This is a genomic window from Brevundimonas basaltis (genome assembly GCF_014202075.1).
GTDB lineage: Bacteria > Pseudomonadota > Alphaproteobacteria > Caulobacterales > Caulobacteraceae > Brevundimonas > Brevundimonas basaltis.
The window spans coordinates 1-52,510 of record NZ_JACHFZ010000005.1; the positions used below are offsets into that span (position 1 = coordinate 1).

A 52,510-nucleotide genomic window follows, 5' to 3' on the forward strand; every position below is an offset into this window, starting at 1 on the left:
CCTAAACCCCCTCCGCCCTCAGGCGGGTTCAGGACGCTCGATCACGAACCGGGAGCAAGGAAAACAACGGGTTGGGCGTTTTCGATAGGCGGATTACACATTAACTTGCAGCGCAGCAATTGGGGTTTTGGGAGCCGAGGTTCATCACAACGGGCACAATGGCACACAACGAACACGACGGGGCCGGAGGGGTGGCGGCTTCCGTCAGAGGCGCACCAGATTGATGGCGGGCAAGGGCCCGCAAAGGCGAAGCGGGGCCGGGTCCCGTCGTGCCCGTTGTGCCCTTCGTGGTGGTCGTTGTGATGAACCCGCGCCGGGGGCGTGGTCCGCACCGCTGGCCCCGGGATGACGAAGGGGGGCGGCGTCGGGGGAACGCAGCCGTCCGCCGGCGTGTTCTCTCCGGGTCGGGGGCTGAGGGAGAGACGCGATGCGACACCTGTTGACCATGACGGCGCTGGGCGCCTGCGGCCTCGTGATGGCCGGCTGCGCCAGCACCGATAACTACGCCTCGGCCTGCGAACGCGACTATGCGGAGAACCGCAACCGGGCCATGGCGGCCGGGACCGCGCTGGGCGCCGCCATCGGCGCGGCCGTGGCGGGTCCAGAAGATCGGGAAACCGGCGCGGCCATCGGCGCGGCGGCCGGCTATCTGGCCGGACGCGAACTGTCGAAGGAAGAGGATCCGTGCGGCTACGGCTTCGGCGGTTACAACCGCGACTATCGCTATGGCCGCGAGCGGGTCTACTGGCGCGACGGCGGCCGGCGCTGGTGAGGGAACGGACGGCGGCGCGGACGGTTTGTCCGGTCTGACCCTGGAGGAACCGATGCGCTCTATGATCACCGTTCTGGCCGCCGCCGCCCTGGCCGCGTCCGCCGCCGCCTGCAGCAATCCGCAGTCGGCGCCCGAACCGGCCAACGAGACCGTGGCCGAGGCCATGCCCGAGACGCCTGACCGCAGCGACACCGCCGCCGACGAACGCGCGGCCGGGGTGGAGACGCCGGGCGTCGAGCCGCAGCCGGAACCGGCGCCGGCCTACTGAGGCGTTTGCTGTTTTCGTGTGTGGGTGTCGCCGCCCGCGGGTGCGGGTCGGCGGGGGTCTGAGTTGTCGCTGCTGCGTGTGATGAAACGGAACTGGCCGTTCGTGGCGGTGGTCGTTCAGCTGGTGTTGATCGCCGCGCTGACGGGCTGGTTGGCGGCGGATGTGATCTTCCCGGACGGGGCCCTCTCAGCCCGTTGAGGTGGCGCGCGAGGGGCCGCGCCGCCGCGGGTCGGTCCGGAGTTTCCTCCTCTATCGGGGCGGGGAGCGATGGCCGGCACGCACCGGCGATATCGTTTGGACAGGTCGGCGAAGTAGAGGTCGAGAGTCCGAACATGGCCGCGCGCGGTCTATTGGCGCGACAACGGCCGGCGCGGGCAGTCCGCCGGCCGAGGCCGCGGGGTCAGGGCAGGTCGCGGACCGGGCCGCTGCGTGCCTCGGCGAGGCGACGGACCCGCTGGACGAGCTGGTCGGGCCGGAACGGCTTGGCCAGATAGTCGGACGCGCCACCGGCGAGGGCCCGACGAACATCGGCCTCGCCCCGCATCGCCGTCAGCATCAGGATCGGGATCCGGCGGTGGCGGGATGCCGAGCGCAGATGCTTGAGAACCGCGAAACCGTCCAGAACGGGCATCATGGCGTCGAGAATGATCAGATCGGGCGCGTAGATGTCGGCCTTCGCGACGGCCTCGTCGCCGTCCTCGGCCGCGGTGACCCGGAAGCCTTCAGCCTCGAGGGTTTGCCGCAGCAAAGCCGCCAGATGGCGATCATCCTCGGCGATCAGAACGTGCAGTGGCTTCATGGGCTTCTCGGGCGCGCCTTTGGCCGCCGTCTGTCCGGCATCCGCGGCCGGGGTGGTGAAAGCAGGTCTCGAAGTGTCAGCCCAGGCGGTGAGCTCGGGTGTAGTCGTCAATCCAGGTCAGGTTCGGCTGTTCCAGCAGATCGCAGATCATCTCCGACAGCGTGTCGGGCTGGACCGGCTTGCAGATGTAACCTGATGCGCCGGCCTTCTTGGCGGCGATAATGTCCTCGGTCCTGTGCGACGCCGTCAGCACCAGAATCCGCACTGATCCCCAGCCCTTGGCTGCCCGCAACAGACGCAGGACCTCGAGCCCGGACAGATCCGGCAGACCCAAATCCAGCAAGATGAGATCCGGTGGGAATTCGGCCAGCTGCGCAAGCGCCTCGGCGCCGGTCGGGACCAGCCTGGCGGTGCGGCCCGTGCTGCGCACCAGGGTTTCGGCCAAGGCCCCCATGAAGGGATCATCCTCGACAATCAGAACCCGGCCGCTCATGGCTCCACCACCGCGGTGGTGACGGGATCGGGTCGACGGCCGGCGCGAACCAGCCGCCCCAGCACGTCGACGAGCGTGGGGCCCTGGACCGGCTTTTCGAGCCAGGCGGCCCCGAGGGCCCGGGTCCGTTTGCGCTGCTCATCAGAGGTCCACGCGGTGACGACGACGACGGGGATGCCGGCGGTCCGCGGATCGTTGCGCAGTTGGGCCAGAACCTCCTCGCCGGAGAGGTCGGGCATGGCGAAGTCGAGAACGATAGCGTCGGGCTTCACGGACCGGGCCCGGGCGAGTCCCTCGGCGCCGCCGCCGGCCAGGTCGACGATCCAGCCGGCCGAGGCGAAATGAATCTCGGTCAGCTGCCGCATGAAGGGATCGTCGTCGATCACAAGGATTCGCGCCCGGTCGGTCATCCTGCTCACCGTGTCCGTCATGCCGCCAACCGATTCCATTGATCCAGCAATGGCTTGCCGCAACGGGGTTTGGCAAGCTCAGCCTTGGCGCCGACGTCGGCGGCCTGACCGGAACCGGCGAGGGTGTCGACGCCCTTCGAGCCAGACCTGGCCGGTCGATCTGCCGGGTGTTCAGGCAATGGCGGACCGGGGTTTTGTGTAATTGGCGGGAATGAAAGTACAGACCTGCATCAAGCGTCTTCCTGACACGAGAAAATCGCCCGTTGTAGCTGGCTCACCAGGCTAGCGATCCGATCGGGCGAGCCGTTTCGTTCGGCGCCGATTCTGGTTGCGGACTCCAGCTCGAAGGCGGCCGTGGACACGGCGTCGAACCCGAAACTGCCCGCCGTTCCGGCAATGGAATGGGCCAGGGAAGCGATGGAGGTGCGCCGCTCGGGCTCAGCCCGTTCGAGGAGGGCGGTGAATTGTCCGGCCAGGTCGCCCAGATGAACGCGATAGCGGGCGCCCAACTCGGCAATGGGATCGGAGGCCGGCGGGGCCGGATCCCAACCGCCGCCCCGGACCCGGTCGAGAACGTCGGCAAGCGATTCGCGCTGAATCGGCTTGGCCAGATGGTCGTCCATGCCGGCGGCCCGGCAGTCGGCGATCTGTTCGGACATGACGTTCGCGGTCAGGGCGACGACCGGCACGGTCGCGGCGGCCCCGCCGAGTTCGCGGATGGCCCGGGTGGCCTTGAGCCCGTCCATTCCGGGCATCTGGACGTCCATCAGGATGAGATCGAAGCGGGGATCGTCCGCCAGAATGTCCAGGGCACGTTCGCCCGAGCGAGCTCCAACCACGTCGTGACCCTCGGACTGCAGGATCAGGGTGATGAGCTCGACGTTGGTGTCGACGTCGTCGACGGCCAGAATCCGCAACGCCCGGGGCGGATTGGCGGGCGCCCCGGCGGGCTGGACGGGAAGTTCCGGGGCGGTGGTCACCTCCGCCGGCAGGGTGAAGCGCGCGATCGTGCCCTTGCCGGGCTTGCTCTCCAGCTCGACATCGCCGCCCATCAGACGGGCGAGGTTCCGGCTGATCGAAAGGCCGAGGCCTGTGCCGCCGAACTGTCGGCCGATACTGGCGTCGGCCTGGGTGAAGCCCTGAAACAACCGGAGCAGGTCCTCGGGCGCGATGCCGATGCCGGTATCGGTCACCCGCAGTTCGAGCCGGGCGCCCGAAAAGTCGACATCGAGCCGAACCTCGCCCTCTTCGGTGAATTTGGCGGCGTTGCCGAGCAGGTTGAACAGCACCTGCCGGGTCCGCTGCTCGTCGCCGATGATCCAGCGCGGTGCGTCAGCGGGATAGACCAGGGTGAAGGTGAGGGGCTTTTCCGTGCCCCGGCGGGCGAGCTGGATGACGTCGTCGGTCAGGGCGTGAAGATCGAAGCCGCGGCGGGCGACCGTCATCTTGCCGGCCTCGACCTTGGACAGGTCGAGAATGTCGTCGATGAGCGCCGACAGGCCGCGGCCGGCGGAGCGGATGCGGCTGACGAAACGGGCCTGCTCCCCGGTCAGTTCGGTGCCGGCCAGCAGATCGGTGAAGCCCAACACCCCGTTGAGCGGCGTACGGATCTCGTGGCTCATATTGGCGAGAAACTCGGCCTTGGCCCGGACCGCACTCTCGGCCGCGGCGCGGGCCTCGGCGAGGGCGGCCTCGCGCTCGTGCCGGTCGGTCACGTCGCGCACGGAATCGTTGATCTCGATGATCCGCCCCGCCTTATCGCGCTGGAACCGGGGACGGGCCTCGAGCCAGCGCACCTCGCCGGAGCTGGTCAGGGCGCGATACTCCACGGTGAAGGACTCATGGGCGGTCGATGCGCGAATGAACTCGGCGGCGACGCGGGCGTGGTCTTCCGGCAGGATGATCTCATAGGGCTCCCGCCCGATCAGATCTTCCGGCAGGTAGCCGAGCATTTCCGTGATCGAGGGGGAGACATAGCGAAAGGCCCCGTCGGGGCTGTAGGTGGCGATGACGTCGCTGGCGTTCTCCGCCAGCAGTCGGTAGCGTCGCTCGCTTTCGCGGATGACCGTTTCGGCGTTGTGCTGGTCGGTGATGTCCTGGAAGACGCCGAACATGGCCACCGGCTTGCCGGACCCGTCACGGATGCATTCGGCCTTGGCCGAGGTGTGGCGAATCTCCCCGCGCGTGTTGCGTATCCTGAGTTTGAACTCATAGCCCTCGCCCGTGGCGATGGCGCGGTCGACGAGGGCGGTCAGAACCGGACGGTCTTCCTCGACATAGAAGGTCTGCAGCACTTCATAGGGTGGTACCGGTTCGTCACTCGGCAGACCGTGGATGCGGAACACCTCATCCGACCAGGTGACCTTTCCGGTTATGAAGTCGAATTTCCAGTGGCCGACCTGGGACATGGTGGCCGCGAATTCGAGCAGGCGGCGCTGTTCGGCGAACTCCGCCCGCGCCCGGGTGAGTTCGAGTTGATCGACAACCAGCCGGGCGAGGGACTGCAGATGACCGATCTCCGCCGCGGAGGGCTGGGGTCGCGGCTCGGTGTCGATGACGCAGAGGGTGCCGAGATTGCAGCCTTCGGCGGTGGTCAGAACAGCGCCGCAGTAGAAGCGGATGAACGGGTCCCCGGTGACCAGGGGGTTGTCGGCGAATCGGGGATCCGCCCTGGCGTCCTCGACAACCAGGACCGCATGGTCCTCGAGGCGAATAGCGTGATCGCAGAAAGCGAACTCCCGCGGGGTCTCGCTGACACCCAGACCGATGCAGGACTTGAACCATTGCCGTTCGGTGTCGATCAGGGACACCAGGGCGATCGGGGCCTGGAACTGGGCGGCGGCCATGGCCGAGATGCGGTCGAAGCGATCCTCTGCGCTTGTGTCCAGGGCCTGATAGCCCTGGAGGGCGGCCAGTCGTTCGGCTTCTGATGTCGTCGCCATGATCTCTCCCGCTCAGGCCAGATGCGCAGGAAATGGCGAAGTCTTGGTTACTGCGGGCGGGGCTGGTGAACGGTCCCGGCGCGGGTGCGCAGGCGCAGCAGTTCGCTCCAGTGATCGGCCATGACCAGCAGGGCCTGACGGCGCTGATCATCGGGCTCCGGCACCGCCGACCGGACGAGCCGGGCGATCATTTGGCGACAGAGTTGGGCTGAAACAGGCTGTGTCATGCGAGGGTAACCCGTGGAAAACGGGACAGTTTCAGCGTGACTGGAAAATGACGAGGACGCAGGGGGCCCGGACCGGGCCATGATCGTCCCCTACCCGAACCGCCGCCGGTGGTCGGCGCTGAGCAGGGTGGAGCGGATGAAGTCGGCGGGGGGGTCGGTTTCGGCCAGCACGGCTTCCTTGATGGCGCGGGGCTCGCCGAACAGGTGGCCCTGGCCGACGGAGATGTCGAGCTCGAGGATGTCGACGATCTGGCGCTCGGTCTCGCATTTCTCGGCGATCAGCTCGATGCCGTAGCGGCGGGTGACGCCGGCGAAATCGGCGGCCGAGATGTCGCGCAGGGCCGGCAGGGCCGAGGCGGAGTCCGTGTCGAGCAGGGTCTCGATCAGCAGGTCGGCGCCGACCTTCATGAACTTGACGTCCGACCTCTGAAGATCCGCGAAGTCGAGGTCGAGAGTCTGGACCTTGTCGATCGAGAAGCGGAAGCCGAGGTCGGCCAGCTTGGCCATGTTGCGGGCCTCGACCGCGCCGCGGGCGTCGAAGGTGGCCTGACCCAGTTCGAAGATCAGGGCCTGGTTGAGGTCGCGGTTCTCGCTGAGGAAGTCGAGGAACTGGGGGAAGAAGGTCTCGTCGCCGAGCGAGGTCAGGGCGACGTTGCAGAAGACGCCGACCTTGCGGTCCTGTTTGGCCAGGCGGCGGACGATCTGGGCGCAGCGGAACAGCAGCAGGTTGTCGATGGCCGGGACCAGACCCTCGCCCTCGGCCACCGACAGGTATTCGGCCGGCATCATGACGCGGTCGTCGGCGGCGCGCAGGCGGGTGAAGCTCTCGTAGAAGATGGTCCGGCGCTGGGGCAGGGAAACGATCGGCTGCAGGTAGAGGTCGACGCGGTTCTCGCTGAGCGCCTCGTGGATGGTCTGCAGCAGGACGTTCGACTGTTCCCGGTGGCGGGCCTCGAAGGTGTTGGTCGGGGCCGGCTGGGAGATGCGCTGGTCGATCGACTCGCTCATCTGCTGGATCAGCGATTCCAGCATGCGGACCTCGCCGGACAACTGTTCGGTCGAGGACAGGGCGCCGGTCTCGATGGCCTGGGCCAGTTCGGTCAGAGCGCCCTGGGTGGACTCCATGGCGTCGGCGAGCAGGCGGTGGGCGTCGCGGACCTGATCGATCTCTTTCTTGAGGGCGAGGCGCTCGGCCTTGCCGGAAATGCCGATGTGGACGGCGGCGAGCAGGCCGAGTGTGGCGATGGCTGCGGCGACCCCCGCCCCGGCCCCGAGGCCCGAGCGCCATACGAAGGCGCCCGCCGTCAGAGACAGGAACAGGTAGCAGAAGAACAGGAAGCCTTGAGTGAGGGCGCGCATGGAAACGGTTGTTCCGCCTTCCCGGATGGAATCGCCCGAGTATCGGGGTATCACGTCGGTTCGCCTAGGGTTCGTGCACGGATTCTCCCCAAGCTTCGAGGTAAACGATGCAATTGTTCGATCTGACCGGCCAGGTCGCGGTCATCACCGGCTCGTCGCGGGGCATCGGCAAGGCCATCGCCGAGCGTATGGCCGAACACGGGGCCAAGGTGGTGATCAGTTCGCGCAAGCCCGGGCCGTGCGACGAGGTGGCCAGCGAGATCAACGCCAAGCACGGTGAAGGCCGGGCCATCGCCGTGCCGGCCAACATCGCCTCGAAGGAGGATCTGCAGCGGCTGGTCGACGACACCAATGCGGCGTTCGGCCAGATCGACATTCTGGTCTGCAACGCGGCGACCAATCCCTATGCCGGGCCGATGGCGGGGATCAATGACGAGCAGTTCGGCAAGATTTTGCAGAACAATGTGGTCTCCAATCACTGGCTGATCCAGATGGTCGCGCCGCAGATGCTGGAGCGGAAGGCCGGATCGGTGATCATCGTGTCGTCGATCGGCGGGCTGCGCGGCAACGCCCTGATCGGGGCCTACAACATCTCCAAGGCGGCCGACATGCAGCTGGCGCGCAATCTGGCGGTGGAGTGGGGGCCGTCGAACGTGCGGGTCAACTGCATCGCCCCGGGCCTCGTGCAGACCGATTTCGCCCGGTATCTGTGGGAGAACCCGGAGCTGCTGAAACAGGTTACCGACCCGGCCCCGCTGAAGCGGATCGGCCAGCCGGACGAGATCGCCGGGGCGGCGGTCTATCTGGCGGCACCGGCGTCGGCCTATATGACCGGCCAGACGCTGGTGGTGGACGGCGGGATCACCATTGCCTGGTGACGACAGCGGGCGCGCCGGCTTCCGTCAGGATATGATCTGGCGGCTGGAGGCGGTGGCGTTCGCCGGCTTCATCGGCTTCATGCGGCTGCTGGGGGTCGAGCGGGCGTCGGGGCTGGGCGGACGGCTGCTGCGCGCCCTGGGCCCGAAGACGGGGACGCAGAAGACGGTGATGCGCAATCTGCGCATCGCCTTCCCCGACATGCCGCAGGCCGAGCGCGAGGCGCTGGCGCTGGCGCAATGGGAACAGACCGGGCGCGCCTTCGCCGAGACGGCGGTGATGGACATTCTGGTCAAGCAGAACCGCATCGAGGTGGTCGGGATGGAGCGACTGCACGCCATCCGCGACAGCGGCCGGCCGGTGGTCTTCGTCGGCGGGCATTTCGCCAATATCGAGACGCTGGCGGCGACCATCGTCGGCGCGGGCGTGCCGTGCCAGATCACCTATCGCGCGGCCAACAACCCGTATGTCGACGCCCAGATCCGGGCCGCCCGGGCGCGCTACGGCGTCAGACTGTTCGCGCCGAAGGGCGGCGACGGGGCGCGGGAGCTGCTGGCCGGGATGGCGCGCGGCGAGTCGGTGGCCCTGATGAACGACCAGAAATTCTCGGAGGGGCCGGAGGTCGAGTTCTTCGGTCAGCCGGTCAATGCGGCGCCCGGGCCGAGCCGGCTGGCGCTGCGCTTCGGCACGGTGCTGCAGCCGATGTCGGTGGTGCGGCTGCCGGGGGTGCGGTTCCGGCTGACCGTCTATGAGCCGATCGAGCTGGAGAAGACCGGCGACCGTCAGGCCGACATCGCGCGCGGGGTGCAGGCGATCACCAGCTTCATCGAGGATCGGGTTCGCGAGAGCCCGGTCGACTGGTTCTGGGTGCACAAACGGTGGCCCGACCGGGTCTATGCGGCGCTGAAGGCGGACAAGGCCTAGGCCCGGGCGGCGGCCTCGGTCGCCGGTTCGCGGTCGGCGTCGGTGGCGCGGCGGAACGGGCCCCGGAACTGGGGCCGGGACACGCGACGGCGGTCGGGGCCGAAATAGCCGTCGGTTTTGACGAAGGGGCGGGGCTTCCAGATCACCGACTGGATGCGGTCGAGAACGGCCTTGGCGGTGATCGGCTTGACGACGAATTCGGTGACGCCGGCGTCACGCGCCGCGTAGACGCGCTGCTTGCCCGAGTGGCCGGTCATCATGATGATCGGCAGATAGGGATTGGCGCTGTCGGGGCTGTTGCGGACCAGGCGGGTGAACTCGACGCCGTCCAGCGGGAACATGTTGTAGTCGACGATGGCCAGGTCGATGGCGTGGTCGCGCAGCATCTGCAGACCGGTTCCGCCGTCGCCCGCCTCCAGCACCTTGCGGATGCCGGCGCATTGCAACACCGCCGAGGCGATGGTTCGCATATGCGGGTTGTCGTCGATGAGCAGGATTTGAAGCGCGGCTAGCGAAGGCATGGCGGATGCCCCTGTCAGGGGCGCCTGTGGTGAAGGAATGCCGGGAGTCTAGGGGTCGAAACCTTACCCGTCCATGACCGACCGGCGTTCTCGGGCCGGCGTAATCGCTTACTCCCGCTCAGGTTCTGGTCAGCAGCGACGGGTCCATGTTCCGGTTGCGCCATTTCATGCGCCAGCACAGGTGAGGGCCGGTGGCGCGGCCTGTCATGCCGACCCGGCCGAGCGAATCACCCCGACGTACGTCCTGCCCGGCGCGCACGTCGAGGCGCGACTGGTGCAGGTAGGCGGTGATCAGGCCCTGGCCATGATCGATCAGCACCAGACCGCCTTCGAAGTGCAGACCGGGCTCGGCCAGGGTGACGCGTCCGGCGGCGGGGGCGCGGATCACGGTCCCGGCCGGCACGGCGAGGTCGATGCCGTAGTGGGGCCGGGCCGGCGTGCCGTTGAGGACGCGCTGGGCCCCCCAGCGGCTGCTGACGCGGAAGCCGGTGACGGGCCAGTCGAAGCCGTCGTGGAAATGGTCCGCGTCGAGGCGGCTGGCGAAGCCCTCGGTCTTGAGCTCAACCTCGCGGGCGATGCGCGCCAGCAGGGCGGGATCGGACGGCGTCACCGTGGAGGACGGCAGGCCGTCGACGCGGGTGACCGGGAAGTCGCCCGGCGCGATGTCGAGCGTGCGGCCCGCGGAGCGCCCGTCGAGACGGGCCTCGATCCGGACGCTGGACGGCGCGTCGCGGTCGAAACCGACGATGAACCGGCCGCTGGACGAGGCGGCGGCGAGGGCCTCGCCGTCGACGAAGATCAGGGCCCGCGGCCAGGTGCGTCCGAGCGCGTGGCCGCCCTGGACGAAGCGGCCGGTGAGGTCGAGGTCCCCGGCGGCGCGGGCCCGCGCGGGGCCGGTGGCGGCCAGCGCCGCGGCTCCGACGAGGAGGGCGCGGCGGTCGGGAATCATCGCGCGGCCATCCGCTGCAGCGCCTCGCCGGGGCCGGCGTAGGCTTCCTGATGCTGCGCGGACCAGTAGCGCAAAATCTCGAGCGGGATCGGTTTGCCGCTGACGGCGCAGGCGACGAAGCGGCCGGCCTTGAGCACGACGAACTCGCCGTCGGTGAAATGGAGGGTGGCGGGTCCGGCGTCGGTCTCGGTCATGGCGTCAGCCTAGCCGGTTAGCCGGTCGAGTCGAATCTCCGATGGACTGGCGGTCCGGCTTACAAGGGAGGGTTCTTCACAACGGACACAACAAAGGCACGAAGGACACGACGGGGCCGGAGGACTGTTCGCGCCCGTCAGGGCGCGCCGTGACGATGAATGTGGGCCTGACGGCCCGCAGGAGGCGAGGCTGCCGGGGTCCCATCGTGTTCGTTGTGAATCCGTCGTGGCCGTTGTGATGAACCAAGTCCGGGCCCGGAAAGTCAGGCCCCGTCAGAACAGGTCGCCCTGGCCGGGCGGCGGGACCCTGGGCTTCGGGGCGGGCTTCGGGGCGGGCTTCGGGCGCGGGGCGGGCGGGGCGTCGCCGTCGACATGAGCCCCGCGGGCGCCGTCGGCGAAGACGAGGCGGACCGCCTGGCCCGGCTGGAGGGCGGCGGCGGCGGCGATCATGGCGCCGTCCGCGCTCTCGACGCGGGCGAAGCCGGGCTTGGGCGTTGCCGGGTTCAGGCTGGACAGGGCGCGGACGAGGGCGGCGAGCCGCGCGCCCTCCTGATCGAGACGGCGCTCCATCGTCGGAGCGTAGCGGGCGGCGGTCGCGCCGAGCCGGTCCCGGCGGCGTTCCAACGCCCGGTCGAGCACGCCGCGCGACAGCCGGCCGGCGACACTGATCAGCCGGCGCTCGTGCACGGCGGTGTTGCGGTGCAGGGCCGAGCCAAGGCGGCTGCCGGCGTGATCGAGGCGCTGGCGGGGCAGGGCCAGCAGGTCCTCGGGCCGGACGGGCAGGCCGCGCTCGACGGCGCGCAGCCGGGTGCGGCGCTCCTCGATCAGGCGGCCGCCGGCGCGGACCAGACGGCGGTCGAGGTCGAGCACGGCGGCGCGCAGGTCGGCCAGCACCGGGGTGGCGATCTCGGCCGCGCCGGTCGGGGTCGGGGCGCGGCGGTCCGAGACGAAGTCGATCAGGGTGGTGTCGGTCTCGTGTCCGACGGCCGAGATGATCGGGATGCGGGCGGCGGCGACCGCGCGGGCCAGCCCCTCGTCGTTGAAGCACCACAGATCCTCGACCGAGCCGCCGCCGCGCGCGACGATCAGCAGGTCGGGACGGGGGATCGGGCCGCCGGGCGTCAGGGCGTCGAAGCCGCGGATGGCGTTGGACACCTGGCCGCAGGCGGCGTCGCCCTGGACCACCACGGGCCAGACGATGACGCGGCACGGCCAGCGCTCGGCGATGCGGTGCAGGATGTCGCGGATCACCGCCCCGGTCGGGCTGGTGATGACGCCGATGACGACGGGGAAGGTCGGGATCGGCTGTTTGCGGGCCGGATCGAACAGGCCCTCGCCCTGCAGCCTGACCTTGAGCCGTTCGAGCTGGGCCAGCAGGGCGCCGGCGCCGGCGGCCTCCATGGTCTCGATGACGATCTGGTAGGACGAGCGGGCCGGATAGGAGGTGATCTTGCCGGTGACGATGACCTCGAGCCCGAGCTCGGGCTGGACGCCGAGACCGCGCGCCTGACCCTTCCACACCACGCCGTCGATACAGGCCTTGTCGTCCTTGAGGGTCAGATAGACGTGGCCCGAGGCATGGCGGGTGACCTTGGAGATCTCGCCGCGCAGCCGGACATGGCCGAAGCGGTCCTCGAGCGTCCGCTTCAGCGCGAACGACAGCTCGGAGATCGACAGGGGCGGATTGTTGTCGCGGGGCGCCGCCGGTTCGTCGGCCGGGCCCCCGAAGACGTAGGAGTCGTCGCTCATGCGGGGGAGACTAGCGGGGGGAAGGCGCGGGAGCGAGGGGGTGAAACGCAGCCGATGGCCGGGCAGCGGTGATCGCTCCCCGTCAGCCCGCCCTCCGGTAATGCAGGGCGACCGCGCCGTTGCGGAGCGGCGTCGCCGAGATCAGTTCGAGCCGCCGTGTGTCGGGCAGGCCGCCCTGGTGAAGGGTCGGGCCGTGGCCGGCGATGCGGGGGTGGAGGAGGAAGCGGTATTCGTCGATCAGATCCATCCGGTCCAGCGCGGTCGCCAGCTTTCCGCTGCCGAGGAGGACGCCGGCCGGGGTCGCGTCCTTGAGCCGCTGCACGCCCGCGCGCAGATCGCCGGCGAGGTGGTTACTGTTGGTCCACGGGAAGGCGGTGCGCGTCGACGACACGACGTATTTCGGCTTGGCCTCCAGCTTGACCGCCCATTCGCGGATCGCGGGCGGCGCATCGATGTCGCCGCGCGCGACGGCGGGCCAATAGCTCTCCATCATCTCGTAGGTGACGCGGCCCCAGAGCATCGGCCCGTGCTCGTCCATCAGGCGGGTGAAGAAGGCGTGGGTCTCGTCGTCGGCGATACCCTCCTCGTGGTCGACGCAGCCGTCGAGGGTGAGGTTGAGGCTGAAGGTCAGGAGTCCCATTGGGCGAGCCTAGGTCACCGTCACTCATCGAGGCAAACCAGAGGGAGGACATGCCGGCGCGCGAAGGTCGCCCATCGCGTGCGGCCGCATGGTAGGAGATCGCCGGACACCGTTGAGCGAATCCTTCCGCATGACCGACCTGAGGGCGATCGTCGCCGAGATCACCGAAGAGATGGCGGCGGCCCCGGATCGGGGACGGCCGGCGAGCTATATTCCGCCGCTGGCGCGGGTCGACGTCGGCCAGTTCGGCATGGCGGTGGTGACGGCGGACGGGGACGTGTTCACCGGCGGTGCGGCCGACGAGGCCTTCTCGGTGCAGAGCGTGTCCAAGGTCTTCGCCCTGACGATGGCGCTGGGCCGGGTCGGGGATCAGCTGTGGGACCGCGTCGGGCGCGAGCCGTCGGGCAGCGCCTTCAACTCGATCGTCCAGCTGGAGTCGGAAAGGGGCATCCCGCGCAATCCCTTCATCAACGCCGGGGCGATCGTGGTGGCGGATGTGAACCTGGGCCGGGGACGGCCGAGGGAGTCGGTCGGCGAACTGGTGCGCTTCATCCGCTCCCTCGCCGACGACGACAGCATCGCGGTCGACGCCGAGGTGGCCCGCAGCGAATCCGAGACCGGCTTCCGCAATGTGGCGCTGGCCAACTACATGAAGTCGTTCGGTAATCTGCGCGGTCCGGTCGAGGATGTGCTGGCGCTGTATTTTGGCCAGTGCGCGGTGGCGATGAGTTGCCGGCAACTGGCCATGGCCGGCCGCTACCTGATGGCCGGCGGCGTCAATCCGGTCGGGGGCCACCGCGTCGTCTCGGCGGCGCGGGCGCGGCGGATTAATGCGCTGATGCTGACCTGCGGCCACTATGACGCCAGCGGCGACTTCGCCTTCCGCGTCGGCCTGCCGGGCAAGTCGGGAGTGGGCGGCGGGATTCTGGCCGTGGCCCCGGGCCGGGCCTCGATCGCCGTCTGGTCGCCGGGCCTGAATGCGCAGGGCAACTCCCAACTCGGCACCCTGGCGCTGGAGCGGCTGGCGATGCGCACCGGCTGGTCGGTGTTCGGCCGGATGAACGCCTCGCCAGGTTGAAGGCTGACCCGGCGGATTTGTACGGAACCGGACCCGGCCTGAGCGCGTTGGGTGCAAACCTGAGGGGATGAGTCGAGGCTGCCAGAGAAAGCAGCCGCTCCCGTCCGGAGAGGGGGATGCGCGATGGGGCGAGGATCAAGGAAGTCGGGAGCCTTCGCGGCGCCACGCCGTGTAGACGGGTGCGGGCTGTGACAGCGCTGCCGGTGCAACAGCGGGTCGAGTTGAGCGAGTTCGACGCTCTTGTTTCCGCCCCGGCGGGCGTTCTGGACGCCATTCCAGGCGCCGTCTACCTGTGCGACGCCGAAGGCGACCTGCTGCGCTACAACGCCGAAGCGGTCGAACTCTGGGGCCGGGCTCCGCCTCCGGGGGCCCGCTTCTGCGGCTCCGCCAAACTCTATCAGATGGACGGCCGGGCCCTGGACCCCGAGGCCTGTCCGATGGCGGAGGCGGTCCAGACCGGCAAGGTGACGCGCAACGGCGAGGTGGTGATGGAGCGGCCGGATGGGTCGCGGTTCACGGCCCTGGTCAACATCCGCCCGCTGCGTGATCCCGCCGGTGCAATCCAGGGCGCGATCAACTGTTTTCAGGACATCAGCGAGCAGAAGGCGCTGGAGCAGGCGATGGTCCAGACCCATCGCGACCTTGAGGACTTTTTCGAGAACAGCGCCGTCGGGCTTCACATCGTCGGCGGCGACGGCATCATCCTGCGCGCCAACAAGGCCGAGCTCGATCTGCTGGGCTATGCGGCGGACGAGTACATCGGCCGCCACATCGCGGAATTCCACGCCGACCAGGACACCATCGACCGCATCCTCGTTCGCCTGTCCAGCAACGACAGGCTGGAGCGCGAACCCGCGCGCCTGCTGGCCAAGGACGGATCGATCCGCCACGTTCTGATCACCTCTAACAGCCGTTTCGAGAATGGCGAGTTCGTCGGCACGCGCTGTTTCACCGTCGACGTCACGGAACTGCAGCGCTCGGAGGAGGCCCGGCGCGAGAGTGACGAGCGGCTGGCGGCGACTTACCAGGCGGCCACGGTCGGCATCGCGGAGGTGGATGAGGCGGGCCGCTATGTCCGGGTCAACGACGCGCTGTGCGAAATCCTCGGCCGGTCGCGCGAGCAGATGCTCCAGACAAGTCTGTTCGAGACGACCCACCCCGATGACCGCGACGCCGAGATCGAACAATACGGGCGTCAGGTCCGCGGGGGCGCCTCGGGCTATGTCACGACCAAGCGGGTGCTCCGTCCAGACGGCGCGATCGCGCACGTCGAGGTCTCGAGTTCCTCGGTGAGGGGCGACGACGGCCGGTTCGCCTATGGCGTCCGCGTCATGCAGGACGTGACCGAGAGCCGCCGGATGCAGCGGGAGATCGAGGCGAACGAGACCCGGCTTCGCGAATTGCTGGAGTACCTCCCGGCGGCGATCTACACCACAGACGCCGAGGGTCGGATCACCTTCTACAACGATGCGGCGGTCGAGCTGGCCGGTCGTGAGCCGGTGTTGGGCAGCGACACCTGGTGTGTCTCCTGGAAGCTGTTCTGGCCCGACGGAACGCCGATGGCCCACGACGAGTGCCCGATGGCGGTGGCCCTGAGGGAAAACCGCCCCATTCGCGGCGGAGAGGCCTTGGCCGAGCGGCCGGACGGAAGCCGGGTCCCGTTCATGCCCTATCCGACCCCCCTGAGGGACGCGGAGGGGAATGTGGTCGGGGCCATCAACATGCTGGTCGATATCAGCGACCGGAAGGCGGCCGAGGCGCGTCAGAAGGTGATGATCGACGAACTGAACCACCGGGTGAAGAACAGTCTGGCGACCGTGCAATCCCTCGCGCTGCAGACAGTCCAGCACGCGGATGGGCTGGAGGATTTCGCCACCACCTTCGAGGCGCGGCTGATGGCGCTGGCCAAGGCGCACGACCTGCTGACCAAACGCAACTGGATGAGCGCGCCGTTGTCCGGGCTCGTCGAGGACATCGTCGCTCCGTACAGCACCGGAGCCGACCGGCTGCGCATCGACGGCGAGCCGGTCGAGACCAACTCGCGCGCCGCGCTGGCACTGACCATGGTGCTGAGCGAACTGGCCACGAACGCCGCCAAATACGGGGCGCTGAGTCGGGCGGCCGGCACGCTGGCGGTCAGCTGGCGGGTTGTGTCGGATCCGGCCCCCACCCTGATCTTCAACTGGACGGAGGACGGCGGACCGGAGGCGCGGGAACCCGCGCGCCGCGGGTTCGGGACGCGACTTATACGGCGCTGCGTCGAACGCGACATGGAGGGCGAGCTGGACATGGCGTTCGACCCGGCGGGCCTGCGCGCCGAAGTGCGGATTCCTCTCGCGGTGATCCGTCTGGATGACTGAGTTTTCGGGCCTCAGCGTGTTGCTGGTCGAAGACGAGGGCGGGGTCGCCCTGTTGCTGGAGACCATGCTCGAGGACCTCGGGTTCGAGGTCGCGGCTTCCGTGGCGCGGGTGGGCAGGGCCTTCGAGGCTATCGAGGCGCGGGCGTTCGATCTCGCCGTCCTCGACGTGAACCTCGGGGGGGAAACCTCTTTCGACCTGGCGAGATCGCTGGTCGGCGGACGCACGCCGGTGGTGTTCAGCACCGGTTACGGGGCCGCCGGCCTGCCTGTGGACCTGCAGAGCTGCCCGGTGCTGTCCAAGCCGTTCACCCAGGACAGCCTTCGCGAGACGATCCGGGCGACCGGGATCGGGGCGCGCTGAACGGCGCGCCTGAAGCGCGGAGGCGCTCAGCCTTCGATCGGAATGATGAAGACGCGGTCGTAGTTGGCCGGCCCGTCGTAGCGGGGCAGGGCCACGTAGTCGTCCCCGGCGTGCTCCATGACCTCGCGCGCGAGGGCGTTGAAGGCGGCGCGATCCGTTCTTCGCCGGGGCAGTACGACGAAGCCGTCATCTGATTTTTCCACCGCGTGGGACGGCCCCCCGTCCCTCAGCGACTGCAGAAACACGCCCATGGCACGCCCCGTCGATCAGGGTTGGATGACCGCAGTGATCCATAATCGCGCCGGAAGCGCAACAGGAGAGGCCGGGCCCGCGTCTCACATCCGCGAGAGCGTCGGAATAGACGCGAGAGCCCGCTGGCGCTTGACCGCCTTCGCAGGTGCGGTCATTGCGCGGGTATGAATATCCTGCTGGTCGGCTCAGGCGGGCGCGAGCACGCCCTGGCGTGGAAGATCGCCCAGTCCCCGCTGCTCAAGCGGCTGGTCATCGCACCCGGCAATCCGGGGATGGACAAGCTGGGCGAGCGCGTGGCGCTGAAGGCCACAGACGCCGACGGCCTCGCCGCCCTGGCGCGGGAGATGAAGGCCGATCTGGTGGTGGTCGGCCCGGAAACCACGCTGGAGGCCGGGCTGGCCGACCGGCTGGCCACCGCCGGCATCCCCTGTTTCGGGCCGACGAAGAAGGCGGCCCAGCTGGAGACCTCCAAGGCCTTCTCCAAGGCCTTCATGGAGCGGCACGAGATTCCGACGGCGGGATACGGTGTCTATGAGCGGCTGCACGAGGCGCGGCAGGCGCTGACGGTGTTCAAGCCGCCCTATGTGATCAAGGCCGACGGGCTGGCGGCGGGCAAGGGCGTGGCCATCAGCCCCACGAAGCGCGAGGCCGAGGGCGAGATCGAGCGGATGCTGGGCGGTCGCTTCGGCACGGCCGGGGCGCGGGTGGTGATCGAGGAATTCATGGACGGCGAGGAAGGCTCGCTGTTCGCCGTCTGCGACGGGCAGCGGGCGCTGCTGCTGGGCGGTGCGCAGGACCACAAGCGGGCCTATGACGGCGACCTCGGGCCGAACACGGGCGGCATGGGCAGCTATTCGCCGGCCCCGGTGTTCACGCCGGAGCTGGTCGAGGCGGCCGAGCGGAATATCGTCGCGCCGGTCATCGCCGGTATGGCGCGGGAGGGCATGCCCTATCGCGGCGTGCTCTACGCAGGTCTGATGGCGACGACGGACGGGCCCCGGGTGGTCGAGTTCAACGCCCGCTTCGGCGACCCGGAGTGCCAGGTGCTGATGATGCGGATCGACGGGGACATCGTGCCCCTGCTGCTGGCCTGCGCGCGCGGGGACCTGACCCGGGTCGATCCGCCGGAGTTCCGGCCCGAGACGGTGATCTGCGTGGTGCTGGCGGCCACCGGCTATCCCGACAGCCCGCTGGAAGGCTCGATCATCCGCGGCGCCGACCAGAATTTCGGCCCGCACGTGCAGGTCTTCCATGCCGGCACCCGGCGGCGTGACGACGGCCAGCTGGCGGCGGCCGGCGGGCGGGTGCTGAACGTCTGCGCTCGTGGCAAGGACATCGCCGAGGCGCGCCAGCGGGCCTATGCGGCGGTGAGGAAGATCGACTGGCCGGGGGGATTCCACCGTACCGACATCGGCTGGCGGGCCATGGAGCGGGAAGCGGGGAGCGCCGGTTGAAGGCCGTGGCGCCCTGACCGGTCAGGTTGAAGCCGCGTGAGGGTCGGCGCCCGGTGTGTTATCGTCGGGATATGAACGGCCCCCCGAATGATTTCGATGAAGAAGCGGCCGTCTTTGACGCCGAAGCCGAAGCTGCAGCCGACGCGGCATTCGATGCGGCGACGGATCGCGGCTTGGCTGATGCCGAGGCAGGGCGCTTCGTCAGCCATGAGGCGGTGAAGCGCTGGCTGCTTTCATGGGGGACCGAGAATCCGCTGCCTCCGCCGAAATGCGGCGAGTAGCATGGACGGATCAGGCCGTCAGAGACCTGATGGCCATCGGACAATATATTGAAGGGTTCAGCCCCAACGCGGCCCGGAAAGTGGCCGCCAGGCTGCTAGCGCTCGGCGAAAGTCTGCACGAGTTCCCAAATCGCGGGAGACAGGTCCGGCCTGGCTTGCGCGAACTGACGAGTTTTCCGCCTTACCTCCTCAGGTATGAAGTGCTGAAAACCGAAGTGCGGATCATCGCGATCCGCCACACGGCCCGGCGGCCGGAACCCTAGGCCCAGGCGAACAGCAGCCGGCCTTCGCCCATGCGTTCGCGCAGGGCGGGGAGGTCGTGGTGGGCGACGGAGAAGCAGCCGTAGCTGCGGCCCAGCTTGCCCTCGCGGGCGAGGAAGGCCGGGTCGGCGTAGTCGGCGCCGTGGACGATGATGGCGCGCTCGCGGGCCAGGTTGTTGGTGTACTCCAGCCCGTCCAGCAGGACGTTGGGGCCCTGCTGGGGGCCGTGGCCGGCGCCGGCGGTGGCGTAGGCGCCGACCGAGGACATGTAGCTGTCGGGGGTGTTGGAGAAGGTCGTCGCGAAACCCGTGTGCGACGGGTCGGAGCCGCGGCCGTGGGTGGTGCGCATCAGGGTGACGGCGCCGCCGTGCAGATCGACCTCGTAGAGCCGCTCGTCGCCCGAGAATTTCTGGAAATCGACCAGATACATGCGGTCGCGTTGGGTGATCTTGCCTTCGTGGATATCGAGGGCGGCGAGGGCGCGGTCCATCAGCTCCTTGCGCACCGAGCCGCGCGGATCGAGCGGGCGGGTGGAGTTGAGCTGGGCGGTGATGACCTCGGGCGGGCGCTCGACCGGGATGGTCGGCGGCACCTGCTGGCCGGCCGCGGTGACGACCGGACGGGCGGCCGCGGTGGCGCAGCCCGACACCAGCGCCGCGCCGCCAAGGATGAATCCACGTCTCGCAAGCCGCATGCGACGCCCCTCGCATGTTCACAGGAGGCGACAGGTTGTTTCAAATCACCACGCGCAGCAACCTGAGCCTTGGCATGGAGCGTATCCGGTCTAGGGTGAACGATGGGTTTCGGGAGGGTTTCGTGAAGTCGATCGCATCGGTGCTGGCGGCGACCGCCATATTTCTGGCCGGCGGGGCCGCGGCGCAAACGCCCGCCGTCGCTCCGCTTTCGCCGTCAGAGGGAACCACGTTCGTGCAAGTGGGGCGGCTTCTGGCCAATCCGGCGAACGGTTCCGTTCAGCGCGATAAAACTCTCGTGATCGAGGGCGGGCGGGTCGTCGCGGTGCGCGACGGCTTTGTCGGCGAGGGCCGGATCGTCGACCTGCGCGACGCCTTTGTGCTGCCCGGGCTGATCGACAGCCATGTGCATCTGACCAGCCAGCAGAACCCGAACGGGCGGCTGGAGGCGGTGACGCTGTCGAGCGTGGACCGCGGCTTCGTCGGGGCCCGACACGCCCGGCGGACGCTGATGGCCGGCTTCACCACGGTGGCCGATCTGGGCGGGCAGAACGAGGCGGTCTTCGCCCTGCGCGACGCGATCCGGCGCGGCGACGTGCCGGGTCCGCGGGTCATCGCCGCGGGCAGTTCGGTGTCGATCCACGGTGGCCACGGCGACGCCAACGGCTACCGCGAGGACGTCATGCATCTGCTGTCGTCGGAAAGCGTCTGCTCGGGCGTCGAGGACTGCATGCGGGCGGTGCGGACCCAGGTGCGGTCGGGCGCCGACATCATCAAGATCACCGCCACCGGCGGGGTGCTGTCGAACACGGCGGCGGGGCTGGGCCAGCAGTTCTCCGAGGCCGAGCTGGCCGCCATCGTCGAGGCCGGGCACCGGATGGGACGGCAGGTCACGGCGCATGCTCACGGTGCCGACGGCATCAACAGCTTCCTGCGCGCGGGCGGCGACTCGATCGAACACGGGACCTATCTGGACGCCGAGTCGATCCGGCTGATGCGGCGCGAGGGCGTCTATCTGGTGCCGACGCTGATGGCCGGGGATTTCGTGGCGCGGGTCGCCTCTGGGCCGGACAATTTCTTCACCCCCGCGCAGACGGCCAAGGCGATGCAGGCCGGACCGCTGATGCTGGCCATGGCGGGGCGGGCCCACGAGGGCGGGGTTCGGATCGCCTATGGAACGGACAGCGGCGTCTCGGCGCACGGCGACAATGCGCAGGAGTTCGCCCTGCTGGTGCGGGCCGGGCTGACGCCGCTGGAGGCGATCCAGACGGCGACGGTCAGTGCCGCGGCGCATCTGCGGATTTCGCAGGAGGCGGGGCGGATCGCGGCGGGGATGCCGGCGGATCTGATCGCGGTGGCGGGCGATCCGCTGGCCGACGTGACCGAGCTGGAGCGGGTGCGGTTCGTGATGAAGGGTGGGGTAGTTTACCGGGACGAGTAGAAATCCTCCCCTTCGGGGGAGGGGGACCATCCGAAGGATGGTGGAGGGGGCCTGATCCGGACGCTGGCGCATGGGGTTAGCCCCCTCCACCCCTTCGCGGTCCCCCTCCCCCAAGGGGGGAGGACCTCAACCGGGGGAGTAGCAATCGCTGGAACCCCGCCTCGTTCTCGAACACCGCCTTCACCGGCCAACTGACCACCCGCGTCCGCCATTCCGGCGGCAGGCGCAACCAGTCCTTTTCGGTGGTGATCAATTTCGCCCCGAACTGGTCGGCGCGGTCGGCGAGGAAGCGCAGGTCCTGTTCGCGGAAGGCGGCGTGGTCGGGGAAGGGGGCGAAGTCGGCGAGGTCGGCGCCGGCGGCGATCAGGGCGCGCTCGACCTTCCACGGCTTGGCGATGCCGGCGAGGCCGACCAGCGGGCCGGGCGGCGGCGGGGCGGCGGGCTGGAGCCGGGCGATGAAGATCGGCAGGGCGCCGAAGACCTCAAGCAGGTCGGGGTCGGCGTCGGGGGCGTCGGCGGGGAGGAGGACGACGACGGCGTCGGCGCGGGCGAGGCCGGCCTTCAGCGGTTCGCGCATCGGGCCGGAGGGGAAGACCGAGCCGTCGCCGAACGGCCATTCGTCGCCGCGGGTCTCGCCGTCGACGACGACGAGGCTGAGGGTCTTCTTCAGGGCGGGGTTCTGGTGGGCGTCGTCCAGCACGATGGATTGCGCGCCCGCGTTGGCGGCGGCGCGGGCCCCGGCGACGCGGTCGCGGGCGATCCAGGCGGGGCTGTCAAGCGCCAGCATCAGCGGTTCGTCGCCGACCTCAGCGGCGGTGTGGACGGCGGGATCGACCCGGAGGGGCCCCTCCAGCGATCCGCCGTAGCCGCGCGACAGGGCGTGGGCGTCGATGCCGCCGGCGCGGAGCAGGCGCAGCACCTCGCGGGCGACCGGGGTCTTGCCCGAGCCGCCGACGGTCAGGTTGCCGACCGAGATGACCGGCACGCCGGGATCGACGGGCGAGGCGTTGGCGATGCGGCGGGCGGTGGCGGCGGCCCAGACCCACGACAGCGGCTTGAGCGCGAACCGCAGCACCGAGGCGTGGCGCGGATCGCGGGCGTACCACCAGCGGGGGGTGTTGAGCTTCATCCGCGCCCCCTGATCGGAGCCGGCGGCAGCAGGGGCGTCAGGCTGTCCCACAGCCGGTCGAGGCCCGAGCCGGCCTCGGCGGCGGCGCGGCGGCCGCGCTCGCCCATGCGTTTGGCCTCGGCCTCGTCGGCCAGCAGGGGCGCGAGAACGGCGGGCAGGTCCCAGGGGGCCTCGACCACGGCCAGACCGCCCGCGGCCACGAGTGCGTCGGTGACCGCGGCCCAGTTCGACATGTCCGGGCCGGTGACGGCGGGCTTGCCGAGGCGGGCCGGTTCGAGCGGATTGTGGCCGCCCACCGGCGGCTTCTCCAGGGCGGCGGAGAAGCTGCCGCCCATGACCACGACGTCGGCGAGGCGCAGGAACAGGCCCATCTCGCCGAGGGTGTCGGCGACGTAGAGGTCCGTGTCGCGGTCCGGCTCGCGACCGGCGGAGCGAAGGGCGAAACGGTAGCCGTCGCGGCTCAGGGCGGCGGCGATGGCGGCGCTCCGTTCCGGGTGGCGGGGCACCAGGATCAGGCACAGGCGGTCGGCCAGTTTGTCGAGGGCGCGGACGAGGGCGATCTCCTCGCCGTCATGGGTGCTGGCGGCGACGACCACCGGCCGGTCGCCGATGGCGGCGCTGAGGCGGGTGAAGGCGCCCGGATCGTGCGGCGGCGCGGCTCCGGCCAGCTTGAGGTTCACATGGCCGTCGATGCGGGCGCCGAGGCCCTCGAGCCGGTCGGCCGAAGTGGCGTCCTGCGGCAGGATGCGGTCGAAGGCGGACAGCAGGCGCCGGGCGAGGCCGGGGAAGCGGCGCCAGCCGTCGGCGGTCTTCCCGGTGATGCGGGCGCTGGCGAGGACCAGCTTCACCTCGCGGCGGCGCGCCTCGAGGATCAGGTTGGGCCACAGTTCGCTCTCGACGAAGACGGCGGCGGCGGGCCGCCAGTGGTCGAGGAAGGCGCAGACGGCGCCGGGCGTGTCGACGGGGGCGAACTGGTGGATGACGCCGGGCGGCAGCCGCTTGGCCAGCAGGGTCGCCGAGGTCAGGGTGCCGGAGGTGACCAGCACGGTCAGGTCGGGGCGCTTCTGGCGCAGGCGCTCGACTACGGGCAGCAGGGACAGGGTCTCGCCGACGCTGACGCCGTGCAGCCAGACCAGACCGCCGGCGGGGCGGGCGACGGAGGCGAGACCGAGACGTTCGTCGACCCGGGCCGGGTCCTCCTTGCCCTGTTTGGCGCGGGCGTCGAGCAGGCGCGGGGCCAGCGGTTCCAGCAGGCGGGTCAGCAGCCGGTAGGCGATCAGGGCGGGGCTCACCTAGAGACGCTCCAGCCCGGTGATGGCGTCGGCGGCGGCCTCGACGGCGGTGATGCGCGCGGTCCAGTCGGCGACGACGTCGACCGGCTGAGCCCCCGCGGGGAAATCGGTCCGGTCCCAGACCACGGCGCCCCGGCCGAAGGGAAGGGGTATGATGGTGTGGTCCCAGTTGTCGAGGCGGATGGCCGGGTTGCAGGACAGGCCGACGAACAGCACCGGAACCTTCGACAGTTTCGCCAGGACCGGCAGGCCCTCGGCCATGCTGTGTCTGGGGCCGCGCGGGCCGTCGGGCGTGATGGCGAGGCCGCCGACCTTGAGTTGGCGCAGGCCGTCGCGCAGGGCCTGGGCGCCGCCCTTGTCGGTCTCGCCCTTGTCCTTGTTGGCGGAGGAACCGCGCACGGCGGGAATGCCGAGGCGGGCCATCGAGCGGGCGAACAGTTCCCCGTCGGCGCTGCGCGAGATCATGCCCTTGATCGGCTGGGCGCGATCCAGCGGCCAGGCGGCCGGGGCCAACGAGGTGCGGGAATGCCAGAAGACAGTCAGAACCCCGCCACCCTGATCCCAGACCGCTTCGGCCAGGTCGGGGTTGCGGTGCTCCCAGCGAATGGTGGCGTAGCAGAAGCGCAGCCAGCCGGCCATGATCCAGCCGAGGGCGCCCTGGACCGCGGGATTCCGGAGCGGCTTCATGCGACCGAAGCCACCGTCACGGGATCGCCGTCCAGCGACTGCTGCTTCGCGAGACGGGCGTAGAGGCCGCCCTTCTTCACGAGACCGGCGTGGGAGCCGGTCTCGACGATGCGACCGGCCTCGACGACATAGATGCGGTCGGCGTTGCGGACGGTGGACAGGCGGTGGGCGATCATCAGGGTGGCGCGGCCGGTCATCAGCCGGTCCAGCGCGGCCTGGACGAGGGCCTCGCTCTCGGTGTCCAGCGCCGAGGTGGCCTCGTCGAGCAGCAGGATGGGGGCGTCCTTGAGGAAGGCGCGGGCGATGGCGATGCGCTGACGCTGGCCGCCCGACAGGCGCAGGCCCGCCTCGCCGGCACGGGTCCGATAGCCCTCGGGCAAGGCGGTGATGAAGTCGTGGGCGGCGGCGCTGGCGGCGGCGGCCTCGATCTCGGCCTGCGAGGCGCCGGGGCGGCCATAGGCGATGTTGGCGGCGAGGGTGTCGTCGAACAGGAAGGGCTCCTGGGTCACCAGGGCGATATGGGCGCGCAGGTCGTGCAGCTTCAGTTCGCGGATGTCGCGGCCGTTGATGGTCACCGCCCCGGCGGTGACGTCGTAGAAGCGTGGCAGCAGGCTCAAGATCGTGCTCTTGCCGCCGCCGGACGGGCCGACGAGGGCGACGGTCTCGCCGGGGGCCACGGTCAGCGAGATGTCGGACAGCGTCGGGGCGACGTTTTCGGCGGCCGGGGCGTAGGCGAAGGAGACGCGGTCGAGGCCGATGGTGACGGGACCGTCGGGCAGGGCGGCGGCGTCGGGGGCCTCGCGGATCTCGGGCTGGATGTCGAGGGCGGCGAACAGGCGGCGGGCGGCGGTCAGGCCCTCGGCCATCACGGTCTGCAGGTTGGTGACCTGACGCAGGGACTGGCCGGCGGCCATCAGCAGGCCGATATAGGCGGCGAAGGCGCCGACGCTCATCTCGCCGCCGCGGGCCTGCCAGCCGGCGTAGGCCATGACGGCGGCGACCACGAACATGGCCATCAGATTGCTCAGCGGCCCGGCGAAGGCGCGGCTGTCGGCGGATTTGATAACGTGCCGCTGACGCCGGCCGACGACCTCGCCGACGCGGGCCTCCTCGGCCGCCTCGCGGTTCTCGATCTTGATCAGGCGGACGCCGTCGAGGTTCTCCATCAGGGCGGTGGAGAGGTTGGAGGTCTCGACCATGGCCCCGGTGGTGGCCTTGCGCATCCGCTTGCCGAAGCGGCGGATGACGAAGGCGATCAGGGGCGCGCCGAGCAGGACGATCAGGGTCAGCCGCCAGTCGATCCACGCCATATAGGCCAGCACGGCGAATAGGGTCAGGGCGTGCTGGGTGTAGTTGACTACGCCCTGGGTGAAGGCCTCGCGCACCAGATTGGCGTCGAACAGCACGGAGGAGACGAAGCCGCCGGAGTGCTGGCTGCGCAGCCGGGCGAGGTCGGCGCGGATCATGGCCCCGAACAGCTTGATCTGGATGTCGCCGACGATGCCGTGACCGAGCCGGTTGACCAGCGCCGCCTGACCGAGGGCGGCGGCGGTCCAGATCAGGCCCGCGCCGATGATGATCAGCGGGATGGCCAGCAGCGCCTCACCCGGCGGCACGGTGAAGACGCCCCAGATGGTCACCGCCCGGCCGAGGAACAGGCCGTCGATGGCCGGCTCGAGCAGCTGCAGCACCGTGGCGGCCATGACGCCGACCACGGCGGCGCAGAGGATCGACAGGAACAGCGGCGTTCGGTGGTGCGAGAGGTAGTCGCGCCAGATGCGGGCCAGCAACGGCCGCAGCGGCTCTGGTTCGTCAGCGGCGGGCGCGGGCGTCGTCATCGGTCCGAGGTCGGACGGGACGGGGGGGAAGTCAAGCGGGGAGGTGAGCCGGACTGGACAGGCCGACGGTCAGTCAGGCGCGCGGTTTCCTTTCAAGGCGCGACGGGACCAGTTGGCGATCGCCTTGGCCAACTCCCATTGCCAGAGGTAGCCTTGGTAAAGCATGCCGGCGACGAAGACGGTGAACACGGCCATCCCAAGGAGCATCATCGGGTCGGCCCAAACTCGCTCATCCGCCGCCATCACGAGGAAGCACAGGGCGCACCACAGGCCGATGATCCACGCCAAGATTCGGCGTACGAGTCGGGCACGCGGGCTGAGGGGCGCGGCGGTCACCCTGGACGGCTTTGGTCTCGCAGTCGGGACTGCGATGGCCGCCTCTTTCCCGGCTATGGCGCGATCCAGCTCGCGCAGCTTTTCCTCAGTTGTCTTTTCAGCAACGGCCATGTCCTGAGGCTAGCACGCCTCCAGAAGAGTGCGATCCCCGACGTAGATGACGGAGGCGGTCCGACCCGCTATCTCCCCCTCCCATGTCCCGCTACAACCTCACCACCCCAGGCGGCCGGTTTCGCGCCAAGTGGGACTATCTCTGGAAGGATCACGCCTTTCTGAGGCGGTGGTTCATGAACGCGCACTGGCTGGGGCCGGATCTGGTGCGGACCAATCAGCCGTCGCCGCGGCAGCTCGCCTACTGGAAGTCGCAAGGCATCAGGACGGTCATCAACCTGCGCGGCAGCGAGCGGGACGAGGCCTGGTTCGCGCTGGAGAAGGACGCCTGCGAACGGTTGGGCCTGACCCTGATCAGCGCGCCGCTGGACAGCCGCGATCCGCCGCAACCGGAGCGGATTCACCGGGCGCGCGAGTTGTTCCGGACGATCGAGTATCCGGTGCTGATCCACTGCAAGTCGGGGGCGGACCGGGCCGGGATGATGGCGGTGCTGTACCGGCATTTTCATCTGGGCGAGCCGATCGCCGAGGCGATCAAGCAGCTGGACAAGAAATATCTGCACCACCGTGAGGGTCTGACCGGGGTGCTGGACTACACGCTGGAGAAATACCTGACGGAGGTCGAGCCGACGGGGGTGAGCTTCGTCGACTGGATCGACAGCGACGTCTACGACCCCAAGGCGATCCGGGCGGAGTTCAAGGCGCAGTGGTGGGGGACGCTGCTGACCGAAAAGCTGCTCAGGCGGGAGTAGTCAGCCCCACGGGCCGCGCGGCGCGCCGGGCGGGTCGCGGCCCTGATCGCCGGCCATCTCGGCCTCGCGCCGGGCCTTGCGGTCGGCCTCCCAGCGCCGGAACCAGCGGGACCAATTGCGCTCGCCGCGCCACGCCGCGCCCCAGATGACCAGGGCCATCAGCAGGAAGGCGAGGCTGGCGATTTCCTCGGCGCCGATGGTGCGGCCGAACAGGTTCAAGGGCGGGGTTCCTGCGATGACGCGGCCTGCGGGTCGTCGTGGGTGAAGGTGTCGCGCGGGGTCGGCGCCGGGCCGGGCGTGACGGGATCGTTCCAGGCGGTGTCGGTTTCCTGCGGTCCGGCGGTCGGCTGGTCGGGCTTGCGTCGGGTGGCCCAGATGACGATGCCGGTGCCCAGCGCCAGCAGGCCGAGGACGATCAGGGCGGTGGTCAGCATGGCTCTCTCCCGGGCAGGCGTCGCAGTATAATGCAAAAGCGCGCCAGCGGGTGAGGGAGTTCCCGGACTCAGTGCTCGTGGGCGTCGCCGCGCGGATCGATCATGCGGTGGGCGTGAAGGATGAAGAACCGCATGTGGGCATTGTCCACCGTGGCCTGGGCGCGGGCCTTCCAGGCCTTGCGGGCCTCGGCGTAGTTCGGGAAGGCGCCGACGAACTCGACCTTCGACAGATCGCGGAACACAGGCGCGTCGAGGTGGCGCAACTCGCCGCCGATGACGAGGTGCAGAAGCTGTTGGGGTTCGGTTTCGGCGGGCTGGGTCATGGGATCGTCCGGACGGGAGGAGGGCTTAACGGGCCGCGAGGGGAATAGGCGCTGTACGCCGCACGATCAACGGGTGAAGGGCGGCGGCGCTGCAGACGAGGCTGCCCTGGCGCGGATCGGGCTGGTTGAAACGCCAGGCGCCGCCGTGATGGTCGCTGACCCGGCCACCCGCCTCCTCGACAATCAGGGCGCCGGCGCAGACGTCCCAGTCCCATTTCGGCGTCAGGGCGATGGCGGCGTCGAAGGCCCCGGCGGCGACGAGGGCCATGCGGTAGGCGATGGCGTTGCGCTTCTCGTAGCGCATGGCCGGCCACGGCTCGGGCCAGTGCGGGCCCTCCATCAACCGGGCGTCGGCGAGCACCGAGGCGTCGTCGAGGTCGGCGGTGTCCGAGGCGGTGATCGGTCGTCCGTTCAGGAAGGCCCCGCCGCCGAGCACGGCGGTGAAGGTCTCGCCCAGGGCCGGTGCGTGGATCACAGCGGCGACGGGGCGGCCGTCCTCGACCACGGCGATCGGTATGCACCACCACGGCTTGCCCTTCATATAGGCGACGGTGCCGTCGATGGGATCGACCACGAAGATGCGGCGGCGGGTCAGACGCCCGGCCCCGTCGGCGGTTTCCTCGGACAGCCAGCCGTAGTCCGGGCGCGCGCCAATCAGGGCGGCGTGGAGCAGGCGGTCGACGGCCATGTCGGCCGAGGTGACCGGGGAGCCGCCCGGCTTTGACCAGATCTTCAGTCCGGCTTCGCGTTCGGACAGCGCCAGCTCGCCGGCCGCCACCGCGGCGTCCTGGATCAGCGCGAGGTCGGCCCCGAGGTCCTGGTTTGCCTCGCTCATTTGCCGGCGATAGCCACCGCGTCGAACATCAGCGACGGGCTGTTGTTGGCGCCCCGGAACTCGAGGTCCGAGCCGCGCTGCAACCGGGCGTAGAGGTCGGGCAGCCTGCCGGCGACGGTGACTTCGCTGACCGGGTAGGCGATGGCGCCGTTCTCGAACCAGAAGCCGGACACGCCGGCCGACCAGTCGCCGGTGTTCGGATTCAGCGACGGACCGAACATCGAAGTGACCAGAAGACCGGCGCCTGCGTCGGCCATCAGACCGTGGAGGTCGCGTTCGCCGGGTTGCAGATGCAGGCTGTGGGTCGAGACGCCGGGCGGACCGGCGAGACCGCGCGCGGCGTGGCCGGTCGAGGCGAGGCCGAGCTGGGCGGCGGCGGCGCTGTTCAGCAGCCAGGTGGTCAGTCGGCCGTCGTCAATGATTGATTGACGGGCGACCGCCACGCCCTCGTCGTCGAACGGGGTCGAGCCGAGACCACGGCGGCGGAACGGGTCGTCGATCAGATCGACGCCCGCGGGCAGGACCGGCTGACCCAGCCGATCCTTGAGGAAGGAGGTGCCGCGGGCGATCGACGGGCCGGAGATGGCGCCGATCAGGGGCGACAGGATCTGCATGGCCAGGCGGTTCTCGAAGATCACCGGGGCCGTGGTCGAGGCGATCTTGCGCGGGCCGGTGCGGGCCACGGCGCGGCGGCCGGCCTCGGCGCCGATGTCCTCGGCGGAGGGCAGGTCGGACAGGTGGCGCGCGGCGCGCTGCTCGCCGCCCCGCTCCATGGCTCCGTCCTTCTCGGCGATGACGCCGACCCCGAGCGAGAAGGCCGAGCCGTGATAGGCCCCGTCGAAACCGTGCGAGGTGACCAGACGCCAGCGGCTGGCGGAGGCTGAGGCGTGGCCGCCCTCGGAGCGGACCACGCCGGGCACGGCGAGGGCGACGGCTTCGGCGGCGGCGGCGGCGCCTTCCAGGTCCGCGGCGCCACGCTCCGTCGGGTCGAACAGGTCGAGGTCACGGAAGGGGCCGCGGGCGAGGCGGTCTTCAGGCGCGAGCCCGGCGTAAGGGTCCTCGGGGGCGAGGCGGGCCATGGCCACGGCGCGCTCGACAAGACGGGCGCGGGTGGCGTCGGACAGGTCGGAGGCGGAGACGGTGGCCTGGCGCCGGCCGATGAAGACGCGCAGGCCGAGATCGCGGCTCTCCTCGCGCTCGACGTCCTCCAGCGCGCCGTTGCGGACTCCGACGGACAGGGCGGCGCGCTCGGCCGAGACGGCCTCGGCGGCGTCGGCCCCGGCCTTCAGGGCGGCGGCGACCAGTTCGGGCAGGATGTCGGAAGGGGCGGACGTCGGCAGGCTGTCGGACATGCCCCGATATGGCCGGACGGACGCCGGGCCGCAACCGCGCACGTCACCTTCAAACGAAGGCGTGGACCAGCAGCATCCCGCCGGCGCCGAGCAGGGCCAGATAGGTCAGGACCATGCCCAGAAGCCGGCCCGCCGTCGGCCGGGTGTCGTTGAGCCCGACGGCATGGGCCAGACGTCCGGCGAACAGGGCGGCGCCGACCCCGTGGATCGCAAGCGGCGGCAGGCCCAGCATCGCCAGAACGGTCAGGGCCGCGACGCCGACCGGGATATATTCAGCGGCGTTGCCGAACACCCGGCAGGCCACATTGACCTGGGGCACGCCGCCGTCGCCCAGCACCACCCGGTGCTTCTGGCGCGCGAGCACGACCCGGATTGAAAGGATGACCAGCAGCAGGACCAGAAGGCCGCTCCAGAAGGCGGCAGTCTGGATCGGGCTCATGCCCGTGGTCATCTCGGTCATCGGTCAGGTCTCGCGGGCCACCGGATAGAGGCGGAAGCGATCATCATAGAACGGCGTTCGTTCGTAAAACCACTGCAAACGCGCGCCGGGGCTGGCGGCGAACTCGGGCTCGGCCGCCAGCTTGGCCTCGAACTCGGCCTTGAGGGCGGGATCGGCGGCCATCATGCGCTCGGCCAGCGGGGCGATGGCGTAGCCCTCGATGTATTCGACGCGGCTGAGCACCTCGGGGAACAGGCCCCAGGCGAAGAAGCTCTCGGACGACTGCGGTTCCAGCAACAGGACGACGACGTCGCCCAGCGGCTGGTCGGTCGGCACGCGGACCGAGCCGGCGGGGAAGGTCCAGTCGCGGCGCTCGGGCGTGACCGAGGTGACGGTGACCGGCACATGACCCTCGTTCGGACGGGCGGCGAGCTTCGGATCGTCGAGGCGCAGCATGTCGACGGAGACGGTGCGCGGCGCGTCGAGGGTCTCCATGGCCATGCCGTGGATGCGCAGGCGCTCGATGATGTCGGCCCGGTGCGCCGGCACCCAGTAGGCTTCGGGCCGCTTGAGCGTCAGCGTCGGATGCGACGAATAGAACGGCATCTGCCACAGGTCGGGGTCCGGCTCGCCGAGCCAGCGGATTTCTTGCCGGCCCGAGGCAGGACTGTCGTACATCTCGTAGCGAATGCCCTTGAAGGCGCGGGTCGTCGCGGGCTCCTCGTCCTGGACGAAGTTGGCGGGGATTTCGGCCGGGCGCAGGGCGCGGTCGGCCTCGACGGCGGCGCGCAGGCCGCGGCCCTCGGCGGCCAGAAGGCGCATGGCTTCCTCGAGGAAGACATAGGTGCCGAGCACGCGCTGCTCGTGCGGCTTCAGGCTGTGGTTTTCGATCAGAATGGTCGGGACGTGGGCGGCCGAGCCCCAGCCGTTGGAGAACCGCTCGCCGAGGCCGCCGTCGGAAAGGCCGGCCCGGGGGTCGTCGTCCATGCCGAAGACCAGTTCGCCGGGGATATGACCCTCGGCCTCCAGCGCGGTGTTCATCGCCGGCTTGAAGGCGGAATCCAGCCACCGCGCCGTCGACGGCGAACGCGAGTAGATGCCGTTCTCGCCGTTGTAACCGTAGGTGACGTCGTACTGGTAATCCATGCCGTCGGTGACGTGGATGTCGACGTAGAGGTCCGGCCGGTATTTGACGATCAGGCCGCGCACCGCCCGCATCTCGGCCTGGTCCAGCTTCAGATAGTCGCGGTTGAGGTTCTGGTTGGTCGCCGTGTTGCGCCAGCCCTGGATGCGGGGGCCGCGCTGATTGGGGCGGCTGTAGGCGCTGGTCCGCTCATGACCATCGACCGACAGGATGGGAATGAGGATCAGGTTGACCCGGTCGAGAAGGTCGGACTTGCCGTAGAAGGCGATGTCGCGGAGCAGCATCATGCCCGCGTCCTTGCCGTCAATCTCGCCGGGGTGAATGCCGGCCTGGGCCAGCAGCACCGGCTTGGCCGGATCGAAGGCGGCGCCGTCCTTCGAGGCGATGACGGCGTAGATCGGACGGCCTTCCGGCGAGACGCCGAACTGTTCGATGCGGATCAGGTCGGAGGCGGCGTCGAGGCGGTCGAACCAGGCCCGGGTGTCGGCGTAGGTCGGGCTGAAGTCATGTGCCGGGTCGGCCTCGAACGGCGTAACCCAGGGATCCGAGGCGTCGCGGAGAAGGGCGCGGCTGGCGCCATCCCAGGCGGGAGCGGGCGGCAGGAAGGGTTGATCCCACGGGGCGGCGTTGGGGACGGAGGACGGCGTCTGGGCCATGGCGGGAGCTCCCAAAGAAAGCAGGGCGAGGACGGCGAACAACGGGCGCATGGAACCTCGGGGCAAAGCGGGGCGCACAGGTAGCGCCATTTGGCTCCGGCGGCAAAACGGGGTCAGGACTGTCCGGCGGCGTGGGGCGGCGTCGGCGTGACCACATCCGTCAGGCCGGGAAGGGCCGCGGTGACCACGGCGGAGAAAAGATAGAGAGCGATGTGGATCCCGGTCAGGGAGGCGAAGACGGTCTTGTTGCGCGACAGGGCCGCGGGAACGACCAGCCCCACATAAACCGCGATCCCGACGGCGTAGTTGATCACCAACAGGGTCGCCGCCGGCTTGGCGAGGATGACCGGGAGGGCGGTCAGGAAGGCCAGGGCATTGGCCGCGATGGTGAGAAGCAGGACGACTTTGCGGTTGGCCCAGAAGTGGTCGTCCAGCGACATCCCGTCCTCGATTTCGTGCGGAAACACCAGCGAGGCGGCTATGAAGTAGACGACAGCCACGATCAGGCTGGCGACCAGCAGACCGTAGCTGAAAGGCACATCGCGGAACATCGTCCAGGCGAAGTCCCAGAAGCTGGCGACATCGAGAGCGACGAAGACGGCCAGCAGGGGCGTCAGCCACCCGATGCGCAACTTGCGTCGGTGCTGGATGGCCGTGGCGGCGCCGGTGGCGATCACCGCGAGCGAAAGGCCGAGCAAGAGGCCGTAGAAGCTGAAGAAGAACTCGAACGCGCTCAAGCGCCCCTCCATCCGCGGACGGTGTCAGCGGCCGACCGACGGGGGTCGCCCGCCGGCGCGGCGAAAACCGGGTGGGCCGCCTCCCTAGCGGTTCCGCTTGGCCTCAAGCCGGTCGATGGTGCGCTGGGCTTCCTCGCGGCGGCGGGTCAGGACGTTGACCTGGGCCTGCTGGGCTTCGGTCAGGCCGCCGGCGGCCTCGCCCGCAGCCTGGAGATCGGCCAGCTGGCTGTCGATCTCAAAGACCTGGTCTTCGGCCTCGAACAGGCGGTTCTCCTCGCGCTCGGTGAGGGCGGGCCGGGGCGGGGCGGCGTTGCGCGGCGCGTTGCGGCCGGTCATCACCTGGGCATCGGCGGAAGTGACCGGGAGAGTGAGCGCCGGCAGGGCCAGGGCGGCGGACAGGGCGATGACGAGGCTGTGTTTCATGGAGCGACTCCGGGAAGGACAGCCCTAATGTGTATTACAGTTTCGTCATCTGAAAAGCGCTTTTAGGACACAATCGGCCGAGCATTGATCGCGGACCCGTGTCAGCCCTGCGGTTTCCAGATCGGCGCGCCGTCGCCCGGCAGCCCGAGGCGGTCCCATATCGCCGACACGCGCTCGACCACGGCCTCGTCCATGCGGATTTCCTCGCCCCATTCGCGATTGGTCTCGGGCGGCCATTTGTCGGTGGCGTCGAGTCCGATCTTGGACCCGAGGCCGCTCTCGGGGCTGGCGAAGTCGAGATAGTCGATCGGGGTGTTCTCGATGACGGTGATGTCCCGCGCCGGGTCCATCTTGGTCGAGATGGCCCACATCACCTGTTTCCAGTCGCGGGCGTCGATGTCGTCGTCCACGACGATCACCCATTTGGTGTACATGAACTGGCGCAGATAGCTCCACACGCCGAGCATCACCCGCTTGGCGTGGCCGGGGTAGGCCTTCTTCATCGACACCACGGCGATGCGGTAGGAGCAGCCCTCGGGCGGCAGCCAGAAGTCGGTGATCTCGGGGAACTGCTGGCGCAGCAGGGGGATGAAGACCTCGTTCAGCGCCTCGCCCAGCACCGAGGGCTCGTCCGGCGGACGGCCGGTGAAGGTGGTCAGGTAGATCGGGTCCTTGCGCATGGTGATGGCGCTGACCTGGAAGACCGGGAAGGTCTCGACCGAATTGTAATAGCCGGTGTGGTCGCCGTAGGGGCCTTCGGGCGCGTGCTCGTCGAGCAGGACGTGGCCCTCCAGCACGATCTCGGCCTGGGCGGGGACCATCAGGGGCACGGTCTTGCAGGGGACCAACTCGGCCTTGGCCCCGCGCAGCAGGCCGGCGAACTGGTATTCCGACAGGGTGTCGGGCACCGGCGTGACGGCGGCGAGGATGGTGCCCGGGTCAGCGCCGAGCACGACGGCGCAGGGCAGGGGCTCCTTGCTGCGTTTCTTGTGCCGGGCGTAGTGCTGGGCCCCGCCGCGGTGGGCCAGCCAGCGCATGATGGCCCTGTCCTTGCCGAGCACCTGCATGCGGTAGATGCCGAGGTTGAAGTCGTCCTCGCGGTCGTCGGACGGGCCCTTGGTCACGACCAGGCCCCAAGTGATCAGCGGGGCCGGCTCGCCGGGCCAGCAGCCCTGAACGGGCAGGGCGGTCAGGTCGATCTGATCGCCCTTGAGCACCACCTGCTGCACCGGGGCGGACTTCACGACCTTGGGCCGCATCGACATCACGGTTTGCGCCAGCGGCAACATGTCCATGGCGTCGGACAGGCCGCGCGGCGGGGTCGGGTTCTTGAGGAAGGCCAGCAGTTCGCCGACCTCGCGCAGCTCTGCGGCGGTGGTCCGCTGCTTCTTCTCCAGCGTCACGCCCATGGCCACGCGCTTCACCGTGCCGAAGAGGTTGGCGAGGCAGGGAATCGGGCTGATCGATCCGTCCGGCATGACCGGCTTCTCGAACAGCACGGCGGGGCCGCCGTTGCGCAGCAGCCGGGTCTGGATCTCGGTCATCTCGAGATGGGTCGAGACGGGTTCGGAGACGCGGACCAGCTCGCCCTCGGCCTCGAGCATCGAGATGAAATCGCGCAGGGATTTATAGGCCATCGATCGCTCCAGACGAACCGCTGGATTAGGCGGACGAAGCGCCGCTGTCACCCGCCGGCGGGATGGTGCGGCAAGACGCTCACCACTCGCGATCCCACTGGAAGGCCGGGTCGATCCAGTCGCCGAGGCGACCGTCGGGGCGGGCGAGGGCGTGGACGCGGTCCATCTCCTCGGCGGAGAGTTCGAAATCGAAGATGTCGAAATTCTCGGCGGCGCGGGATTCCTTCGAGGTGCGCGGGATGGCGATGACGTTCTGCTGGATCAGCCAGCGCAGGGTCACCTGGCCCGGCGTCTTGCCGTGCACCTGGCCGATCTCGATCAGGGTGGCGTCGTCGGCGATCTGGCCTTGGGCCAACGGCGACCAGGCGGTGATCGACGAGCCGAGCTCCTTCGCCGTCTCGATCAATTTCGAGAGCTTGAGGTAGGGGTGGTATTCGACCTGGTTGGTGACCAGCGCGGCCTTCGAGATCGCCTGCGCCTTGCGGAACTCGGCCGAAGGGAAGTTGGACAGGCCGATGGTCCGGGTCAGACCCTGATCCTTCGCCTCATTCAGCGCGCCCAGCGTCTCCTCGAACGACGGATCGGTCTTGGGCCAGTGCAGCAGCAGGAGATCGGGGGTGAAGCCGAGGCTGGCGGCGCTTTCCCGAGCCTGCTTCAGCAGACCGTCGCGGTCGAAATGCTGGACCCAGATCTTGGTCGTCAGCCAGACATCGTCGCGGGCGACATGCCCCGCCTCGACGGCGTCGCGGATGCCGTCTCCGACCGCCGCCTCGTTGTGATAGATCCAGGCCGTGTCGATGTGGCGATAGCCGATGCGCAGGGCCTCGGCGACCATGCGGCGGGCGTCCTCCGGCGTCAGGTTCCAGGTGCCGAAGCCGAGCAGGGGAATGGCGTTTCCGTCGACGGTGATCACAGGCTGGTCGGTCATGGCGGGCTCCGGGAAGGGAGCGCTTACCTATGCCGCCGCCCGCCGGGTTCAACGCCTGCGGTAGCTAAAATCATACCCCGGGGTCCAGGTCACGCCGCCGTCGGTCGAGGATTCGCCGCGCTGACGCACCGATCCGTCGGGCTCGGGCGAGACGGTCATGCGCTGGATCGGGCCGGGCCCGCCCGCCGCTTCCAGCACCATGGCCCCGCCATCCGACAGGCCGCCCTCGAACACGGTCACCGCCCCGTTGCTGTCCATGTAGAACTGACGCCAGACGCCGCCATGCCTCTGGTCGAAGGTGCTGAAGCTGACACCGTGGTAGGTGGTGGCGACGCCGCCGGGGCCGAGGGTCTGGTGGTAATCCTCCTCGATGGCGCAGCCGCCGGCGGTCGCGGAGATGACGCTGCGGGCGACGATCGTGTCGGTCCCCGTCGGGCTGACGTCCCAGTCGCCGACCCAGAAGTTGAAGGCGCTGTGGTCGGCGTCGGTGCAGTCGACAGGCGCGGGCGGGGCGGCCTGCAGCAGGGCCGCGAGCAGAATGGCGTGGATCATGATGTCCTCCCGGATGGCAGGAGGGACCGTCGGGCCCGACCGGTCAACTTAACGATCGTCAACGCTTCGCCGTCGGCCGCTCTTGGAGTGGGCGCCGTCCTCGGCTAAAGGCGCGGCCTGTCCTTCGCCAGAGCGCCTGACCATGACCGACCTTCCCGACCGCCTGTCCGTCGATCCTGACAGCCCGTTTCACGACGCCGACTTGCTGGCGAAGGGGATCGGCGTCCGCTTCAAGGGCGAGGACAAGACCAATGTCGAGGAATACTGCGTGTCCGAGAACTGGGTCCGGCTCGCCGTCGGCAACCGCGTCGATCGTCGCGGCAAGGCGCTGACGGTCAAGCTGCAGGGCCCGGTGGAGCCCTATATCAAGGGCGAATAGGCCTTATCGGGCACGGCGGAACTCGACCTGGGCCCCGGGGCTGTCGAGGATGAGCGCGCCGTTCTGGATGATCGACGCGCGGGTGATCGTGTCCATGAAGCCGGCGAAGCGATCCTCGAAGGGGGTGGTCATGCGCTCGCAGACGGGGCCCTGCGCCGGGGTGACCTCCAGCAGCGGCCCGTCCTGACGGTAGCGCCAGCCGCCGTGCACGCAGGCGTTGGCCTCGATGCGGCCGTCCAGGATCGTGATCTCGACCGGTTCCTCGCCAGCCGGCGGCGCGGCCCCGTGGAAGAAGCGCAACCGCCAGCGGCCGGTGATGTCGACGTCGGGCACAGGTGGGGCGCTCTCAAAGGTCAGTTCGGCCCCGGGGCCGGTCAGGCGCAGGGTTCCGTCGCGAAGCCCGGCCCCCGTCACGGCTGAAAGGGTGCGGCTGAACTCCGTCTCCCAATCCGTCAGACCGCGCGCGCAGATCGCGCCGGATTGGCCGGGGCGACGAGCAGACGACGGCCTTGCCAGTCGTAACGACGCCAGAAGGCGATGCACTGGGAGCGCGCCCGGAAGGTGAAGTCGCCGACCGTCATCGTGATCGGGTGGTGAGTGTCGGCATCGTCAGGCGCCGGAGCCGGGCGGCCGTTCATGGCGGTCAGCCGCCATTCTCCGCGCATGTCGACCGGCCCGGGGGCCTCTGGGGGCGAGGGCGGCGATGCGGGCGGCCGCGCGTCGATGGGCGGCGGGGCCGGGCTGCAGGCGGCGACACACAGGGCGAGGAGCACGACGCGCATGAGGACAGAGCGAACCAACGAGGCGGCGGTTTCATGGCGGAGGAGGACGGGACGCCGGTCGCGCTCATGCGGCGGCGGGCAAAACCGGGGCAAGGACGCTTCTCCCCCCGGCGCACCCGGTCTAGGTTCCCGTCCCTCGCCCGACTCCCGGAGCCGTTCATGCGCCTGTCCGCCCGCCTTCTCGCCGCCAGCGCCCTCGCGCTCAGCCTCGTCGTCGCGCCCGCCGCTGCGCAGGACGCCCGCACCATTCGTGAGGCCGAACAGCTGCGCGACCGGGCGCTGCAGGACAACGTGGCGTACGAACTGGTCTCGGAGCTGACCACCCGCTTCGGGCCGCGTCTGGGCGGATCGGCTTCGGAGCAGGCTTCGGCCCGCTGGGGCGCGGACACGTTCCGCCAGATGGGCTTCGACAATGTTTCGATCGAGGAGTTCCCGCTGGCGCTGTGGACCCGCGGCGAGGCGCGGGCCGAGATCCTGTCGCCCTTCCCACAGCCGCTTGAGGTCGTCGCGCTGGGCGGCTCACACGCCACTCCGCCCGAGGGGGTCGAGGGCGAGGCCGCTATCTTCGAGACCTACCAGCAACTGCTCGACCAGCCGGAAGGCGCGTTGAGCGGCAAGATCGCCGTCGTGCTGCAGGACACGGTGCAGGCCCAGGACGGACGCGGCTACGGCGCCACTTCGCCGATCCGGGGCAACGGCCCGACCGAGGCGGCGAAGCGCGGCGCGGTCGGCTATGTGCTGCGCTCGCTGGGCACCCACGACCATCGCTTCGCCCACACCGGGGCCACCCGGGTCGGCGAGGGGACGGTCCCCTCCTTCGCCATGAGCCCGCCGGACGCCGACCAGCTGCGCCGCATGATCCGCCTGAGCGACCAGCCGGTGCGGATGCGGCTGTTCTCAAGCGCGGGCTTCACCGCGGACAGCCACAGCCAGAACGTCATCGGCGAGGTCCGCGGCTCCGGCGCCGCGGACGAGGTCATCGTCATCGGCGGCCATCTGGACAGCTGGGACCTCGGCACGGGGGCGATCGACGACGGGGCCGGGGTGGCGATCACCGCCGCCGCCCTGAAGCTGATCGAGGACATGCCGCGCAAGCCGCGCCGCACCATCCGCGTGGTCTGGTGGGGCTCGGAGGAGGTCAGCCAGCCGCCGCCGTCCCAAGGCTTGGCCGGAGCCCGCTTCTACGCCGCGAGTCGCGCCGGCGAGATGGCGACCCATGTGGCCATCAGCGAGAGCGATTTCGGGGCCGGGCCGATTTACAGCCTGACCCTGCCCGCGGGGGCCGCCGACACCGATTTCCGCCGCGCGGCCCAGGCGGTGCTGACGCCGCTGGGCGTGTTGTTCGACGGCTCGCCCGCGACCGGCGGCGGGCCGGACACCGGACCGACGGTGGCGGCGGGGGTTCCGGCCTTCCGGCTCAACCAGGACGGCACCGATTATTTTGACACCCATCACACCGCCGATGACGTGCTGGACCGGATCGATCCCGAGAACCTCGATCAGAACGTCGCCGCCTGGGCCAGCTTCCTTTGGCTCCTGGCCAACTCCGACGTGGACTTCCGGGCGCTGAGGCCGGCGAGCTCTGCCAACTGACGGTTGTAGCTTGACCGGCCCGCGTTTCGTGCCACGCTGACTTCGTTGCGGGTGAGGCCGGTGGAGGGGACCATGACCGAGAACAACATCAACCAGAGCGGCTACGTCCAGGTGCAGAGCAACGGCATGGCCGTGGCGTCGCTGGTGCTCGGTATCCTGTCGATTCTGTTCGTCTGGATCCCGTTCGTCGGTCTGGTGTCGTGGATTCTTGCGCCGATCGGGCTCGTGCTTGGGCTGGTTGCGCTGAAACAACCATTCGGCAGGGGTATGGCCATCGCCGGTTCGATCTGTTCGGGCATTGGCCTGCTGGGCTGCATCGGCTGGGTCGTGCTGATCGGCGTTGCGGCGGCGGCCGGCTCGGCCGCCTGATCCACGGACCGCATGGCCGAAGCTCCGCCGCGCTGGTAGACGACCTCGGCCGCGAGCGTGGCGAAACTGGTAGACGCAAGGGACTTAAAATCCCTCGACTTCGGTCATGCGGGTTCGACCCCCGCCGCTCGCACCACGGCCCGTCCGGCGCATAACTTCGTGTTTCCGGCGGAGAACCGGCCTTAACGACGCGCGCTTTCGTGGCACAAGGGGGCGCTTCCCCTTTCAGGCCGTATGGATATTCGATGAAAAGAGCCCGGCGCGCCCGCATCGTCGCGACCCTCGGACCCGCCAGCCGCGCGCCCCGCGAGGTCAAGGCGCTCGCCCAGGCCGGGGTGGACGTGTTCCGCCTCAACTTCAGCCACGGCTCGCATGACGACCACGCGGCGGCGCTGAAGGCGGTGCGCGGGGCGGAGCTGGCGCTGAAGCGGCCGCTGGGGGTGCTGGCCGACCTGCAGGGGCCGAAGCTGCGGCTGGGGCGGTTCGCCAATGTCGAGATCGACGTCAAGCCGGGGCACCAGATGCGCTTCGACCTCGACCCGGCGCCGGGCGACGCGACGCGGGTGCAGATGCCGCATCCGGAAATCTTCAAGGCGCTGCGCACCGGCATGCTGCTGTTGCTCGACGACGGGCGCGTGCGGCTGCGGGTCGGCGAACGCACCGACAAATGGGCCGACGTGACGGTCGAGAGCGGCTCGAAACTGTCGGACCGCAAGGGCGTCGCCGTGCCCGAGGCGGTGGTGCCGGTCTCGGCCCTGACGCCCAAGGACCGCGAGGACCTGGCCTTCGCCCTGCGCATCGGCGTCGACTGGGTGGCGCTCAGTTTCGTCCAGAAGGCCGAGGACATGGCCGAGCTGAAGCAGATCGTGAAGGGCCGCGCCGCCTGCCTGGCCAAGATCGAGAAGCCGCAGGCGCTGAACGAGCTGGAGAGCATCCTCGACTATTGCGACGGGGTGATGGTGGCGCGCGGCGATCTGGGCGTGGAACTGGATCCTGAAGAGGTGCCGGTGGCCCAGAAGCGGATCATCCGCGCCGCCCGCCAGCGCGGCGTGCCGGTGATCGTGGCGACCCAGATGCTGGAGTCGATGACCTCGGCGCCAGCCCCGACCCGGGCCGAGGCCTCGGACGTGGCCAATGCGGTCTATGAAGGCGCCGACGCCCTGATGCTGTCGGCGGAGACGGCGTCCGGCGACTATCCGCTGGAGTCCGTCGCGATCATGAACCGGATCATGGAGCGGGTGGAGAATGATCCCCTGTGGCCGGGACTGATGGACGCCGAACACGCCGGCATGGACGAGCACGACGTCGACGCCCTGGTCGCCGCCGCGCGCAAGGCGGGCGAGGCCCAGTCGACGGCCTGCGTGGTGGTGTTCACGACGCTGGGCGGCACGGCCCGGCGGATGTCGCGCGAACGGCCGCTACAGACGGTGCTGGCCCTGACGCCGAGGCCGGAGACGGCGCGGCGGTTGGCGCTGGTCTGGGGTCTCGAGCCCCGCCTGAGCCGGGAGCCCGCCTCGCTGGAGGAGGTTACCGACGACGCGGTCCAGAAGGCGGTCGAGTTCGGGCTGGCCGAGCCGGGCCAGCGGCTGCTGATCCTCGCGGGCACGCCGTTCGGCGCGCCGGGGGCTGCGAATCTGCTGCGACTGGCGCATGTTCCGATGAAGAAGGCGAAGCGCTAACGGAGGCCCCTCCACCGCTTCGCAGTCCCCCTCCTGCTGAGGGGGAGGAGACGGTTCGGCATGATCAAGTACATCGGCTCGAAGCGGGCGCTGCTGACGCAGATCGCGGCGACGGTTTCGGCGGTCCTGCCCGAGGGCGGGACGGTGTGCGATCTGTTCTCGGGCACGGCGCGGGTGGGCCACGCGCTGAAAAAGCAGGGCTTCCGGGTCTGGTCGAACGATCACAACGCCTACGCCCATGTGCTGGCCATGGCCTATGTGCAGGCTGACCGCGAGCGTTGGCTGGACCGGGCCGAGGCGGTGCTCACGGAGTTACGTGCGGTCGCGCCGGAGGCCGGCTGGTTCACCCGCACCTTCTGCGAGGACGCGCGGTATTTCACGCCGGAAAACGGGGCCCGGATCGACGCCCTGCGCGACCGGATCGCGGGCATGGGGCTGGAGCCCGAACTGGAGGCCATCGCCCTGGTCAGCCTGATGGAGGCGGCCGACAGGGTGGATTCCACGGCGGGTCTGCAGATGGCCTATATGAAGTCCTGGGCCAGCCGGGCGCTGAAGCCGCTGGAGCTGCGGATGCCCGACATCCTGGCGGGCGTGGCGGCGGGGCCGTGCCGGGCGACCCGGGCCGACGCCGTCGAACTGGCCACCTCGGTCGAGGCCGACCTCGTCTATCTGGACCCGCCCTATAACCAGCATTCCTACCTCGGCAACTACCACTGTTGGGAGAGCCTGGTGCTGTGGGACAAGCCCGAGACCTATGGCGTGGCCAACAAGCGGATCGATGTGCGCACCCGCAAGAGCCCCTTCAACAGCAAGCCCGGCATCGCCCCGGCGCTGGCGGCGGTGATCGAGGGGGTTAAGACGCCCAACCTGATCGTGTCGTTCAACGATGAGGGCTATCTGTCGCGGGATCAGCTGGTGCAGATGCTGTCGGCCCGGGGCGAGGTGCAGGTGATCGCAATCCAGCACCCGCGCTACGTCGGGGCCCGCATCGGCATCCACAATCCCAAGGGGGAGAAGGTCGGGGCGATCGGCCGGCTGAGGAACGTCGAATATCTGTTCGTGGTCTCGGATCGGCGGGTGAACCTCGCCGACGCGGCCTGATCGGGAACGGGACGGAGTCCGGGCCGTTGTGTCGGCCATGGAACAGATGAGCCTCTCCCCCTCGCGGCGTCTGGAAGCGCGCCGGGCCTATGACCGGACGGCGGACGCCTTCGAAACCGTGGCCTGGCGCGCGCCAACGGCGCAGCGGTTCGACCCGCGTCCGGCCAACGACGGGTATCGCCCCTACCGCCCGGCACCGACGCTGAAGGAGGAACTCGCCAATCTTCCGGCGTGGGTGACAATCGCGGGCGGCGGCGTGATCGCGGCTTTGATGGGCGCTCTATTGGGCGGCGCCCTGCACATCTGATCTGCTGCCCGCCGCGGACGGGGAGGAGACTGTTTCCAGCAATGCCCGTATCGGCGCCCAGCCCCGCCGGTGGGCCGGGCAGGGGCCGAGCGTCCGGAGCGCTTCCTGGTGCGCCGGAGCGTTGTAACCCTTGTGCCCCGCGAAGCCGTAGCCGGGATATTCGGCGTCCAGTTCGACCATCAACCGGTCCCGGGCTGTCTTGGCGAGGATCGAGGCCGCCGCGATCGACAGCGACAGGCCGTCGCCGCCCACCACGGTCTGCACGTCGCAGGGCAGTTTGAACCGGTAGTTTCCATCCACGAGCGCCGCGACCGGCTGCACCGACATCGCCTCGATCGCGCGGCACATGGCCAGGCCTGTGGCGTGCAGAATGTTGTGCGCCTCGATCTCCTCGACCGAGGCGAAGCCGACGCCCCAGGCCACGGAGCGGGCCTTGATCTCGATCTCCAGCGACTCGCGGCGGGCGTGGGTCAGGGCCTTGGAGTCATTGATGCCGGCGGGCAGGTCGCGGGGATCGAGAATCACCGCCCCCGCCGAGACCGGCCCGGCCCACGGCCCGCGTCCCGCCTCGTCGACGCCACAAACGGGGCCGTTCACGGATTGGATCAGGACCGCTTCGAGCGCCATCGTCGGGAAGGCGCGAACGGCCTTCACCGCCGGCGCCCTGGCGGCGGGCTTCTTCTTCGCGGAGGATGTCGCGGGGGTCTTCACCGGTCGGCCATCGCACGAACCTGCCGGTGACGGAAGCACTCGACGCCGTGATCGTTGACCATGCCCACAGCCTGCATGAAGGCGTAGACGATCACAGGGCCGCAGAAGGTGAAGCCACGCTTCTTCAGGGCCTTGGCCATGGCTTCGGACTCCGGCGTCGCGACCGGTCGGCCGTGGCTGTCGGGCCATTCGTTCTGGATCGGCGCGCCGCCGACGAACGACCAGAGCCACCCGCTGAAGTCCTCACCCTTCTCCTGCATCTCCAGCCAGATCTTCGCGCCGTTGATGGCGCTGTTGATCTTGGCCCGCGAGCGGATGATGCGCGCGTCACCGAGCAGCCGCTCGATATCGGCCTCGCCATAGGCGGCCACCTTGACCGGGTCGAAGCCGTCGAAGGCCTCGCGGATGCCCTCGCGCTTCCTCAGGATGGTGATCCACGCCAGCCCGGCCTGCATGCCGTCCAGCACCAGCTTCTCCCACAGGGCGCGGGCGTCGTACTCGGGCACGCCCCACTCCTCATCGTGATAGGCGACGTAGAGCGGATCGGTCCAGCACCAGGCGCAGCGTTGGAGTGAGTCGGACATGGGGGGAGGGTAGCGGGTCGGTCAGCTGGGGAAAGCCGTCACCATGGGATCGGTTGGCCGTCCCACGCGAAGAAGCGCCCGGTGTGCTCTGGGCCAAGCCGGTCCATCACCTCGATCAGGGCGGCGGCGGACTGATCCGGGGTCAGGCGTTTCGGGACCGCCGCCGCGCCCTGCTGGAACGGCGCGCTCAATCGGGTCTCGACCGTGCCGGGATGGAGGGCGACGCAAATGCCCATCTTGCGGCTGCGGCGGTGCTCGATGGCGAGGGTGGCGATCAGCATGTTGAGGGCTGCCTTCGAGGCGCGGTAGCCGTGCCAGCCGCCAAGGCGATTGTCGGAAATGCTTCCGACCCGGGCGGAGAGAGCGGCGAACAGACTGATCCGGTCGCGCGGCGTCAGCGGCAGCAGGTGTTTGGCGATCAGGGCGGGCGCGACAGCGTTGACGCGGAACAGGGTGATCAGCGCCTCGGGATCCAGCGCGCGCAGGCTCTTTTCGGGCGTGACGCCGTCGGCGTGGAGCAGGCCGGTGGCGACGACGATGCGAACCGGGCTTCCGAGTTCGTCGATGGTGCTCGCGGCCGCGGAAACCTGGGCCTCGTCCGTGACGTCGGCGCCGACAAAGGCGAACGCCGGGTCGTGGGGCCAGTCCTTGGGCCGCCGCCGCGCCACGCCGACGACCGCGTCGTAGCGGTCCTGGGCGGCCAGGCGTCGGACCAGCGCGCCGCCGATGCCGCCGCCGGCGCCGACGACGACGGCCAGAGATCTCACTTGCGGCATGCGGCCTCTCGTCCAGCGACTGCGGATGCAAGAGATACGCGGGAGGGCGGCGGAAGGATGTCGGCGGCGGGGCCCCTCCGTCCCACTCAATCGTATCTTTCCGCCGGGTAATGTGCTCCGTTGAGCGGAAAGACTGAGCTTTAACCATCGGTTCAAGAGAAAATTTTTGTAAATGGCGGCTGACACGACCACGTCGGAGACCGAGCTCCGGCGCATGGAGGCGGTGCGACGTTACGATATCCTCGACACCCCGCCGGACGGCGCGTTCGACCGCATCACCGCGCTTGCAGCCCGCCGTTTCAGCGTTCCGATTTCGATCATCAGCGTGGTCGACGAAGATCGGATCTGGTTCAAGTCACACCATGGCCTGCCGGTGAAGGAGATCGGCCGTGAACCGGGCCTGTGCGCGTCGGCGATCATGTCCAGCGATCCCCACATACTGAACGACGCCAGCGTCGACCCCCGGTCCCTGGCCAACCCCTTGGTGGCAGGCGATTTCGGCCTGCGTTTCTATGCAGGGGCGCCGCTGACCACGAGCGACGGCCACAACCTCGGCACGCTGTGCATCATCGACAAACATCCCCGTCCGATCGACGAAAGTCAGATCGAGGATCTCAAGGACCTCGCCACGGTCGTCATGGACCAACTGGAACTTCAGCTGGCCGCGCGCACCGCAATCTCCCGGGCCGAGTTGATGGCCAAGGAGATCGACCATCGGGTCATGAACAGCCTCCAGTTCGTGTCGGGACTGTTGACCATGCAGGCGCGTTCGCCGGATGTCGGAGAGGCGGGAGCGCATCTGCAGCTCGCCGCCAATCGTGTCGCGGCTGTCGCGCAGGTGCATCGCCATTTTTACGCCCACGAGAGCGAAACGACCTCGTGCATCGCCTTCCTCAAGCGATTGGCTGGGGACCTCGCGGCGATCCTCGACCGTTCGATCCGGGTCGACGGTGTCGAGGAGGACGTGCCTAACAGCTGGATCCAACCCCTCGGACTGATCATGAACGAGCTGGTGACCAATGCCGCCAAGCACGGGTCCGGGCGCATCGACGTCCTCTATGAGGCGAGCGAAGACGGGTACGCCCTGAGTGTTTGCGACGAAGGCCGGCTACCCGATGACTTCGATCCTGACTGCGCCAGCACGGGGCTGGGGATGCGGGTGGTGCGCCTGCTCGCGGAACAGCTCGGGGGCGCGCTGGCGGTCAGCCGCCGATCCGACGGCAGCCCCTGCTTCAAGGTCTCGTTCCCTGAATCCCGCGGGTAGTTCGCGCTTTGCGCAGAGCGATTCTGCTTACCCCACCTCCGCGAACGCCCTGACTGGAAACGTCCCGAACGCCTTCACCTTCGGCGGCGCTGCGGTGAAGCGGAAGCCAACGTCCGGCAGCAGCTCCAGCCCGCGCATGTGCTCGCAGATCGGGATGCCCGCGCCGAGCAGGAGAGTGTGGACGGGCCTCAATCGGGTGCGGGTGTCGTCGATGTTGTGGGAATCGATGCCGACGAGGGCGGCTCCGGCCTCGACCAGCAGGGCGGCGGCGGCTTCGGTCAAGAAGGGATGGTCCTCGAAATAGGCGTCGGTGCGCCAATGGCGGGCCCAGCCGGTGTGGACCAGCACCGCCTTGCCGCACACATCGAGGCCCGCAAGGCGGTTGGCGTCGACGCCCTGGACGCCGGGCACACGGACCACCAGGCCCGGCAGGGCGGCGACGCGGTCGAGGCCGACGTCGCTGAGATCCTCGCCGTCGGCGTAGCGGTGGAAGGGACAGTCAAGATAGGTGCCGGTGTTGCCGACCATCTCGATCCGGCCGATCTGGAATTCGGTGTCGCCGTCGTAGTTCGCCCGCGACGCCTCGCGGCTCATGTGGTCGCAGATCAGCGGCGCGGGCAGGCCCTTGTAGGTCACCATACCGGCCTCAATGGTGTGGCTGAGGTCGATCAGGGGCATGGGCCGTCTCCGAAGCGCGCTGAAGGATGGCGGCCCCGGCCAACGGCGTCAAAGGCCGATGGTGATCCACAGGTGAGATCCCCGTGGACCGGCCTGGGGTGGACAAGCGCCGCCGCAGCGCGATGATGGCGGCTTCCATTCAAGGAGGAACACCCATGCGTATCGCTTTTGTCGCCATCGCGGCCACCGCTCTGGCCCTGGCCGCCTGCTCGGAGCAGACCGAGGACAACGCCGCCGCCACCGCCAACGAGGCCGGCGACACGGTTGCTTCGGCCGCCGACGACACGGCCGAGAACGTTGACGCCGCGGTCGACAACACGGCCGCCGCGGCCAACGAAGGGGCCGAGAACGTCGACGCCGCCGTCGAGACGCCCGCCCACTAAATCCGGCGGCTCGCTATCGAAAGACGCGCCCGGGGGGCCGCTCCGGGCGCGTTTTTCGTTCTAGAGGCCGGTCCAGTCGGGTCGGCGGACGCTGACGGGACGACCGTCGACGGTCAGGGCGCCTTCGAGCCGGTCGAGCCGGAGCAGGGCCATGGCGCCGCCGTTCATGCCGCTCAGCACCTCTCCGGCGCGGAGGTCGCCGTTCAACACCTCGGCGCCGAAGGGCGGAGGCGGGCCGTCGAAGGCAATGGGCAGCATGCGGGTCTTGATCGAACCCCGGCGCTTCATGCGCGAGGTGGTCTCCTGACCGACGAAACAGCCCTTGGAGAAGTCGATGCCGTTCAGCAGGTCGAAGTCGGCCTCGATCGGATAGGTCCTGTCGGCCGGCGCGTCGGCGGACGGATCGGGGACGCCGACGGTCAGGCGATGCGCTTGCCAGTCGGCCTCCGTGGCATCGGGCTCGAGTTTGCGGCCATGGCCTCGGCCGCCGAGGCCGGGCACGCGGGGGTCGGCGGTGAAGCCGGCGGCGACTCCGGGCCATGAGGCGAAGACGGCGCCCTCCTCCGCTTCGACCGTGACCCGGGCGCGGAGTTTGTACATCGACAGGCGCTGCAGCAGCGCGTCGCGGCGCCCGGCGGCGACGTCCACCAACACGTCGTTCGCCTCGCCCCACAGGAACAGGTCGAACAGCAGCCGCCCCGGCGGGGAGAGCAGGGCGCCGAAGCGCAGCTCGCCCGGCGCGAGGGTCTCCACATCCTGGGTCAACAGGGTGTGCAGGAAGGGTTTGGCGTCGGAGCCGGCGACCCGGATCAGGGCGCGACTGTCGAGGCGGGCGATACGGGTGGTCATCCGCCCCAGATAGGGCGTCGCGCGCCTGTGGACCACACCTGTTGGCCGCTGCTGGACGGTGAGAATCCGTATACGGTGCAATCATGCCGGGCCGCTTCCCCATCCTCTATATCGCCGAGGCGGGCGCGCAGGACGCGGCGCTGTCGTGCGGGGTGCTGGCCTGGCTGGTCGAGGCCATGCCGCAGGCCGGTTTTACGGTGGTGGGATCGCCGGCCAGCGCGCCCCTGTTCGCCGACACGCCGCGACTCGACCGGCTGATCGTGCTGGAGCGTGAAAGCCGGCTGGACTGGGTGGGACTATGGAACCAGGTGCGGTCGACCAGCTGGGGGCTGGTGGTCGACATGCGCGGCTCGACCCTGTCCGGCAAGCTGAAGCGGCAGAAGCGGGCGGTGCGCGGGAAGGGCGAGGCGGGGGTTCACGCGGTCGAACTGGCGGCGCGGGTGCTGCAACTGGACGAGATACCGCCTCCGCGGCTGTTCGTGTCGGAGGACACCCGGGCGTCGGTCGAAGCCCTGATCCCGGCGGGCGACGGACCCATTCTGGCCGTTGGACCCGGAGCCGCCTGGATGGGGCGACGATGGCCCGCGGAACGCTACGCCAAGGTGGCTTCGGCTCTCGTCGGGGACGGCGGTCCGTTGGCGGGCGGGCGGGTGCTGGTCGTCGGCGACGACAGTGATCGAGACGCCGCTCACACCCTCCGGCTGGCGCTGCCGCGTCACCGGACCATCGAGCTGCATGGCCGGCTGACTCCGGTTCAGGTGGTGGCCGCCGTTCAGCGGTCGCAGTTGTATCTGGGCGGGGACTCGCTGTGGACCGATCTGGCGGTGACTTCCGGCACGCCGGTGGTGGCGGCCTATGGGCCGTCGGATGAGGTGGAGCGGGGACCCTGGGGCGGCGTGGCGGTGCGCGGGCCGCGCTCGGTCGACGAATACCGCAAAATTGACCCGAGGCTCGACCAGGCCATCGAGCATATGAACGACCTGCCGGCTGATCGTGTGCTGAAGGCCGCTCGCAAGGCGCTGGCCGAACAGGTATAGGGCCGGGCCATGACCCAGACCTATGATTTGATCGTCCGCGGCGGCGAGGTGGCCAACCACGCGGGGCGCGGGCGGGCCGACGTCGGCGTCAGAAACGGCCGGATCGCCGATGTGGGCGACCTGTCGCAGGCCTCGGCCGGCGAGGTGTTCGACGCGACCGGCCTGACCATCCTGCCCGGCGTCATCGACACCCAGGTGCATTTCCGGGAGCCGGGGCTGGAATGGAAGGAAGACCTCGAGACCGGCAGCCGCGCGGCGGCGCTGGGCGGGGTCACGGCCGTGTTCGAGATGCCGAACACCGAGCCCAATACGACAGATCCGGACACCCTCGCCGACAAGCTGGAGCGGGCGCGGGACCGGATGTGGACCGACCACGCCTTCTATATCGGCGGCACCCATGAGAACGCCCGATACCTTGGTGATCTGGAGCGGCTGCCCGGGTGCTGCGGGGTCAAGGTGTTCATGGGGGCCTCGACCGGGACGCTGCTGGTCGCCGACGACGACGGGGTGCGCGAGGTGCTGCGCCATGTGAAGCGGCGGGCGACCTTCCACTCCGAGGACGAATACCGGTTGGTCGAGCGACGGCCGCTGGCCCGGACGGGGGACTGGACCAGCCACCCGGAAGTGCGCGATCCCGAGAGCGCCATCATGAGCACTCGCCGGCTGGTCGGGCTGGCGCGAGAGACCGGGGCGCGCATCCATGTGCTGCACGTGACCACGGCCGAGGAGGTCGAGTTCCTGGCCGACCACAAGGATGTGGCGACGATGGAACTGACGCCGCAGCACCTGACGCTGGACGGCGACGAGGCCTACGACCGGCTCAAGGGGCTGGCGCAGATGAACCCGCCGATCCGCAACAACTACCATATCGCCGGCCTGTGGCGGGGGATCGAGCAGGGCGTGGCGGATGTGCTGGGCTCGGACCACGCACCGCATACGCTGGAGGAGAAGGCCCGGCCCTATCCGGCGTCGCCGTCGGGCATGCCGGGGGTGCAGACCCTGGTGCCGGTGATGCTGACCCATGTGGCCAACGGGCGGCTGACGCTGGACCGGTTCATCGACCTGACCAGCCATGGGGCCAACCGGGTGTTCGGCATCGCCGGCAAGGGGCGGATGGCCGAGGGCTATGACGCCGACCTGACCATCGTCGACCTGAAGGCGAAGCATGTGCTGAAGCACGAGGACATGGCGACCCGCTCGGGCTGGACGCCGTTCGACGGCATGGAATGCACCGGCAAGGCCATGGCCACGATCGTGCGCGGCCGGGTGGTGATGAAGGACGGCGAACTGATCGGGTCGGCCCACGGGCGGCCGGTGCGGTTCCAGGAAACCCTCGGCTGACGGGAACTTCCCGGACTCCCGCCGATTCCCTTGGGGTGGAAGGAGTTAAGCCATGAGCAAACGTGAACTGATCGAGCCGACCCCCGGCGACAAGCGCTATGCGCGGCGGGACGATGAAGGCCAATTCTCCGAGATGGTCGATGTCGGCCGCTCACTGGCCCAGGATCAGCGGCGGGAGGCCGAGAACGATGCGCCGAAGGGCCAGGGCGACCGCGGCGACCGGCGCGACTAGCGCCGACCCAGGATGAACCCGGCGACGTCGTCGACGACGCCCGCGGCCAGCGGCAGGTTCGGGTCGGCGTAGGTCGCAGCGTTGGCGGCGCGGTCGGCAGGCGCGACCTTGAGGAGGTGGTTGACGCCTTCCCAAATCTTCAGGGCGGCGTCCGGCCGGGCGGCCGCCATCGCCTCGGCGTCGACGACGCCGACCTGAATGTCCGTCGTGCCCTGGCCGATCATCACCGGGCCGTCATACGCCGCGACCAGTTCGGCCGGGTCGAGCGGCAGCCACGATATCATGTAGGGCTGGACCGAAGGCCGGAACAGCGCCGCCAGCTGCGGGGGCACCTCGGCCACGGTCCGGCCGGCCTCAAGCTCAGACAGGATGGCGAGGGACTGGCCGAGCCAGGGTTCGGGGACGTTGGCCAGCTGCTCGCGCAGCACGACGCCGGCGGGTCGCCCGGCCCCGGACAGCAGCACCAGACCGCAGACGGCCGTGTCGTCCCGGGCCACGGCGGCCAGCGCCACCAGCGCCCCCTCGCTGTGACCGATCAGCCAGGCGCAGGGCTGGCCGGTCAGCCGCGCGGTCTCGGCGGCCCAGGCGCGGGTGTCGTCGGCGTAGGTGGTGAAGCGCAGATCCTCCTCCCGGCCCGCCGCGAAGGCGCTGGCCCCCACGCCGCGCTTGTCGGTGCGGACGGTGGCGACGCCGTGCGCGGCCAGCCCCTCGGCCAGAAGGCGGTAGCTGGCGGCGGAGACGCCCAGCGGGCTGTTGCCGTCGCGGTCCGTGGGGCCGGAGCCGGCGATGATCAGGGCCGCGGCGCGGGTCCCTCCGCCCGGCGTCAGCAGCGTTCCGTGCAGGGGCGCGGGCTCGGACGGGAGAACGACCGGCGCAGCGACGGGATCGGACACGAGGGCGGCGGCGAGGGCGAAGGCGGTCAGCATGGCGGTTCCTTTTGTTTCCGATCTGGAAAGTGAAGACGACTTTCCGGAACGTCAAGTCACAAGTTTCCAAAATGGAAAGGCGCGCCTAGAAGGGCTGGCGGTCGGGGTCGGAGCGCCAGACGCGCCAGCTTTCGAGGACGGACCAGAGGGCGGCGAGGACGACGGCGGTCAGGATGGCGTAGAGGTTGAGCGGGCGCGGGGCGAAGGGGGCGGTGAGCAGGCCGGCGAGGCCGATGACGAAGAACAGCCGGCCGGCGAGGCGGTTGGAGCGGTCCCAGGCGAGGCGGCTCTTGAAGGCCCAAGGGGTGCGGACGCCGACGAAGGGGTTGGGCCCCACGCGGCCGAGGAAGGCGCCGATGAGGAGCAGGACGAGGCTGATCAGAGCGACCGGCAGCGCGCCGGCGATATCGGTCAGGCCCGAGAGGCTGGCGGAGGCGATCAGCAGGCTGACGAGAGGGATGCTGAGCACCACGACTAACTGGGCGTAGCGCAGGGCGCGGACCCGGGCGGGATCGTCGGCGCGGCGGGCGGCGACGCCCATGCCTCCGCCGAGCAGGAGGGTCAGCACGGCCAGGCCGACGAGCAGGCCGCCCAGCTGCTCCCGCGTGCCC

General features: G+C 69.5%; 63 protein-coding genes and 1 tRNA gene (1 of these 64 cut by a window edge). 25 read left to right on the forward strand and 39 right to left on the reverse strand.

Annotation, left to right across the window (positions count from 1 at the left end):
* The first annotated feature begins 427 nt into the window (after positions 1-427).
* From HNQ67_RS11620 to HNQ67_RS13780, 3 genes are all read left to right on the forward strand, one after another.
* Positions 428-772, forward strand: coding sequence for a glycine zipper 2TM domain-containing protein (locus tag HNQ67_RS11620; protein WP_183255634.1), 345 nt, complete (start codon positions 428-430; stop codon positions 770-772).
* A 52-nt stretch (positions 773-824) separates the two neighbouring features.
* Positions 825-1,040 carry a hypothetical protein gene (locus HNQ67_RS11625; RefSeq protein ID WP_183255636.1) on the forward strand — a complete coding sequence of 72 codons (216 nt, stop codon included), beginning with the start codon at positions 825-827 and terminating at the stop codon, positions 1,038-1,040.
* Between the two features lie 63 nt (positions 1,041-1,103).
* Entirely contained in the window at positions 1,104-1,238 is a 135-nt protein-coding gene (locus tag HNQ67_RS13780; protein ID WP_281380696.1) for a hypothetical protein, read from the forward strand.
* A 202-nt stretch (positions 1,239-1,440) separates the two neighbouring features.
* Here the strand turns inward: HNQ67_RS13780 and HNQ67_RS11630 are convergent, their stop codons facing one another.
* The 6 genes from HNQ67_RS11630 to tipF form a co-directional block, all read right to left on the reverse strand.
* The gene (locus HNQ67_RS11630; protein ID WP_183255638.1) at positions 1,441-1,839 is read right to left on the reverse strand and encodes a response regulator transcription factor; all 399 of its coding nucleotides are present in this window, start codon (positions 1,837-1,839) and stop codon (positions 1,441-1,443) included.
* Between the two features lie 76 nt (positions 1,840-1,915).
* Entirely contained in the window at positions 1,916-2,332 is a 417-nt protein-coding gene (locus HNQ67_RS11635; protein WP_183255640.1) for a response regulator, read from the reverse strand.
* Positions 2,329-2,742 (reverse strand): response regulator, encoded by a 414-nt coding sequence (locus HNQ67_RS11640; RefSeq protein ID WP_246347590.1) that lies wholly within the window; start codon positions 2,740-2,742, stop codon positions 2,329-2,331. The genes HNQ67_RS11635 and HNQ67_RS11640 overlap by 4 nt, the downstream gene beginning before the upstream one ends.
* Before the next feature lie 230 nt (positions 2,743-2,972).
* On the reverse strand, positions 2,973-5,684 hold the full coding sequence (locus HNQ67_RS11645) for a PAS domain-containing protein (RefSeq protein WP_183255644.1): 2,712 nt from the start codon (positions 5,682-5,684) through the stop codon (positions 2,973-2,975).
* A 47-nt stretch (positions 5,685-5,731) separates the two neighbouring features.
* Positions 5,732-5,875, reverse strand: coding sequence for a hypothetical protein (locus HNQ67_RS11650; RefSeq protein ID WP_183255646.1), 144 nt, complete (start codon positions 5,873-5,875; stop codon positions 5,732-5,734).
* Positions 5,876-6,001: 126 nt separating this feature from the next.
* Positions 6,002-7,270 carry a flagella assembly cyclic-di-GMP phosphodiesterase TipF gene (gene tipF / locus HNQ67_RS11655; RefSeq protein WP_183255648.1) on the reverse strand — a complete coding sequence of 423 codons (1,269 nt, stop codon included), beginning with the start codon at positions 7,268-7,270 and terminating at the stop codon, positions 6,002-6,004.
* A 107-nt stretch (positions 7,271-7,377) separates the two neighbouring features.
* On the opposite strand from tipF, the gene HNQ67_RS11660 reads away from it, so the two are divergent.
* Together HNQ67_RS11660 and HNQ67_RS11665 are read left to right on the forward strand one after the other, a co-directional pair.
* Positions 7,378-8,148, forward strand: a complete 771-nt coding sequence (locus HNQ67_RS11660; RefSeq protein WP_183255650.1) for an SDR family NAD(P)-dependent oxidoreductase — start codon at positions 7,378-7,380, stop codon at positions 8,146-8,148.
* Between the two features lie 31 nt (positions 8,149-8,179).
* Positions 8,180-9,070, forward strand: a complete 891-nt coding sequence (locus HNQ67_RS11665; RefSeq protein WP_183255652.1) for a lysophospholipid acyltransferase family protein — start codon at positions 8,180-8,182, stop codon at positions 9,068-9,070.
* Here the strand turns inward: HNQ67_RS11665 and HNQ67_RS11670 are convergent.
* The 5 genes from HNQ67_RS11670 to HNQ67_RS11690 form a co-directional block, all read right to left on the reverse strand.
* Positions 9,067-9,591 (reverse strand): response regulator, encoded by a 525-nt coding sequence (locus HNQ67_RS11670; protein ID WP_183255654.1) that lies wholly within the window; start codon positions 9,589-9,591, stop codon positions 9,067-9,069. The genes HNQ67_RS11665 and HNQ67_RS11670 overlap by 4 nt on opposite strands.
* 118 nt (positions 9,592-9,709) lie before the next feature.
* Positions 9,710-10,540: a M23 family metallopeptidase gene (locus HNQ67_RS11675; protein WP_183255656.1), complete on the reverse strand. Its 831-nt coding sequence runs from the start codon at positions 10,538-10,540 to the stop codon at positions 9,710-9,712.
* A complete protein-coding gene (locus HNQ67_RS11680; protein ID WP_183255658.1) occupies positions 10,537-10,734 on the reverse strand; it encodes a DUF2093 domain-containing protein in 198 nt (65 codons plus the stop codon). The genes HNQ67_RS11675 and HNQ67_RS11680 overlap by 4 nt, the downstream gene beginning before the upstream one ends.
* 273 nt (positions 10,735-11,007) lie before the next feature.
* Positions 11,008-12,483 carry an exodeoxyribonuclease VII large subunit gene (gene xseA, locus HNQ67_RS11685; RefSeq protein WP_183255660.1) on the reverse strand — a complete coding sequence of 492 codons (1,476 nt, stop codon included), beginning with the start codon at positions 12,481-12,483 and terminating at the stop codon, positions 11,008-11,010.
* Between the two features lie 82 nt (positions 12,484-12,565).
* Entirely contained in the window at positions 12,566-13,123 is a 558-nt protein-coding gene (locus HNQ67_RS11690) for a dihydrofolate reductase family protein (RefSeq protein ID WP_183255662.1), read from the reverse strand.
* 112 nt (positions 13,124-13,235) lie between these two features.
* On the opposite strand from HNQ67_RS11690, the gene HNQ67_RS11695 reads away from it, so the two are divergent.
* The 3 genes from HNQ67_RS11695 to HNQ67_RS11705 all read left to right on the forward strand — a co-directional run bounded on the left by HNQ67_RS11695 (position 13,236) and on the right by HNQ67_RS11705 (position 16,922).
* On the forward strand, positions 13,236-14,201 hold the full coding sequence (locus HNQ67_RS11695; protein WP_246347585.1) for a glutaminase: 966 nt from the start codon (positions 13,236-13,238) through the stop codon (positions 14,199-14,201).
* 188 nt (positions 14,202-14,389) lie between these two features.
* Positions 14,390-16,561 carry a PAS domain S-box protein gene (locus HNQ67_RS11700; RefSeq protein ID WP_221247882.1) on the forward strand — a complete coding sequence of 724 codons (2,172 nt, stop codon included), beginning with the start codon at positions 14,390-14,392 and terminating at the stop codon, positions 16,559-16,561.
* On the forward strand, positions 16,554-16,922 hold the full coding sequence (locus HNQ67_RS11705) for a response regulator (RefSeq protein WP_183255666.1): 369 nt from the start codon (positions 16,554-16,556) through the stop codon (positions 16,920-16,922). The genes HNQ67_RS11700 and HNQ67_RS11705 overlap by 8 nt, the downstream gene beginning before the upstream one ends.
* A 26-nt stretch (positions 16,923-16,948) precedes the next feature.
* Here the strand turns inward: HNQ67_RS11705 and HNQ67_RS11710 are convergent, their stop codons facing one another.
* Positions 16,949-17,173: a hypothetical protein gene (locus HNQ67_RS11710; protein WP_183255668.1), complete on the reverse strand. Its 225-nt coding sequence runs from the start codon at positions 17,171-17,173 to the stop codon at positions 16,949-16,951.
* A gap of 165 nt (positions 17,174-17,338) precedes the next feature.
* Between HNQ67_RS11710 and purD the strand changes: the two genes are divergently transcribed.
* From purD to HNQ67_RS11725, 3 genes are all read left to right on the forward strand, one after another.
* Positions 17,339-18,628 (forward strand): phosphoribosylamine--glycine ligase, encoded by a 1,290-nt coding sequence (gene purD, locus HNQ67_RS11715; RefSeq protein ID WP_183255670.1) that lies wholly within the window; start codon positions 17,339-17,341, stop codon positions 18,626-18,628.
* A 71-nt stretch (positions 18,629-18,699) separates the two neighbouring features.
* Entirely contained in the window at positions 18,700-18,909 is a 210-nt protein-coding gene (locus HNQ67_RS11720; protein ID WP_183255672.1) for a CopG family transcriptional regulator, read from the forward strand.
* A gap of 29 nt (positions 18,910-18,938) precedes the next feature.
* The gene (locus HNQ67_RS11725; RefSeq protein ID WP_246347586.1) at positions 18,939-19,172 is read left to right on the forward strand and encodes a type II toxin-antitoxin system RelE/ParE family toxin; all 234 of its coding nucleotides are present in this window, start codon (positions 18,939-18,941) and stop codon (positions 19,170-19,172) included.
* Here the strand turns inward: HNQ67_RS11725 and HNQ67_RS11730 are convergent.
* Positions 19,169-19,864, reverse strand: a complete 696-nt coding sequence (locus HNQ67_RS11730; RefSeq protein ID WP_183255674.1) for a murein L,D-transpeptidase catalytic domain-containing protein — start codon at positions 19,862-19,864, stop codon at positions 19,169-19,171. The two genes, HNQ67_RS11725 and HNQ67_RS11730, sit on opposite strands and share 4 nt — an antisense overlap.
* A gap of 122 nt (positions 19,865-19,986) precedes the next feature.
* On the opposite strand from HNQ67_RS11730, the gene HNQ67_RS11735 reads away from it, so the two are divergent.
* Positions 19,987-21,303, forward strand: coding sequence for a metal-dependent hydrolase family protein (locus HNQ67_RS11735; protein ID WP_425486347.1), 1,317 nt, complete (start codon positions 19,987-19,989; stop codon positions 21,301-21,303).
* Positions 21,304-21,379: 76 nt separating this feature from the next.
* On the opposite strand, the gene lpxK is transcribed toward HNQ67_RS11735, so the two are convergent.
* The 5 genes from lpxK to HNQ67_RS11760 all read right to left on the reverse strand — a co-directional run bounded on the left by lpxK (position 21,380) and on the right by HNQ67_RS11760 (position 26,696).
* Positions 21,380-22,432: a tetraacyldisaccharide 4'-kinase gene (lpxK, locus tag HNQ67_RS11740; RefSeq protein WP_183255679.1), complete on the reverse strand. Its 1,053-nt coding sequence runs from the start codon at positions 22,430-22,432 to the stop codon at positions 21,380-21,382.
* Complete coding sequence (locus HNQ67_RS11745) at positions 22,429-23,724, reverse strand: glycosyltransferase N-terminal domain-containing protein (RefSeq protein ID WP_183255681.1); 1,296 nt, start codon at positions 23,722-23,724, stop codon at positions 22,429-22,431. The genes lpxK and HNQ67_RS11745 overlap by 4 nt, the downstream gene beginning before the upstream one ends.
* The gene (locus tag HNQ67_RS11750; RefSeq protein ID WP_183255683.1) at positions 23,725-24,411 is read right to left on the reverse strand and encodes a lysophospholipid acyltransferase family protein; all 687 of its coding nucleotides are present in this window, start codon (positions 24,409-24,411) and stop codon (positions 23,725-23,727) included.
* Entirely contained in the window at positions 24,408-26,249 is a 1,842-nt protein-coding gene (locus HNQ67_RS11755) for an ABC transporter ATP-binding protein (protein ID WP_183255685.1), read from the reverse strand. Before HNQ67_RS11755 ends, HNQ67_RS11750 begins: the two co-directional genes overlap by 4 nt.
* A 69-nt stretch (positions 26,250-26,318) precedes the next feature.
* Positions 26,319-26,696, reverse strand: a complete 378-nt coding sequence (locus HNQ67_RS11760) for a hypothetical protein (RefSeq protein ID WP_183255686.1) — start codon at positions 26,694-26,696, stop codon at positions 26,319-26,321.
* An 83-nt stretch (positions 26,697-26,779) separates the two neighbouring features.
* Here HNQ67_RS11760 and HNQ67_RS11765 point away from each other — a divergent pair, with 83 nt between their 5' ends.
* Complete coding sequence (locus tag HNQ67_RS11765) at positions 26,780-27,448, forward strand: protein tyrosine phosphatase family protein (protein WP_183255688.1); 669 nt, start codon at positions 26,780-26,782, stop codon at positions 27,446-27,448.
* Here HNQ67_RS11765 and HNQ67_RS11770 read toward each other — a convergent pair whose 3' ends face one another.
* From HNQ67_RS11770 to HNQ67_RS11825, 12 genes are all read right to left on the reverse strand, one after another.
* Positions 27,449-27,667: a hypothetical protein gene (locus HNQ67_RS11770; protein ID WP_183255695.1), complete on the reverse strand. Its 219-nt coding sequence runs from the start codon at positions 27,665-27,667 to the stop codon at positions 27,449-27,451.
* Positions 27,664-27,882: a hypothetical protein gene (locus HNQ67_RS11775; protein ID WP_183255697.1), complete on the reverse strand. Its 219-nt coding sequence runs from the start codon at positions 27,880-27,882 to the stop codon at positions 27,664-27,666. The genes HNQ67_RS11770 and HNQ67_RS11775 overlap by 4 nt, the downstream gene beginning before the upstream one ends.
* A 68-nt stretch (positions 27,883-27,950) precedes the next feature.
* Positions 27,951-28,205, reverse strand: a complete 255-nt coding sequence (locus tag HNQ67_RS11780) for a DUF4170 domain-containing protein (protein ID WP_183255698.1) — start codon at positions 28,203-28,205, stop codon at positions 27,951-27,953.
* A 25-nt stretch (positions 28,206-28,230) separates the two neighbouring features.
* Positions 28,231-29,040, reverse strand: a complete 810-nt coding sequence (locus tag HNQ67_RS11785; RefSeq protein ID WP_183255700.1) for a 3'(2'),5'-bisphosphate nucleotidase CysQ — start codon at positions 29,038-29,040, stop codon at positions 28,231-28,233.
* Positions 29,037-30,392: a TldD/PmbA family protein gene (locus HNQ67_RS11790; protein ID WP_183255702.1), complete on the reverse strand. Its 1,356-nt coding sequence runs from the start codon at positions 30,390-30,392 to the stop codon at positions 29,037-29,039. The genes HNQ67_RS11785 and HNQ67_RS11790 overlap by 4 nt, the downstream gene beginning before the upstream one ends.
* Positions 30,393-30,441: 49 nt before the next feature.
* Positions 30,442-30,852 carry an MAPEG family protein gene (locus HNQ67_RS11795; RefSeq protein WP_343054910.1) on the reverse strand — a complete coding sequence of 137 codons (411 nt, stop codon included), beginning with the start codon at positions 30,850-30,852 and terminating at the stop codon, positions 30,442-30,444.
* 3 nt (positions 30,853-30,855) lie between these two features.
* Positions 30,856-32,682, reverse strand: coding sequence for a M14 family metallopeptidase (locus HNQ67_RS11800; RefSeq protein ID WP_183255704.1), 1,827 nt, complete (start codon positions 32,680-32,682; stop codon positions 30,856-30,858).
* A 62-nt stretch (positions 32,683-32,744) separates the two neighbouring features.
* A complete protein-coding gene (locus tag HNQ67_RS11805) occupies positions 32,745-33,368 on the reverse strand; it encodes a hypothetical protein (RefSeq protein ID WP_183255706.1) in 624 nt (207 codons plus the stop codon).
* An 84-nt stretch (positions 33,369-33,452) separates the two neighbouring features.
* Positions 33,453-33,791, reverse strand: coding sequence for a hypothetical protein (locus tag HNQ67_RS11810; RefSeq protein ID WP_183255707.1), 339 nt, complete (start codon positions 33,789-33,791; stop codon positions 33,453-33,455).
* A gap of 101 nt (positions 33,792-33,892) precedes the next feature.
* A complete protein-coding gene (locus HNQ67_RS11815; RefSeq protein ID WP_183255708.1) occupies positions 33,893-35,428 on the reverse strand; it encodes a UbiD family decarboxylase in 1,536 nt (511 codons plus the stop codon).
* Between the two features lie 79 nt (positions 35,429-35,507).
* Positions 35,508-36,356: an aldo/keto reductase gene (locus tag HNQ67_RS11820; RefSeq protein ID WP_183255710.1), complete on the reverse strand. Its 849-nt coding sequence runs from the start codon at positions 36,354-36,356 to the stop codon at positions 35,508-35,510.
* 48 nt (positions 36,357-36,404) lie between these two features.
* A complete protein-coding gene (locus HNQ67_RS11825; protein ID WP_183255711.1) occupies positions 36,405-36,908 on the reverse strand; it encodes a hypothetical protein in 504 nt (167 codons plus the stop codon).
* A 142-nt stretch (positions 36,909-37,050) separates the two neighbouring features.
* Between HNQ67_RS11825 and HNQ67_RS11830 the strand changes: the two genes are divergently transcribed.
* Positions 37,051-37,287 carry a DUF3297 family protein gene (locus HNQ67_RS11830; RefSeq protein ID WP_183255713.1) on the forward strand — a complete coding sequence of 79 codons (237 nt, stop codon included), beginning with the start codon at positions 37,051-37,053 and terminating at the stop codon, positions 37,285-37,287.
* A 3-nt stretch (positions 37,288-37,290) separates the two neighbouring features.
* Here the strand turns inward: HNQ67_RS11830 and HNQ67_RS11835 are convergent, their stop codons facing one another.
* Together HNQ67_RS11835 and HNQ67_RS11840 are read right to left on the reverse strand one after the other, a co-directional pair.
* The gene (locus tag HNQ67_RS11835) at positions 37,291-37,701 is read right to left on the reverse strand and encodes a hypothetical protein (RefSeq protein ID WP_183255715.1); all 411 of its coding nucleotides are present in this window, start codon (positions 37,699-37,701) and stop codon (positions 37,291-37,293) included.
* Between the two features lie 38 nt (positions 37,702-37,739).
* On the reverse strand, positions 37,740-38,069 hold the full coding sequence (locus HNQ67_RS11840) for a hypothetical protein (RefSeq protein ID WP_183255716.1): 330 nt from the start codon (positions 38,067-38,069) through the stop codon (positions 37,740-37,742).
* Positions 38,070-38,228: 159 nt separating this feature from the next.
* On the opposite strand from HNQ67_RS11840, the gene HNQ67_RS11845 reads away from it, so the two are divergent.
* From HNQ67_RS11845 to HNQ67_RS11870, 6 genes are all read left to right on the forward strand, one after another.
* Positions 38,229-39,662 (forward strand): M20/M25/M40 family metallo-hydrolase, encoded by a 1,434-nt coding sequence (locus HNQ67_RS11845; RefSeq protein WP_183255718.1) that lies wholly within the window; start codon positions 38,229-38,231, stop codon positions 39,660-39,662.
* A 72-nt stretch (positions 39,663-39,734) separates the two neighbouring features.
* Positions 39,735-40,031, forward strand: a complete 297-nt coding sequence (locus HNQ67_RS11850; protein ID WP_221247883.1) for a DUF4190 domain-containing protein — start codon at positions 39,735-39,737, stop codon at positions 40,029-40,031.
* A 51-nt stretch (positions 40,032-40,082) separates the two neighbouring features.
* A tRNA-Leu gene (locus tag HNQ67_RS11855) sits at positions 40,083-40,167 on the forward strand.
* Positions 40,168-40,276: 109 nt separating this feature from the next.
* Positions 40,277-41,710 carry a pyruvate kinase gene (gene pyk / locus HNQ67_RS11860; protein WP_183255721.1) on the forward strand — a complete coding sequence of 478 codons (1,434 nt, stop codon included), beginning with the start codon at positions 40,277-40,279 and terminating at the stop codon, positions 41,708-41,710.
* Positions 41,711-41,770: 60 nt separating this feature from the next.
* Positions 41,771-42,811, forward strand: a complete 1,041-nt coding sequence (locus HNQ67_RS11865; protein ID WP_183255722.1) for a DNA adenine methylase — start codon at positions 41,771-41,773, stop codon at positions 42,809-42,811.
* A 46-nt stretch (positions 42,812-42,857) separates the two neighbouring features.
* On the forward strand, positions 42,858-43,118 hold the full coding sequence (locus HNQ67_RS11870) for a hypothetical protein (RefSeq protein WP_183255724.1): 261 nt from the start codon (positions 42,858-42,860) through the stop codon (positions 43,116-43,118).
* Here HNQ67_RS11870 and HNQ67_RS11875 read toward each other — a convergent pair.
* The 3 genes from HNQ67_RS11875 to HNQ67_RS11885 all read right to left on the reverse strand — a co-directional run bounded on the left by HNQ67_RS11875 (position 43,092) and on the right by HNQ67_RS11885 (position 45,189).
* The gene (locus tag HNQ67_RS11875; protein ID WP_183255922.1) at positions 43,092-43,745 is read right to left on the reverse strand and encodes a ribonuclease HII; all 654 of its coding nucleotides are present in this window, start codon (positions 43,743-43,745) and stop codon (positions 43,092-43,094) included. The two genes, HNQ67_RS11870 and HNQ67_RS11875, sit on opposite strands and share 27 nt — an antisense overlap.
* Before the next feature lie 80 nt (positions 43,746-43,825).
* A complete protein-coding gene (locus HNQ67_RS11880) occupies positions 43,826-44,413 on the reverse strand; it encodes a DNA-3-methyladenine glycosylase I (protein ID WP_183255726.1) in 588 nt (195 codons plus the stop codon).
* A 38-nt stretch (positions 44,414-44,451) separates the two neighbouring features.
* Positions 44,452-45,189 carry an SDR family NAD(P)-dependent oxidoreductase gene (locus HNQ67_RS11885; RefSeq protein ID WP_183255728.1) on the reverse strand — a complete coding sequence of 246 codons (738 nt, stop codon included), beginning with the start codon at positions 45,187-45,189 and terminating at the stop codon, positions 44,452-44,454.
* 172 nt (positions 45,190-45,361) lie between these two features.
* Between HNQ67_RS11885 and HNQ67_RS11890 the strand changes: the two genes are divergently transcribed.
* Entirely contained in the window at positions 45,362-46,453 is a 1,092-nt protein-coding gene (locus HNQ67_RS11890; protein ID WP_183255730.1) for a sensor histidine kinase, read from the forward strand.
* A gap of 27 nt (positions 46,454-46,480) precedes the next feature.
* Here the strand turns inward: HNQ67_RS11890 and HNQ67_RS11895 are convergent, their stop codons facing one another.
* Positions 46,481-47,131: a cyclase family protein gene (locus tag HNQ67_RS11895; protein ID WP_183255732.1), complete on the reverse strand. Its 651-nt coding sequence runs from the start codon at positions 47,129-47,131 to the stop codon at positions 46,481-46,483.
* Positions 47,132-47,286: 155 nt separating this feature from the next.
* Between HNQ67_RS11895 and HNQ67_RS11900 the strand changes: the two genes are divergently transcribed.
* Positions 47,287-47,514: a hypothetical protein gene (locus HNQ67_RS11900; RefSeq protein WP_183255734.1), complete on the forward strand. Its 228-nt coding sequence runs from the start codon at positions 47,287-47,289 to the stop codon at positions 47,512-47,514.
* A gap of 60 nt (positions 47,515-47,574) precedes the next feature.
* Here the strand turns inward: HNQ67_RS11900 and ygfZ are convergent, their stop codons facing one another.
* Positions 47,575-48,363: a CAF17-like 4Fe-4S cluster assembly/insertion protein YgfZ gene (ygfZ, locus tag HNQ67_RS11905; RefSeq protein WP_183255736.1), complete on the reverse strand. Its 789-nt coding sequence runs from the start codon at positions 48,361-48,363 to the stop codon at positions 47,575-47,577.
* A gap of 83 nt (positions 48,364-48,446) precedes the next feature.
* Here ygfZ and HNQ67_RS11910 point away from each other — a divergent pair, with 83 nt between their 5' ends.
* Genes HNQ67_RS11910 through HNQ67_RS11920 form a run of 3 tightly spaced genes read left to right on the forward strand, consistent with a single transcriptional unit; the run spans position 48,447 to position 50,973 of the window.
* Positions 48,447-49,400 (forward strand): glycosyltransferase family 9 protein, encoded by a 954-nt coding sequence (locus tag HNQ67_RS11910; RefSeq protein WP_183255739.1) that lies wholly within the window; start codon positions 48,447-48,449, stop codon positions 49,398-49,400.
* Between the two features lie 9 nt (positions 49,401-49,409).
* Entirely contained in the window at positions 49,410-50,741 is a 1,332-nt protein-coding gene (locus HNQ67_RS11915; protein WP_183255741.1) for a dihydroorotase, read from the forward strand.
* A gap of 52 nt (positions 50,742-50,793) precedes the next feature.
* Positions 50,794-50,973, forward strand: a complete 180-nt coding sequence (locus HNQ67_RS11920; protein WP_183255742.1) for a hypothetical protein — start codon at positions 50,794-50,796, stop codon at positions 50,971-50,973.
* Here HNQ67_RS11920 and HNQ67_RS11925 read toward each other — a convergent pair.
* Both HNQ67_RS11925 and HNQ67_RS11930 read right to left on the reverse strand, forming a co-directional pair.
* The gene (locus tag HNQ67_RS11925; RefSeq protein ID WP_183255743.1) at positions 50,970-51,899 is read right to left on the reverse strand and encodes an alpha/beta hydrolase; all 930 of its coding nucleotides are present in this window, start codon (positions 51,897-51,899) and stop codon (positions 50,970-50,972) included. The genes HNQ67_RS11920 and HNQ67_RS11925 overlap by 4 nt on opposite strands.
* A gap of 85 nt (positions 51,900-51,984) precedes the next feature.
* A protein-coding gene (locus HNQ67_RS11930; RefSeq protein ID WP_183255745.1) for an SdpI family protein crosses the window boundary here: on the reverse strand, positions 51,985-52,510 show its 3' portion. The gene runs 152 nt beyond the window's last position; the window shows 526 of its 678 coding nt (coding positions 153-678); its start codon lies off the right edge, out of view; the stop codon is at positions 51,985-51,987.

Coding starts and splice junctions, on each gene's coding strand:
- HNQ67_RS11620 (WP_183255634.1), top strand. CDS start 428: ATGCGACACCTGTTGACCATGACGGCGCTGGGCGCCTGCGGCCTCGTG.
- HNQ67_RS11625 (WP_183255636.1), top strand. CDS start 825: ATGCGCTCTATGATCACCGTTCTGGCCGCCGCCGCCCTGGCCGCGTCC.
- HNQ67_RS11630 (WP_183255638.1), bottom strand. CDS start 1,839: ATGAAGCCACTGCACGTTCTGATCGCCGAGGATGATCGCCATCTGGCG.
- HNQ67_RS11635 (WP_183255640.1), bottom strand. CDS start 2,332: ATGAGCGGCCGGGTTCTGATTGTCGAGGATGATCCCTTCATGGGGGCC.
- HNQ67_RS11640 (WP_246347590.1), bottom strand. CDS start 2,742: ATGACCGACCGGGCGCGAATCCTTGTGATCGACGACGATCCCTTCATG.
- HNQ67_RS11645 (WP_183255644.1), bottom strand. CDS start 5,684: ATGGCGACGACATCAGAAGCCGAACGACTGGCCGCCCTCCAGGGCTAT.
- HNQ67_RS11650 (WP_183255646.1), bottom strand. CDS start 5,875: ATGATCGCCCGGCTCGTCCGGTCGGCGGTGCCGGAGCCCGATGATCAG.
- tipF (WP_183255648.1), bottom strand. CDS start 7,270: ATGCGCGCCCTCACTCAAGGCTTCCTGTTCTTCTGCTACCTGTTCCTG.
- HNQ67_RS11660 (WP_183255650.1), top strand. CDS start 7,378: ATGCAATTGTTCGATCTGACCGGCCAGGTCGCGGTCATCACCGGCTCG.
- HNQ67_RS11665 (WP_183255652.1), top strand. CDS start 8,180: ATGATCTGGCGGCTGGAGGCGGTGGCGTTCGCCGGCTTCATCGGCTTC.
- HNQ67_RS11670 (WP_183255654.1), bottom strand. CDS start 9,591: ATGCCTTCGCTAGCCGCGCTTCAAATCCTGCTCATCGACGACAACCCG.
- HNQ67_RS11675 (WP_183255656.1), bottom strand. CDS start 10,540: ATGATTCCCGACCGCCGCGCCCTCCTCGTCGGAGCCGCGGCGCTGGCC.
- HNQ67_RS11680 (WP_183255658.1), bottom strand. CDS start 10,734: ATGACCGAGACCGACGCCGGACCCGCCACCCTCCATTTCACCGACGGC.
- xseA (WP_183255660.1), bottom strand. CDS start 12,483: ATGAGCGACGACTCCTACGTCTTCGGGGGCCCGGCCGACGAACCGGCG.
- HNQ67_RS11690 (WP_183255662.1), bottom strand. CDS start 13,123: ATGGGACTCCTGACCTTCAGCCTCAACCTCACCCTCGACGGCTGCGTC.
- HNQ67_RS11705 (WP_183255666.1), top strand. CDS start 16,554: ATGACTGAGTTTTCGGGCCTCAGCGTGTTGCTGGTCGAAGACGAGGGC.
- HNQ67_RS11710 (WP_183255668.1), bottom strand. CDS start 17,173: ATGGGCGTGTTTCTGCAGTCGCTGAGGGACGGGGGGCCGTCCCACGCG.
- purD (WP_183255670.1), top strand. CDS start 17,339: ATGAATATCCTGCTGGTCGGCTCAGGCGGGCGCGAGCACGCCCTGGCG.
- HNQ67_RS11720 (WP_183255672.1), top strand. CDS start 18,700: ATGAACGGCCCCCCGAATGATTTCGATGAAGAAGCGGCCGTCTTTGAC.
- HNQ67_RS11725 (WP_246347586.1), top strand. CDS start 18,939: ATGGCCATCGGACAATATATTGAAGGGTTCAGCCCCAACGCGGCCCGG.
- HNQ67_RS11730 (WP_183255674.1), bottom strand. CDS start 19,864: ATGCGGCTTGCGAGACGTGGATTCATCCTTGGCGGCGCGGCGCTGGTG.
- lpxK (WP_183255679.1), bottom strand. CDS start 22,432: ATGAAGCTCAACACCCCCCGCTGGTGGTACGCCCGCGATCCGCGCCAC.
- HNQ67_RS11750 (WP_183255683.1), bottom strand. CDS start 24,411: ATGAAGCCGCTCCGGAATCCCGCGGTCCAGGGCGCCCTCGGCTGGATC.
- HNQ67_RS11755 (WP_183255685.1), bottom strand. CDS start 26,249: ATGACGACGCCCGCGCCCGCCGCTGACGAACCAGAGCCGCTGCGGCCG.
- HNQ67_RS11760 (WP_183255686.1), bottom strand. CDS start 26,696: ATGGCCGTTGCTGAAAAGACAACTGAGGAAAAGCTGCGCGAGCTGGAT.
- HNQ67_RS11765 (WP_183255688.1), top strand. CDS start 26,780: ATGTCCCGCTACAACCTCACCACCCCAGGCGGCCGGTTTCGCGCCAAG.
- HNQ67_RS11775 (WP_183255697.1), bottom strand. CDS start 27,882: ATGCTGACCACCGCCCTGATCGTCCTCGGCCTGCTGGCGCTGGGCACC.
- HNQ67_RS11780 (WP_183255698.1), bottom strand. CDS start 28,205: ATGACCCAGCCCGCCGAAACCGAACCCCAACAGCTTCTGCACCTCGTC.
- HNQ67_RS11785 (WP_183255700.1), bottom strand. CDS start 29,040: ATGAGCGAGGCAAACCAGGACCTCGGGGCCGACCTCGCGCTGATCCAG.
- HNQ67_RS11790 (WP_183255702.1), bottom strand. CDS start 30,392: ATGTCCGACAGCCTGCCGACGTCCGCCCCTTCCGACATCCTGCCCGAA.
- HNQ67_RS11795 (WP_343054910.1), bottom strand. CDS start 30,852: ATGACCGAGATGACCACGGGCATGAGCCCGATCCAGACTGCCGCCTTC.
- HNQ67_RS11800 (WP_183255704.1), bottom strand. CDS start 32,682: ATGCGCCCGTTGTTCGCCGTCCTCGCCCTGCTTTCTTTGGGAGCTCCC.
- HNQ67_RS11810 (WP_183255707.1), bottom strand. CDS start 33,791: ATGAAACACAGCCTCGTCATCGCCCTGTCCGCCGCCCTGGCCCTGCCG.
- HNQ67_RS11815 (WP_183255708.1), bottom strand. CDS start 35,428: ATGGCCTATAAATCCCTGCGCGATTTCATCTCGATGCTCGAGGCCGAG.
- HNQ67_RS11820 (WP_183255710.1), bottom strand. CDS start 36,356: ATGACCGACCAGCCTGTGATCACCGTCGACGGAAACGCCATTCCCCTG.
- HNQ67_RS11825 (WP_183255711.1), bottom strand. CDS start 36,908: ATGATCCACGCCATTCTGCTCGCGGCCCTGCTGCAGGCCGCCCCGCCC.
- HNQ67_RS11830 (WP_183255713.1), top strand. CDS start 37,051: ATGACCGACCTTCCCGACCGCCTGTCCGTCGATCCTGACAGCCCGTTT.
- HNQ67_RS11840 (WP_183255716.1), bottom strand. CDS start 38,069: ATGCGCGTCGTGCTCCTCGCCCTGTGTGTCGCCGCCTGCAGCCCGGCC.
- HNQ67_RS11845 (WP_183255718.1), top strand. CDS start 38,229: ATGCGCCTGTCCGCCCGCCTTCTCGCCGCCAGCGCCCTCGCGCTCAGC.
- HNQ67_RS11850 (WP_221247883.1), top strand. CDS start 39,735: ATGACCGAGAACAACATCAACCAGAGCGGCTACGTCCAGGTGCAGAGC.
- pyk (WP_183255721.1), top strand. CDS start 40,277: ATGAAAAGAGCCCGGCGCGCCCGCATCGTCGCGACCCTCGGACCCGCC.
- HNQ67_RS11865 (WP_183255722.1), top strand. CDS start 41,771: ATGATCAAGTACATCGGCTCGAAGCGGGCGCTGCTGACGCAGATCGCG.
- HNQ67_RS11870 (WP_183255724.1), top strand. CDS start 42,858: ATGAGCCTCTCCCCCTCGCGGCGTCTGGAAGCGCGCCGGGCCTATGAC.
- HNQ67_RS11875 (WP_183255922.1), bottom strand. CDS start 43,745: ATGGCGCTCGAAGCGGTCCTGATCCAATCCGTGAACGGCCCCGTTTGT.
- HNQ67_RS11880 (WP_183255726.1), bottom strand. CDS start 44,413: ATGTCCGACTCACTCCAACGCTGCGCCTGGTGCTGGACCGATCCGCTC.
- HNQ67_RS11885 (WP_183255728.1), bottom strand. CDS start 45,189: ATGCCGCAAGTGAGATCTCTGGCCGTCGTCGTCGGCGCCGGCGGCGGC.
- HNQ67_RS11890 (WP_183255730.1), top strand. CDS start 45,362: ATGGCGGCTGACACGACCACGTCGGAGACCGAGCTCCGGCGCATGGAG.
- HNQ67_RS11895 (WP_183255732.1), bottom strand. CDS start 47,131: ATGCCCCTGATCGACCTCAGCCACACCATTGAGGCCGGTATGGTGACC.
- HNQ67_RS11900 (WP_183255734.1), top strand. CDS start 47,287: ATGCGTATCGCTTTTGTCGCCATCGCGGCCACCGCTCTGGCCCTGGCC.
- ygfZ (WP_183255736.1), bottom strand. CDS start 48,363: ATGACCACCCGTATCGCCCGCCTCGACAGTCGCGCCCTGATCCGGGTC.
- HNQ67_RS11910 (WP_183255739.1), top strand. CDS start 48,447: ATGCCGGGCCGCTTCCCCATCCTCTATATCGCCGAGGCGGGCGCGCAG.
- HNQ67_RS11915 (WP_183255741.1), top strand. CDS start 49,410: ATGACCCAGACCTATGATTTGATCGTCCGCGGCGGCGAGGTGGCCAAC.
- HNQ67_RS11920 (WP_183255742.1), top strand. CDS start 50,794: ATGAGCAAACGTGAACTGATCGAGCCGACCCCCGGCGACAAGCGCTAT.
- HNQ67_RS11925 (WP_183255743.1), bottom strand. CDS start 51,899: ATGCTGACCGCCTTCGCCCTCGCCGCCGCCCTCGTGTCCGATCCCGTC.